Raw genomic sequence first — 57,671 nt, 5'->3', positions numbered from 1 at the left:
CTTGGCCTGATGACTTCTAGTGCTGGAGGTATTATAGCCGGTGCAGTTTTGAACGAGTGTAGTAACATGTTTAAGGCTCTGCTTCTTTTCTCCCCTTTTATTGATCCTTACAGTACTCTTTTGAAGGGAGAAGATCCTCTTTCTAAGACTGAGACTTTAGAATGGGGAGATATTACTAACCCTGATGTTAAGGCTTATATCAGGAGCTATTCTCCTATGCAAAATATTGACAAAGCCAAGGGTTCACCAACAACAGTAATTAGTCTTATAGGGGGTATGGATTCTTATATTAATAATAATGATGTCATCCTATGGTCTAATGAGTTAAGAAAGCGTGGTATTCATAGTTTGATTTATTTGAACTATAATGCTGGCCATAGTGGATTAAGAAACGAAGATATTAATCTAACAATCAATGTGCTGAATTATTTTTTGGAACAAATTGGAAATTAGTTTCTTCATTGTAATTGGTTTCATTCAATATAGGAAGGAAGGCATATGAAAAAGGCAAGTGCTTTAATTGCATCTCACGTATCTAAAAGCTTTCAATTAGATAAGAGCAAGGCAGTTTCGGTGTTAAAAGATATTTCACTTACGGCAAGATATGGGGAGTTTATCTCTATTTTAGGTGTCAGTGGTTCGGGAAAGTCTACACTATTAAAATGTATTTCTAGTTTACTGGAACCGACAAGCGGGGATGTCATGATAAATGATGTTGCCCCTTATAAGCTTAATAATAGAAAACTCGCTAAGCTAAGGCAAGAGAATATTTCCTTTATTTTTCAATCTTATAACTTAGTTCCTGCTTTACCAGTTATAGAAAATATCGCTTTACCCTTACGTTTATCCCATAAAAAGGTGAATAAACAAGAGATTAGGGATTTACTGAGACAAATGAAATTTCAAGCAGATATGAATTCATTTGTCAATACTTTATCAGGTGGAGAACAACAGAAAGTCGCAATTGCTCGAGCAATTTTATCAGATAGTCAGCTTATCTTTGCTGATGAGCCTACAGGTGCTTTGGATAGTACTTCTAGAAAAGTCATTTTTGATTTATTGCGAGATATGGCTAACAGAGGGAAATGTGTCTTTATGGTAACCCATGATATCGAATTGGCTTCTTATACGGATAGGGCTTTGGTTTTGAAAGATGGCAATATTTATAAAGAGTTACAAGCCCCTTCAGCTCAAGATCTCTACCAAGCCTTAGAGACAGATAAGCATAACTAAGGAGGATTCTATGCTAGGATTGATTTATTATCAGTTTCAATATTCTAAAAAGCAATGGCTGGGTACGGTGCCAGTTCTATTTGTAGCTAGTCTAGTTGCAGGAATAGCAGTAAATGGTATTATAAGCATTTCAAAAGATCCATCGCTAGCTAATAGTGATAATGGACCATCTGTCATCTTTAATGGATTGATTGTATTTGGTGGTTTAACCTTGTTCTTATTGGTTTCAGGACTTATCCAGTTTTTAATGTCTCTTTTTAAAAAAGATTATGAACTATGGACAATTTTGGGAGCTAACCGTTCACAGTTGTCCTTTCTTATCAGTGGGCAGCTTTTTATCATTGCCTTTATTACCAGTCTATTTGGCTCCTTTCTGTCTATTTTTGCGACTCAGAAGTTTTATAACTACCTACAATTGAAAGTTGGAAAAGATTTAATGCCTCCTCTATCAATCTCGTTTGATATGTTTGGCTGTTTATTGCCAGTTTTAATTGTATCTGGCATCGCTGCTATTAGTGGATATCGCTACTCATGGAAAAATTTAAAGAAAGTTTCGGGACAGCAGAAACGAAATCTGTCTCTTTCTATGGGGAAAGCAGTTATGGTATTATTACTTCTTTCTTCTTGGATTGCTTGTATTGTCGTAGTTTTTCTACCTTTAAATCTAGTAGAAAGAGATGTTATTGCTATAAAAATGAGTCTAGTAACTACTTTATTATTAGTGAATCTGATGATGATTCAATTCATTTCTCCCTACATACAGATATTTGTCATTGAAGGATTGAGCTACCTATTTTCTTTCTTAGATTATCATTTTACCATTTCCAAATGGCTAGTAGTATACGATCGTTCCTATTTAAAGTTATTGCAATCGTCTGTGACAATGGCGGTTACTCTCATCTCAGGCTTTCAAATATTCTTAGCAAGTACAGGAGAGGTGAATGCTTTACTTTCTTTTCTCATGTATCTTTTGGCTCCGCTTTTACTGATACTAGCCAATATTATTTCGATCACCGTATTAGCTTCTGACAGGGCTAGAGAAGATGCCAATCAGTTTGATTTACTAGGATTAACAAGAAGGGATATCGGCCTTGTTCGTTTTTGTGAGGGTCTTATTCATGCTTCAACAACTTTCATCGTTGCTTTATTATTTAACTTTCTAGTATTTATAGTCGCCGATTATGTTTCTAAGGAATTTCATAGTCTTTCAGTCAAAACTACTGGTCTATATAGCTCTGGAGTTATTATTTCATTCATTTTGCTTATCCTTATTTTTATCACAAAAATGACTGTTGCTTTACCTAACTCAAGCAACAGAAAACAATAAACTTGGTAATGCTTATTTTGAACATAGTTATGTAACTGATACGTACTCCCCTCTAACAGCACCCGTTGACAGACGTAAAATTAAAAAAATTCACTTTTGAGAATTTCTAAAAATCATAAAAAGAGATGCTAGGATACTAGTAGTTCATGAAAATGTTATAAATTAAGGAGGAAATAATTAATGAAAACTACACACTATAAACTTCACAAAGTGAAGAAACAATGGGTGGCAATTGCTGTGACAACTATGGCTGGTCTATCTCTGATGACGGTTGGGACTACATCATCTGTTAGTGCCGAGAGCCAGCCTCAGGATTCTCAAGCGGTTCAAGTAACTCAGAACGATCAATCAGTCGTTGGTGATGGGGATCAAGTTAGTAGCTCTGATCAATCTATTCAAGCAGAAGAAAGTACAACTAATAGCCAACCTGCTTCTACAGAGGAGGTGGCTAAAGCTAACCAGCCCCAAGCAGGTTCTATCGCTACACAAGACGATCATCAGGATTCACCTGAGATTAATCAAACTACTGCTGATCCAGCCAATCCAAGAGCCGAGGGGAACTCTGTCACGCCTGCCTCTGCTGGCGGTGTAGTCTATGCCCAAAGTCCTCAGCTCGTTGGTCAATCGGAGCAGTCAACAACTACAACTAAAGGTATCGCGGGAAAACAGACCTCAGAGCCAGTTTCTGTGGATAATCAAGTTACCGCCTCAGATGCTCAGCGTGCAGAGATCAATAAAATTTTGGACGGTCGCTCATCTGGTATTTCTACTTTAGACGCTGCAGCTCTGACACTTGAGTTTGAAAAAGCTCGTCTCAGGGGCGCTACCGATGCCACTATTTTAGCGGAAATTCAGAAGGCTGGGCGCGTCGTTCCCAATAATCTGACCTACCTCAGCGATTTCTATGACCATCAAACAGGGACCAGCGGGACTGCCTTTCGAGATAAAGCCAGCGGTAAGGTTATTATCGCTTATACAGCTACTAATAATGATGGCAATGAATTGCAAGATGCTCTGGGAGCCGATTTAATTGGGATTGGTTTAGCACGTGGGCAACATTACCAGCCAGCTTATGATTTTTACGATAAGATTGCCAGCCAGTATGGGGCTGGGAACATTGTTATTACCGGTCATTCCTTGGGTGGCAATGTCGCTCAGCGGGTAGCCTTGAAAAAGAATGTTGCCACAACGGTTGTTTATAATGCAGCTCCGCTTTATATTCCATCTGTTGCTTATTTAGGGAATAAAGCTTATGATTCCCTTCGGGAGAAACTTCAAGGAGAATTTAGTCTTCCTTCGAATAAGGTTGAGGCCCAGCAAACTATTGCGGATATTAAGAGTGATATCAAGGCCTTTACGGGTGATGTTATCCGTATCACAACCCAAAAAGACTGGCTCAACAATGCTATGCGCTGGCTAGGAGCAGTTTATCTTGGTAAAGAATATGTGATTCCTAATTCTGGCAATCACGATTTGAAAACGATTGCCGAAGATGCCAAGCAGGTGGCTAGTGTGAAGCAATGGACTACCATCTAAATTTTTAATTAAAAGGTCAGGCTTTTTGTTATTAGCTGTAAATTAATCTCGAGCAAAATTGATTCATGGTCTTGGCAGTCACTCGAGTCAATCATGTCAGATTTGGTAATTTTATTGGCGATGGGTTGCTGGTTAGCCGGTAGTCAATGCGCCAGCCAGTGTTGCTGATCTTACTGGCCTTGCTGTACTTATCAGGAATAGATAGAATGTCACTGTATTTATAGCAAAAGCTATCAGTGGAACCTTCTTCTAGCAGAGTAGTGAAGCACTGTGATCTTCATCGGCGAAGTCAAGAAAACGGTGATTGTTCTCTGGTTTGGTGAGATCAAATTCTTTGTAGAGATATGGTACTCATTCGTAAGGGGGCACAAAAATAATATTGTAAGGCAGTAGCTAGTAGTGACTACTGCTCTATTTTTGTTTGTCTAGTTCGGTTGGGGAATCGGTGTGTTTGGTTTTATTTTAACGGCGCAACACATAGTCCCAGAATTAGGATATGTGCTCCCTTTTGCTAAACTGGCCGCTTCCATGAATCAGATGACTGCTGTTAATCCAGAGATTACAAGTTTTGAATGGCTGAGACTGGTTCTCTATACCGTGTTAATCGTGTTAGGAGCTAGCTTTTTACAGATTCGTCATCTTAAAAAAATAGTTTCCTAATGGTTCAATAGGAAGATAAGATGTAAGGCACCTTATTTCTATAGATAGTAAGGTCTACAGTGTTAATAGTAATAAGCATTAACGTCAATATACAAATAAGCCACCATATCATTTTGTATAGGTGGCTTTTCTATATGGAATGTTATAAATCGATCTCCAACAAAATCGGTCCATGGTCTTGGCGGTCGCCTGAGTTGATCATATCAGATTTGATAATTTTATCAGCGATGCGGTTACTGGTCAGCCAGTAGTCGATGCGCCAGCCGGTGTTGTTGATCTTGCTGGTCTTACTGCGCTGTGCCCACCAAGTATAGACATTGGGAATGTCGCCATGTTTGTAGCGGAAGGTGTCTGTGAAGCCTTTGGCCAGCAGGTTGGTGAAGCCTTCACGTTCTTCGTCTGTGAAGCCGGGAGAACGGCGGTTACTGCTAGGGTTAGCGAGGTCGATTTCCTTGTGGGCAACATTATAATCCCCACTGGCTAGAACAGGTTTTTGGCCATCAAGTTGGGCTAGATACTCAGCGTACTTTTGATCCCAGATCTGGCGTTCGTCCAAGCGTTTGAGCCCGTCTCCGGCATTTGGGGTGTAGACTGTAGTGACAAAGAATTTATCAAATTCTAACGTGATGATACGGCCTTCACTGTCCATGGTAGATGGAGCATCGATTTCAGGATAGGTTATGATGGGATCGGGAAGATTCTTTTTATAGAGAAAGAGGGTTCCCGCGTAGCCCTTGCGTGCAGGCTCGACGGATGAGCGCCAAACATGACGGTAGTCTGGAAAATAGTCTTCTAGGATTTGAATATGCTTTTTGGTTGGTCCTTTGGCAGAGAGTTTAGTTTCCTGTATAGCGATGATATCAGCGTTTTGATCAATTAGAGTATCAATAACCTGACGGGAAAGCTGAGCGCGTGTTGACTCACTCGTTAGAGCAGCATTAAGGGAGTCGATATTCCAAGAAATGAGTTTCATAATCTATCCTTTACTTTATACATAAGGTTTTCTTCATTATAGCAAAATGCCCAAGGGGGCGCGACTGTTTTGTTTGATATTCTCAGCTAAATTAATACAGATTAAAAGATTGAAAATAGAGTGGAATATTCAAAAACTGACTTGACAGCAACAGCATAAGGCTTTATAATAGTATCATTATTGACAGAAAAGTCAGAATATTCTATAGATAGGAGTCAACTATGGTTGAACAAACGCAATCTACATCCACTTGGAAAACGAAATTAAGAGCCTTAGGACCTGGTATCCTTATGGCTTCGGCGGCCGTTGGTGGTTCACATATCGTATCATCGACACAGGCAGGAGCAAAATTTGGCTGGCAGTTAGCCATATTAGTCCTCTTGATTAATGTTTTTAAGTATCCTTTTTTCCGTTTTGGATCGCAGTATACTGCTGAGACAGGTAAAAACTTGGTTGAAGGCTATGCCGAAAAGGGCAAGCTTTACCTGATTGTTTACTTTATTTTGAATATCTTTTCGGCTGTGATCAACACGGCAGGAGTGGGAATTCTCTGTGCCGCCATCGTTGCTAGCGCAGTTCCTAGCTCGTGGGGACTTGGTATTAATCAGTTGACGACGATCATCATTGTGATTATTTGGGGGATGTTGCTTCTTGGCGGCTACCGCTTTCTTGATGGTTTATCTAAATGGATTATGTCGGCGCTGACAATTGCGACCGTTCTGGCAGTAGTGATTGCCCTTTTTAAGCATCGTGAATATGCTCCTGATTTTGAAGCCGTATCTCCTTGGACAATTGCTTCTTTACCATTCTTAATTTCTCTTATGGGGTGGATGCCAGCACCAATTGAAATTTCAACGATCAATTCTCTCTGGTCAGTGGAAAAGCGCAAGACAGTTGACTTCAATGAAGAAGACGCAATGTTTGATTTCAATGTCGGCTACATTGGAACGGCTATCCTAGCTTTTATCTTTCTGGCCTTAGGCGCACTTATCCAGTACGGTAATGGTGAAGCTGTTCAAAGTGCTTCGGCAGCCTATATTTCTCAATTTGTTCAGATGTACGCCTCCTCTTTGGGAGCATGGGCTAAGCCGCTTATTACCTTTATTGCCTTCTTGTGTATTTTTGGGACCGTCATCACTGTTATTGATGGTTACTCACGGGCCAACGACGAGGCGCTCCGACTTCTTTTCAATAAGGAAAAAACGACCAAGATCTCATTGACGATTTGGATGAGTCTTACTTCAATTGCTGGTCTACTTATCGTTTATCTTTTCTCTGGTCAAGTGGCACAAATGCTTCAATTTGCCATGATAGGTTCTTTTATCACAACACCATTCTTTGCTTACCTGAATTACAGTTTAGTTAATAGTCAAGGGAAAAAATTACCTGGTTGGCTTAATGGGCTATCTATCGCTGGTTTGATTTACTTATTTGGCTTTGCGATTGTCTTCATCGCCGCCTGGTTGACAGGAAATATTGGCTAATGCCAAAGGGGGATCTGACTGTGAAATTAAGACGACATTTTGCCGAGATAGTTCGCTGAATCTGGCAATCTGTTCTTTCGATCCCAATAACATTTCAGATTTTTCTTATAGGAATACAAAATAAATAATCCACCTGTAGCCTAACAGGTGGATTATTTATTATTTTAGAGCAATTAAAATAACTGTTACAATATAAAAAATTGCTGTTAAGAGATAGCCCATTCGCCAGAATAGCTTGAAGAAGCGCTTGTAAGAAAAAACTTTAATTTTACCTGTTCGCCTTAGAATAAAGAGGCAGGTTGCAATTGCCAGCAAACACATCATGAGTAAGTACTGAGGCAGGAAGCTGTGAGAAAAGTAGATACCAGAGACATAGATAATAGCCCAAGCTAAGAAGGGAAGGGAGAGGTCTGGGAATTTGATGCTGAACCGTTTAAGGTCAAAATACCTAACTAAGGATTGAGCTAGAAAGGGGATTAAAAAGAAATAAAAGACTGCTAGAAAGTATATCATAATCCTATTTTATCCTGATTACCAAAGAAAGTAAACTTATTTCTATAGATAAAAGAGAAAATTTACTGCAAATAGAAAACTTATCTAAATAGAGTTATTTCTGCGATGTTACCGCTTACAAAAATATGTGCTATAATATTTTTGGTAGGGGAAATTTGTCATTTTATAGGCTGCAGATTGTGATAAAAAGATAGTTTTTCATAGACACAAGCGCTTTTGTCCAATCTTCGATTTTTGCTTGATCTGCGGTTGCCCTTAGTATCATAGTAATCGAACTTGGTCTAAAAGGCTCAGAATTTAGCTAGGCTATCTTGTTTGTAATTAAGTGACGGTAGGCTTCTAAAATTCCAATCGCTTTTTACGGCCTTAGTATCTTAATATATAAAGGAGTAGAACAATGAGTGAAGAAATTCGTGTTGCTGTTGTAACAGGTGGTGGTCGAGGTATCGGTAAAGGTATTGTAGAACAGTTGTGCATAGACGGTTATGCGGTTGTTGTTGCCGATCTTAATCCGGCAACTGCTCAATCGACTGCTGATGAAATGACAGCTAAAGGATTTAAGGCTGTCAGTGCAGCGGGGGATGTTTCTAAGCGAGAGGACCACGATAAGTTTGTCAAGGCAGCTATTGATAGTTTCGGACGTCTTGATACTTATATCAATAATGCGGGTATTGCGCAGATAAAAACATTGCAAGAAGAGACTCTTGAAGACATGGAAAGAATATACGGCATTAATGTCTTTGGAACCTTGTTTGGTATTCAGGCAGCGACTGCCCAGTTTAGGCAGCAAGATGATGGCGATAAGGTACGAAAAATCATTAACGCTTCCAGTATAGCTGGACATATCGCTTTTGATTTATTGGGAGCTTACTCGTCAACTAAATTTGCTGTGAGGGGGCTAACGCAGGCGGCTGCCAAAGAGCTAGGAAGTGAGCATATTACTGTTAATGCCTACTGTCCAGGTATCGTAGGAACAGACATGTGGGAACTTATTGATGAAAAGATGGTTGACATCAAAGGCGGACAAAAGGGTCAGTATCTGGAACAGTATTCACAGCTAATTACTTTGGGGCGTGTTCAGACACCGGCAGACGTTGCTAATTATGTTTCTTATTTAGCTTCTTCCAAGTCTGACTACATGACAGGTCAAGCTGTTCAAATTGATGGTGGTATTCAGTTCATCTAGTGCAGTTAATTGTTCTGTCTGTAAAACACATGAGGTTTGATTAGGTGCCCATGTGTTTTTTGTTTTCTGCTAAAAATCTTGCATCTTAAAATTATTCCTGTATAATAGTAAGAGTATGCTTGTTGCATACTTGTGGGAGGTAAAAATCTTATCCTTACCGCCAAAACCACAAAGGAGGAAATTACAAATGGCTAAAAAAGTCGAAAATGTCGTAAAACTTCAAATTCCTGCTGGTAAAGCTACACCAGCTCCACCGGTTGGTCCTGCACTTGGTCAAGCCGGAATCAATATCATGGGATTCACTAAAGAGTTTAATGCTCGTACGGCTGATCAAGCTGGTATGCTGATCCCAGTTGTTATCTCTGTGTATGAAGACAAATCATTTGATTTCATCACTAAAACTCCACCAGCTGCTGTTCTTTTGAAAAAGGCTGCAGGTGTTGAAAAAGGTTCAGGTGAACCAAACCGAACAAAAGTTGCTTCAGTAACACGTGCACAAGTGCAAGAAATCGCTGAAACAAAAATGCCTGACCTGAACGCTGCAAATGTCGAATCAGCTATGCGTATGATCGAAGGTACAGCACGTTCAATGGGATTCACTATTACTGACTAATAGAATCCACCTTCACCGAGTTTAAGCATAGTGCTTACGGTGTGGAAGATGAAAATCGATAGGACCACATAACACAAGGAGAATAGATAACATGGCTAAAAAAAGCAAACAAATGCGTGCTGCCTTAGAGAAGGTAGACACTTCAAAGGCATACAGCGTGGAAGAAGCTGTAACACTCGCAAAAGAAACAAACTTTGCAAAATTTGATGCAACAGTAGAAGTTGCCTACAATCTTAACATCGACGTTAAGAAAGCTGACCAACAAATCCGTGGGGCAATGGTATTGCCAAATGGTACCGGTAAAACTCAGCGCGTTCTTGTATTTGCGCGCGGTGCCAAAGCTGAAGAAGCTAAGGCGGCTGGTGCAGACTTCGTTGGTGAAGAAGAACTTGTTCAAAAAATCAACGACGGTTGGCTGGACTTCGATGTTGTTGTCGCTACACCTGATATGATGGCAGTTGTTGGTCGTCTTGGACGTGTCCTTGGCCCACGCAACCTCATGCCAAACCCTAAGACCGGCACAGTAACGATGGATGTTGCTAAGGCTGTTGAAGAATCTAAAGGTGGTAAAATTACTTACCGTGCTGATAAGGCAGGTAATGTTCAAGCTATCATCGGTAAAGTATCGTTTGATACTGATAAACTGGTTGAAAACCTCAAGGCTTTCAATGATGTTATTGTGAAAGCTAAACCGGCGACAGCTAAGGGTGCTTATATCACAAACTTGTCAATTACTACGACTCAAGGTGTTGGTATCAAGGTTGATGCTAGCTCATTATAGTTAAAGAAGCTCGAGCCTGTGCTTGAGTTTTTTTATGTCTCAAGCTGATTTAGTCTCAAACAGTATTGTTTACCTTTTGTTATTTATTTTTTAAACTGCTAGGAGAAAGCCTTATTTTATGATAAAATAATTAGGATAAAATGTAAGGAGAGTGAAGATGGTAGAACCAAAGTATAAACGTGTCCTGATTAAACTATCTGGTGAGGCCTTAGCCGGCGATAAGGGTGTTGGCATTAATCTGCCAAAAGTGCAGGCAATGGCTAGGGAGATCGCAGAAGTACATGCATCCGGTGTTCAGATTGCGCTGGTTATCGGTGGTGGTAATCTCTGGCGCGGTGAACCGGCAGCTGAGGCTGGCATGGATCGTGTTCAGGCAGATTATACTGGTATGCTTGGTACAGTTATGAACGCTTTAGTTATGGCGGACAGTCTTAAGCAGGTAGGAGTTGATACGCGCGTTCAGACAGCTATTGCTATGCAGTCAGTTGCCGAACCTTATATTCGAGGGCGTGCTCTTCGTCATTTGGAAAAGGGACGTATTGTTATTTTTGGTGCAGGTATCGGATCTCCTTATTTTTCTACCGATACGACCGCAGCTCTGCGTGCTGCAGAGGTTGAAGCTGAAGCTATCCTGATGGCTAAAAATGGTGTTGATGGGGTCTATAATGATGATCCGCGTAAGAATGCTGATGCTATTAAGTTTGATGAGCTGACTCATGTTGAAGTGATTAAGCGCGGGCTGAAGATTATGGACGCCACGGCAGCTACTATGTCTATGGATAACGATATTGATTTAGTTGTCTTTGATATGAATGAGCCCGGCAATATCAGACGTGTTGTCTTTGGTGAGGCAATTGGGACAACAGTTTCTAATAAACCCTCCAGTTAAATAGATTAATAGATGTTAAAAGCATTAAAAAGCATAGTAACTCTTATGTAAAGTGGTTATTTAAAAACACCGGCCCTCTTCAATTGCTCTTTTTCTTGAAGTTTTTAATACTTTATGACTTTGTGGCTTGGTATCTTATGAAAGGAATAAATATAAATATGGCAAATCTAATTATTGAAAAAGCAAAGGAACGTTTTACACATTCTCACGAATCACTTGGTCGTGAATTTGCGGCTATCCGTGCTGGCCGAGCAAATGCTAGCTTGCTTGATCGCATTGAAGTCGAATACTATGGTGCCCCAACACCCTTGAATCAGTTAGCCTCTATTACAGTGCCTGAGGCACGTGTTCTCTTGATTTCCCCCTTTGATAAGGGCTCTATCAAAGATATTGAGCGTGCTATCAATGAGTCCGATTTGGGTATCAATCCAGCTAATGATGGTTCTGTCATCCGTCTAGTTATCCCTGCTCTTACAGAAGAAACGCGCAAGGAGTTGGCTAAAGAAGTGAAGAAAATCGGTGAAAATGCTAAGGTTGCTATCCGTAATATCCGCCGCGATGCGATGGATGAGGCTAAAAAGCAAGAGAAGGATAAGGAAATCACCGAGGATGAATTAAAGTCCCTTGAAAAAGATATTCAAAAGGCAACTGATGATGCTATCAAAAAAATTGAGGGCATGATCAGCGAAAAAGAAAACGAACTGCTTACTGTTTAGGGTAAAACAAGTAAAACTAGGGGTCTGGGACAGTGGCGTCTCAGATCCTTCTTTATTGGTAAGTCTAATAATTTTTAGAATTTAGAAGGAATACTGAGAGATGAATGATTTATTAGCTAAGACTGTTTTAGCAATGGTGACCGACGAAAATACGTCTTATTATTTTGCGCAAAAAGATGGACAGACTCTTGCTTTGGATAAGAAGGAAGGAGAGCATCATCTAGGTGATATGGTAGAAGGTTTTGTGTATAGCGATTCACACCAAAAGCTGCGTATGACAACTCTGCCTGTGACGGCCAGTCGTTCAAGCTACGGCTGGGGTGAGGTGACAGAAGTTCGCAGAGATTTGGGAGTGTTTGTAGATACAGGTCTGCCGGATAAGGAAATTGTCGTATCGCTTGATCTCCTACCTGATATTAAGGAACTCTGGCCTAAAAAAGGGGATAAACTTTACATTAGACTGGACATTGATAAAAAGGGGCGTATCTGGGGTATTCCTGCAGAGCCATCAATTTTTCAAAAATTAGCTGGTCCAGCTTACGATAATATGCAAAATCAAAACTTACGCGCCATCGTTTATCGCCTCAAATTGTCTGGAACGTTTGTATACCTACCGGATAATAATATGCTGGGATTTATTCACCCTAATGAGCGCTATCAAGAACCACGCCTAGGTGAAGAACTTGATGTCCGAGTGATTGGTTATCGTCAAGTTGATCGCACGCTAAATCTGTCACTGAAGCCGCGTTCATTTGAAATGTTGGAAAATGATGCTCAAATGATTCTGACGTATTTAGAAAGCAAGGGAGGTTTTATGACCTTGAATGATAAGTCTTCGCCTGATGACATCAGAGCAATTTTTGGCATTTCTAAAGGGCAGTTTAAAAAAGCATTGGGGGGACTGATGAAAGTTCAAAAAATTAAGCAAAGTCCGGAAGGAACGACTCTCCTTTGAATGAGAAGGCTAGGCAAAAGCTTATACACCTCTCATACTTTAGAATAAGCTCTTAAGCGCAGTGATGTGGAGCGGGGCCTCACCCTGCTATGTTTATCAACAATCAGCGCTCTCAGCTGGGGGCGTTTCATTTTGCATAAGGCTCAAGCGGAGACTGTTAAAGGTGCAAATCTTAAAACAGAAAGGTAAGCAGTAAGCAGATATGTTGGGGAGAGTGTTTCAGGTTACTGCTTAGTAAGCAAAGAGTGGTGAGGATCAAAATGGTTTTTCCCACTTCTTTTTTATAGTTATTCGAAAGGGGCTAGCTAAACTATTAAGCTTTAATGACAGCCTGTAAGGAATTTGTAAGCTAGCTAAAAAGCATTCTTGTGTCAGTGATTTTTTCGGGGATTTATGCTGTCATAGAATTATCACAAAAGAAAACTCCTGTTTTAGGCTTAATGCTAATGTTTGACAGTCTAGAACCAAGATTGTAGAATGTGGGCAAGATAAATACAATGGTGTGTTTATCGAAGGGAATTAAGAGTGGTAATAACCGACGATTGCTGATTTTAATTCCTAGAAGGGTTATTGTTATTTTAGTTTGTCGGAACGAAAATACTTAACCTAGTCGTGAGTCGGACGAAAATGTCTATCTCATTCATCATTAAAAAAGGAGATGATTCCCATGACTAAAATGAAAACAAAATTAATGCTTAATAAGAAGAAACTTGCTCTTGCAGCAGCTATTGGTTTAACAGCTGTAGGTGGTGTTGGTGCGGCTAAGGTATCGGCTGCAACCGATATTGGTGCTGAACAAGCTAAAACGATTGCTTTGCAGGATGCGGGACTTAGTGCTAGCCAAGTGACAGCTGTGAAGGTTGAAACGGATTCTAATAACAATATCGCTGTTTATAAGGTAGAGTTTAAGCGTAATCATAATGAATATGATTACACTATCAACGCTGCTGATGGAAGTATCACAGAAAAAGATAATGATATTGATGATGCTTCATCTAACAGTGGTAATAATGGAACAAATGGCAATAGTGGCAGCAATGCTCAAAGAGCGGCTCGCCTATCGTCTGCTGATGCTAAGTCTATTGCGCTATCGGACGCTGGACTGGCAGAAGGAGATGTCACAGCACTGAAAGTTGAATCAGATTCTGATAATGATATCCCTGTTTATGAAATAGAATTCAAACAGGGGGACATGGAGTATGACTATACCATTAATGCTCTTAATGGTGCCATTACAGAAAAAGATATTTCTTAAACCAGTAATCAGGTTACTTTGACTTTAACAACGGTGGCCGAACTAGCTTGCTAGTTCGGCTTTTTTGCTAGGTTCTGGCAGTGATGTGATATAAATTCTTTATCAGTTGATAAGTTTTAAATATTTGTTCAGCTTTGTTAAAGATGGTATGATAGGCTTAAGACTAAATACTATAGGAGTTTTTTTATGAAACTTAAAAATATTGTTAAATTTGGGGCAGTAGCTGTTGCTTCGGTAGCTTTGCTAGCGGCCTGCAGTTCCAATAGTTCTGGTAAGGGAGCTAAGGAAACAGTTACCTTTGCAACAGTTGGTACAACCAACCCTTTCTCTTACGAGGGCAAGGATGGAAATTTGACAGGGTACGATGTTGAAGTTGCTAAGGCAGTGTTCAAGGGATCTGATAAGTATCAGGTTGAGTTTAAAAAGACGGAATGGTCGTCAGTCTTTGCTGGTCTTGACTCTAGTAAATATCAAATGGCAGGCAATAATATTAGTTATTCTGATGAGCGGGCTTCAAAATATCTTTACTCTGAGCCAACGGGGACAACGCCTTCTGTCTTAGCTGTGCCAAAGGATAGTGATATTAAATCATTCGATGACATTGGGGGTCATTCCACTCAAGTTGTTCAAGGAACTACAACAGCTAAGCAACTAGAAGATTATAATAAGAAACACTCAGACAATCCAGTTGATATTAAATATACGGATGAAGATATTACTCAGATTTTGGGTAGCTTGAATGACAGCAAGTTTGATTTCAAACTGTTCGATGCCCCAACGGTTAACAGTGTCATTAAGAATCAATCATTAGATAACTTAAAGACTATTGAATTACCTTCTGATGAACAACCGTTTATTTACTTTGTATTCTCTAACGATCAAAAAGATTTACAGAAGTTCGTCAATAAACGTTTAGAAGAATTGCAAAAAGATGGAACTTTAGCCAAACTCGCGAAGAAATACTTAGGAAATGAGGATTATATTCCAGAAGCTAAGGATATGAAGGTGCCATCTAAAAAAGGATAAAAGGGCAGTGGCTCTTTTATTTTTGACTAATGAAGAGTCAATAGGCAAAAGGCTATAACTTTCAGCTATATGTTTATACAATTATAAACAATTTGAAAGCTTTCAGGCCTTATGAGATAATAATTCCACGATCATAAAGAAAAGAGGACTTGGTATGAAGTTGAGAAAAATTCTTGGTGTTTTGACTGTATTTGTGGTAGCAGCTTTATTTCTGGCAGCCTGCGGCAATAAATCGTCAGATAAAAATACATTGAAGGTTGGTGTCATGACGCTGGATGATGCGACTAAACCGGTTTGGGATCAGGTGAAAAAGGATGCTGCTAAGAAGGGCGTTAAGTTAGAGTTTGTTCAATTTACAGACTATAACCAACCTAATAAGGCTTTGGCTGCCGGCGATATTGATGTCAATGCCTTTCAAACCCGCTATTTCCTAGAGGATTGGAATAAGAAAAACAAGGAAAACTTGGTATCTGCGGGAGATACCCTAATCAGTCCGATTCGTCTTTTCTCGAAGGAAGCCTCAAAAGGTAAGGCTGCTTATTCTGATATCAAGGACCTGCCGGAAGGAGCAAAGATTGGGCTAAATAATGATGCAACTAACCAAAGTCGTGCTCTGTTTTTACTACAGTCAGCAGGCTTGATTAAGCTGTCTACTAAGGATGGCGAACTTGCTTCTGTTAAGGATATTACTGAAAACTCTAAAAACCTTGAATTTAAAGAAGTGAGTGCAGAACAGGTGGCTAAGACTTTGCAAAATGGTGATGTCGATGCTGCTGTTATTAATAACTCCTACGCTCAGACGGCTAAGATTAACTACGATACGACCTTGTTTGTAGAGGATGTTACTGGTCCTAATGCTAAGAATTGGATCAACTTTATTGCTGCTAAACCAGATTGGAAAAAATCAGACAAGGCTGATGCTATCAAGACTTTAGTGAAGGTTTATCAGACTGATAAGATTGGTAAATTGATTAGCAAGGCATCAAATGGTGTCGACCGTCCTATTTGGAAGGGGGCACCAGATACAACCTCATCTAGCAAATAGGTTCAGATGAAGTACTTATCCTGAAAATAGCTAAAAGGAGCTGGAAGGTAATAGCTTTCAGCTCTCTTTATCATTATTAACCGTATTAAAGGAGACTACATTATATGAGTGAACCCATTATTCAGCTGGATCACATTGATATTACATTCCAGCAAAAGAAGCGCCGAATAGAGGCTGTTAAAGACGTTACTGTTCATATTGATCAGGGTGATATTTATGGAATTGTTGGTTATTCGGGGGCTGGGAAATCGACCTTAGTTCGTGCTATCAATCTCCTTCAGGTTCCAACGGCGGGTTCTGTAAAGGTTGCTGGCGACAGTCTTTTTGAGGGTCAGCAAGTTCAGTTAGCCAGCGGTGCTCTGCGTCAGAAGCGTCGTGAGATTGGTATGATTTTTCAACATTTTAATCTAATGTCGCAGAAAACAGCGCGACAAAATGTGGCTTTTGCCCTGCGACATTCAGACCTTTCATCAGATGCGAAGGGGAAAAAAGTTGATGAATTATTAGAGTTAGTGGGTCTTGCGGACCGAGCTGATAATTATCCTGCGCAACTATCTGGTGGTCAGAAACAGCGAGTCGCTATTGCACGTGCTCTTGCCAATGATCCTAAAATTCTGATTTCTGATGAGTCCACTTCTGCTTTGGATCCTAAGACGACTAAACAAATTTTAACCTTGCTGCAAGATTTGAATAAAAAACTTGGTTTGACGGTTGTAATGATTACGCATGAGATGCAGATTGTCAAGGATATTTGCAACCGTGTAGCTGTCATGCAAAACGGTGTTCTTATTGAAGAAGGGAGCGTTTTGGACATCTTTTCCAACCCCAAGGAAGCCCTGACTCAAGATTTTATTAAAACAGCAACGGGGATTGATGAAGCCTTGGTGAAAATAAATCGACAGGAAGCTGTTGAACATCTGGCTGAACATGACCGCTTGGTCCTTTTACGGTATGCAGGTGCCTCGACAGATGAGCCCCTGCTTAATAGAATCTATAAGCAGTATCAGGTGACGGCTAATATCCTTTATGCCAATATTGAAATTTTAGATAATACCCCTGTTGGAGAGATGGTCGTTATTTTGTCAGGGGAACAAGTATCGTTGGCTTTAGAGGCTGTTAAAGCGGCAGATGTATCGGTTTCTATTTTAAAAGGAGGTAAGGCATGATCGAGTTTTTTGAAACTTATTTACCTAATGCTTATAGTTTGGGCTGGGGAGGCGATGCGGGCTGGTGGTCTGCTATTAAGGACACCCTTTACATGACTTTCTGGGGCTTTGTTATCGGTGGCTCCCTAGGCTTGATTGCTGGACTCTTTCTTGTTTTGACTGGACCTAGAGGAGTCATTGAAAACCGCCCAGTGTTCTGGGTTTTGGACAAGTTGGTATCAGTGTTTCGAGCTATTCCTTTTATCATCTTAGTTGCTGTTTTAAGCGGTGTAACAAAAGTTTTTGTTGGCTCGACAATTGGAGCTACGGCGGCTCTTGTGCCTTTATCAGCAGCAACTTTTCCTTTCTTTGCTCGTCAGGTTCAAGTGGTCTTTTCAGAGATGGATTATGGGGTTATTGAAGCTTCCCAAGCCAGCGGTGCGACTCTCTGGGATATCGTCAAGGTTTACCTCAGTGAGGGCTTGCCAGAGTTGGTTCGTATTTCAACAGTAACCTTAATTTCTATTGTTGGTGAAACAGCCATGGCTGGTGCTATTGGTGCTGGTGGTCTTGGTAACTTTGCTATCTTTCAGGGTTATACCTATTCAAGAACAGATGTAACTATCGTAGCAACTGTTTTGATATTACTGATTATTTTTATCATTCAATTTGCAGGTGATTTCTTAACTCACAAAATTAGTCATCGTTAGTAAAAAGTAAGGCAGGATTAAAGGCGCTTCATTTTGCTGGGGGTCTTGATTCTGTCTTTTTTTGTGATGTTGACGATTGTTGACTTTTGTATTATAGTTTTACTTGTCTTAGTAATTTAGGAGTGGGTTAAAATCATCATTTTGAGGACAAGGATTTTATGGTCTTACTTGTGCAAGATTGCCCGAGGTCAAAAATTAATAAACATTTTGAGGCTGGGAATCTTCGCCAAGTGAACCGCCCCTTAGTATCTTAGTAACTGAACATAGGCCTAATTTCCTCGGGAAAAAGAAGGAGCTTCTTGTGCGTCAAGCACACGTCGTCGCTCCCCTATTTTCCTGTCAGAAATTTTCGCTAAGCGAACTGCCCCTTAATATCTTAGTAACTGAACACGGGCTGCGGATTGTGCAAAAAAGATAGTTTCTTCCCAGACGCAAGCGTCCTCGTCGAACCTCCTATTTTTGCTTTATCCTTGATCCGCGGACGCCCTTTGCGACACGACGTTTGGTTAGTCGATTTTACTAACCAAACGGAAGTTAGTGGGAGAGGTAGCCAATTTACTCTAGTGATTGGCGTTTGTTATCAAGTGCGAAGTGCTTAGATAACAAACCTCTGCCGTATCTTAATAATCGAACACGCCTACGACTCTGTGAAATTAGACTCGCTTTCCTAGAATCTTCAGCGATTCTTCGTCAGGCTCCCTAAATTTCTTTGAGTCGCTTAACGGCTTTGTATCTTAATATAAGGAGTATTTATTGTGAAACGTCTCTTTTCGGTTTGGAATCGTACTAGTTTGCTCAAGCGCATAACTATTGGAGTTCTTATGGGAGCAATCCTTGGAGTTTTGTTACCTAAGCTTACGGTGATTGGACTTTTGGGGGAATTATTTGTCGGTGGTCTTAAGGCTATTGCGCCGCTTTTGGTTTTCGCCTTGGTTGCTAATGCTCTTTCTCAGACACGGGAAGGGCAGAAGTCAAATATGACGACGGTTATTGGCCTTTATTTGTTCGGGACTTTTGCAGCAGCCCTGACTGCGGTAATTTCTCACTATGTGTTTCCCATTCGTCTGACTCTGTCGCAAGCAGCAGGCAAAGCTGCTTCAAGTATGTCCCAGTCACCTAAGGGAGTCGGAGAGGTTTTTAATACTTTGCTCTTAAAGATGGTCGATAATCCTATTCACGCCCTAGTAGATGCCAATTATATCGGTGTACTGGTATGGGCTGTTGTCTTTGGTTTTGCTATGCGGACAGCTAGTGAAAATACTAAGGACCTTCTCAATACGATGGCAGAGACAACGTCACAGATTGTCCGCTGGATTATTAATCTAGCCCCCTTTGGTATCTTGGGGTTGGTCTTTACGACTATCTCTGAAAATGGGATCAGTGTTTTATCGCGTTACGGTATTTTGATCTTAGTATTAGTTGTGACTATGGCTTTCGTAGCTTTGGTTATCAATCCGTTTATTGCTTTCGTTATGATGAGACGCAATCCCTATCCCTTGGTTTTTTGCTGCTTGCGGGAATCGGGGGTAACTGCCTTCTTTACACGCTCCTCGGCGGCTAATATTCCTGTTAATCTGAAATTGTGTGAAGATTTGGGACTGGATCCCGATACTTATTCTGTTTCTATCCCGCTGGGGTCTACGATTAATATGGCAGGAGCAGCTGTTACCATTAATGTTTTAACTCTAGCTGCAACAACGACTTTGGGGATTCACGTAGATTTTGCCACAGCTCTTATTTTGAGTTTGGTTGCTGCTATATCAGCTTGTGGTGCTTCCGGGGTAGCAGGAGGATCTTTGCTTTTGATACCGGTTGCCTGCAGTCTCTTTGGTATTGACAATGATACTGCTATGCAAGTTGTTGGAGCTGGCTTTATTGTAGGTGTTATCCAAGACTCTTGTGAAACGGCCCTCAATTCTTCAACAGATGTTCTCTTTACTGCGGTTGCCGAATTTTCAGCATGGGGAAGAAAGAAAGTAATGTAATATGATTTAGGAGTTTGGGACAAGATGTCGCAAACTCTTTTAGCTACTAAGAAGTTTGAGGAAGGTATACTCTTTTAAGTCTGCTGACCAATTTGTTATCTATGCTTTTATAATAGTTATAGCTTATTATAGTAAAAGACTATCTGGTGCTAGCCTGCGAATATGATATAATAAGAACTTATAACAGGGGAAAGGAATGGCGTATGTCAAATTATTTATTAGTCTTACAATCCGATTTTGGTTTAGTTGATGGTGCCGTCTCGGCGATGGTGGGTGTAGCTCTGCAGGAGGAGCCAAGATTAGGTGTCCATCACCTGACTCACGATATCACCCCTTATAATATTTTTGAAGCGAGTTACCGTCTTTTTCAAACAGTTGAATATTGGCCTGAAGGAACGACCTTTGTGTCTGTTGTTGATCCTGGTGTCGGCTCTGATCGAAGAAGTGTGGTTGCTTTAACAAAGAAAAATCAGTATATTGTCACTCCTGATAATGGAACACTTTCTTATATCAAAAAGCATATTGGGATTAAAGCTTTACGGGAGATTTCTGAGATTAAGAACAGACGTGAAAATACAGAGTTATCCTACACTTTCCATGGACGTGATGTTTATGCTTTTACAGGTGCAAAATTGGCTTCTGGCCATATTAACTTTGAGGATGTTGGGCCTGAATTGCGAGTAGAGGATATTGTTGAGCTGCCAGTTGTTGAGACCCTTGTTGAAGAGGACTTGGTGCGCGGTGCAGTTGATATTCTAGATGTGCGTTTTGGATCTTTATGGACTTCTATCACGCGTGACGATTTTTATACACTTAATCCCCAGTTTAACGATCGATTTGAAGTTACTATTTATAATAATGACATGCTGGTCTACCAAAATCAGGTGACCTATGGAAAATCTTTTGCGGATGTACGGATTGGTCAGCCTATTATCTATATCAATTCACTCTATCGTGTTGGTCTAGCAATTAACCAAGGATCCTTTGCTAAGGCTTATAACGTCGGCGTTGGACCGCAGTGGCATATCGAACTCAAAAAGATCTGAGGACCGAGGGCTTAAGATAGAGCTAAATTGTTAGGTGTGTACGAATAGGAGGCATTAACAGGCAGCAGATATGGTAGCACGTTAAAGAAATCTGTACGTGATGCTGATGTGTTCTGTTCATTTTGTCATATGGGAATATATCATAAGGAGTTAATCATGAAAGCTAATTCTATAAAAACCGTTGTCGCTACTGGTATAGGAGCAGCCCTCTTTGTTATTATTGGAATGTTTGTTAATATTCCTATCTTTGGAAATACCAGCATTCAATTACAATATGCTGTACAAGCACTTTTTTCAGTCATCTTTGGGCCTGTGGCTGGTTTCTTTATCGGATTTATTGGTCATGCCCTCAAGGATGGTATTCAGTACGGCAATATCTCGTGGGCTTGGGTTCTGGCCAGTGGATTAGTTGGGTTAGGTATTGGTCTTTTTCGCGGTTTTTACGATGCGAGCAAGGGGAGATTTGGCTTTAAGCAAATTGTTTGGTTCAACTTAGTTCAAATTTTTTCTGTCTATGTGGGCTATGGCTTAATTTGTCCGTTAGGGGATCGGCTCTTTTACAGACAGGCTTGGTCCTACCTATTTGTACAAGGAGCAGTTGCCGGAACGGCTAATGCTTTGACAATCGCCGTCGGCGGTACGATTCTACTTTTGGTTTATGCCGGTACACGCGTTCAGTCAGGAAGTCTTTCTAAAGATTAGTGGTGAAGCAGTTGATTAAGTTTGAAAATTTTTCTTTCAAATATGACGCACAAACGGAACCAACGCTAAAAAATATTACGCTATCAATTAACAAGGGAGAAAAGGTCTTAATCGTAGGACCGTCAGGCTCAGGGAAGTCCACCTTGGCTCAAGTTATTAATGGGATTATTCCAAATACTTACAAAGGAGAACACTCTGGTCAGGTCTTTATCGATGGTCAAGATGCTTTTGAGCTCTCTATTTATGATAAATCCCATTTAGTCAGTACCGTTTTGCAAGACACAGATGGACAATTTATCGGTTTATCTGTAGCGGAAGATCTAGCTTTTGCTCTTGAAAATGATTGTATGCCTCAGAGCGAGATGGTTCAAACTGTACATAACTGGGCTGGGAAATTAGACTTGGTTGATTTGCTCAATCATAGGCCGCAGGATTTATCTGGCGGGCAGAAACAGCGTGTCAGCTTGGCGGGAGTTCTTGTTGATGAGAGTCCTGTGTTGCTTTTTGATGAACCCCTAGCAAATTTAGACCCCAAGTCGGGACAAGATACTATTGATTTGATTGATCAGATTCATAATGAGACAGGAGCGACTAGTCTCATTATAGAACACCGTTTGGAAGATGTTCTATATCGCCCGGTCGATAGGGTTATTCTCATTAATGACGGGTGTATTCTTTTTGACGGTTCCGCAGATGAGATTCTATCCACTCCCCTATTAACAGATAACGGTATTCGTGAACCACCGTACATTACCGTTTTGCGTCAATTGGGAATGGATATCAGTCAGGTCAAAGGTCTGTCAAGGCTTTCAGATATTGATTTATCAGGGGTAGCTTACAGCAGCAGCCCTTTGGAACATGTACGGCCGACTTCACAAGCGTCCTTGCTTGAGGTTAAAGGACTCCAGTTTGCTTATGAAGCTGAGAATCCGATCTTGAAAGATGTCAATTTTACCTTTCATAAGGGAGAACGTATCGCGATTGTTGGTAAAAATGGTGCAGGGAAATCGACCTTAGCTAAGGCTTTGACGAAATTTGTATCGGCAGATGGTGACTTAATTTGGCAGGGGCAAAATATCTCAGGTGACTCTATTAAAGAGCGTGCTAGTCGGATAGGTTATGTTTTGCAAAACCCTAATCAGATGATTAGCGAAACTATGATTTTTGATGAAGTTGCTAAAGGTTTGCGCCTGCGCAATATGTCTGAAGAAGAGATTGAACCACTTGTTTTAAGGACGCTTCAGATATGCGGTCTGTATGAATTTCGCAAATGGCCGATTGCGGCTTTATCCTACGGTCAAAAGAAACGGGTGACGATCGCTTCGATTTTAATCCTTAATCCTGAGATTATTTTTTTAGACGAACCTACGGCTGGTCAGGACATGAAAAATTATACTGAGATTATGGACTTTCTTGATGAGCTTAATCAGGCAGGGCGTACGGTTGTTATGATTACACATGATATGCAGCTGATGCTGGACTATTCTGACCGCTGCCTTGTTATTGCTGATGGCGGAATTATTGCCGATCGATCTCCCATTGAGGTTTTAGCAGATAGGGAACTGATTGCTCGAGCTAATCTGAAAGAGACTAGCATTTTTCATCTGGCTCAGATGATGAGGGTAGATGCTGGTTCGTTGACACAATTTTATCGGCAGCGTAAGGGGGCGTACTATGGCAGATAAATTGATAGGCTATCATGAGGGAACAGGATTTCTCTACCGGTTGTCAGGTAGTACGAAACTCTTATTTTTTGTTTTGGTGTCCATCGCCTGTATGACAACTTACGATACTCGCTTGATTGCTATTGTTGGCTTGGGGGCACTTGTTCTTTTTCGCTGGGCTAGAATTAAGTGGTCGGAAGTCTCCTTTGTCATGCTTATTGTTATGCTCATTGCTTTATTTAATATTGTAATGGTTTATCTTTTTTCCCCTTCTTATGGTGAGGAGCTCTATGGGAGTAAGACAATATTACTGGCTGGCTGGGGGCGCTTTTATCTAACGAGTCAAGAACTATTTTATCTTTTAAACTTGATTTTGAAATATTTTTGTACGGTACCTCTAGCTATTCTTTTCTTGATGACAACTCATCCCAGTCAATTTGCAGCCAGCTTAAATCGTATTGGAGTTCCCTATAAAATTGCCTATTCAGTGAGCTTGACACTGCGCTATATTCCTGATGTTCAGGAAGAGTTTGGTATGATCAAATTGTCACAGGAGGCGCGTGGTTTGGAATTGTCCCAGAAAGCAAGCCTTATCGGTCGTATTAAGGGGAATTTGCAAATTGTTATCCCCCTAATTTTGGGTTCTTTGGAGCGTATTGATACTATAGCAACTGCGATGGAGCTGCGCCGATTTGGAAAATATAAGAAGCGGACTTGGTACCGCGCTCAAAAAATGACAGTCGGAGACTGGTGGACCTTGCTTTTGGCCATTATTCTATTATTGATCAGTTTTCTACTTATCTTTGCTAATGATGGCCGCTTTTATAATCCTTGGCAGTAACCTTTTACAGTCAAAAATGGTAAGTTAGAATGATATATCGGGTTTACTTTTTAGTACTTAGGGGGCTTTTCCTAGTGTTTTCTGACAGCGGATTTGCTGATTTTTGGTAAGCTCTAAGAAATATTTGATAGCCAAAAGGCTCTATAGTTTCTAGTGAGGATTCTGCCCACTACAGAAATTATAGAGCCTTATTATGTTAATTTTCAGCCTGTTTCATGCTCCTTGATGTGATACATGCCCCTATGCGAGCGGGTGAGTATCGAAGGCTATTTGAGAGCATTCAGATAGTCGTATTTTTCAAAGGTATCGGAACCAGCTACAGCGACAATGGAGGAATCTTCAGGAAAGATGGTATCGGCTAGGAGATTGGTTTTTAATGTCTCATTCTTTTTTGGGCGATAGCCGATGACATTGATATCATACTTACTGCGCAAGTTAAGTTTAGAAAGTTCTTTGTTGCGCCAGCTTTCAGGGAGTTGGAATTCTATGATAGCAATGCCTTCTTCCAAATGAAAGATATTTTGGATACGATGGCGCAGTATGGTGGAGGCTAGGGTACGGCCAGATTCTCGTTCGGGTGAGATAACACGACTAGCCCCCATTTCATAAAGTACTTCTTCAAAGGTCGTATTACGAGCCTTGGCAGCAATAAAAGGGACACCCAGTTTCTTACAATTCATCAGCGCTAAGACAGAAGAATCTAGGCTATTACCCGTAGCAATGACAACTTGTTGGCATTGGTCAATACCAGCGTCCCGCAGGGTATCAATATTGGTAATATCTCCTAGAATGGCTTTGTTGACCTTATTAGCAATGGCTTGAATGTGGTCGGGATTATTGTCGATGGCAATGACCTCCTCACCGAACCTTGCGAGTTCTTCGGCAAGGGTAGTTCCGAAAATACCGAGTCCCAGAATACCAACAATTTTTTCTGACATAATATTCCTTTCATTAGCCCAAAGTTAGATCCGTCTGGGCGTAGTTAATGGTTTGTTTATTTTTTTGTCGCAAGCTCAGGAGCACTGTTATTGGCCCGACACGTCCAAAAAACATCAGTGCCATGATAACCCAGCGTCCCCCCGTAGATAAGTGGCTTGTCACGTCCATAGAAACACCGACAGTTGCTAGAGCGCTGCAGGACTCAAATAAAAGCTTGAAAGGGGATATATGAGGTTCAAGCTCCAACAGGCTAACATAACCTATCATTAGAATGACAAAGAAAAAGACTAAGATCGTCAGTGTTTGCTTTAATAGCTGGATAGGAAGGGTTCGATTGTAGACACTGACTTGAGTTTGTCCTGACAGCTCAGCTCTGAAAATCAGGAAGGTAATAGCAGTGACAATGAGTTTCAGGCCTCCAGCAGTCCCGCCTGGTGCCCCTCCAATAAGCATTTGAAGCATGAAGATAAAGTTGATGGAATTGCCGGCCTGTGTGTAATCAATTGTTGCAAAACCTGCAGTTCTCATAGTGACCGTCTGAAAGAAGCTAACGAGACCTTGCTGGTAGAAGCTAAGGTTGCCGATAGTGGCGGGGTTGTTTAGTTCTAGGAGCCAGGTCAATACAGTTCCTAGAATGAGAATGGTAGAAGTTGTGACTAAGACCAGTCGAGTCTGAACAGAGAGCCTTCGCCTTGCCAAACGAAACTGACGAGGACGTTCGCTCAACCATGATTTTATCATGTCGACAATAGCCATCCAGTTACGAAAACCTAGGCCACCTGATATGATAGCGAAAGCAGTGGCTAGGTTGACAGTCCAGTTGAGCTGATAATGAAGCAGGCTGTTTGCGCCAAGATTGTCAAAGCCTGCATTGCAAAAAGCTGACACAGCAAGAAAGAGGCTGTTGAAAATGCCGTGTAACCAGCCAAAACGAGGAATAAAGTCTGTCATTAAAATAAGAGCGGTCAGACTTTCTATAGTCAGTGTTATCTTATAAATGCGAAAAAGGTAGCGTTTAAGGTCGGCGCTAGAATTATTGCCAATAGAAGACTGAAGCAATTCCTGTTGTTTAAGCGACATGTGACGATTGATACTGTAATAACTGAAAGCGATCAGACTGACAAGCCCAAGTCCACCAATTTGCATTAGGCACATAGCAACGACTTGACCTATACCATTGTAGACTTCTCCCATGGGGAAGACAGATAAACCGGTAACACAGACCATAGAGACAGTATTAAAAAGATGATCAAGATAGCTTGTGTTTTGAGCAGAGCTGTATTGCATGACGGGCAGGGATAGGATTAGACTTCCAATCACAATAGTGGAAATGAAGCTTAGGCTAATGCGCTGAGCAACTGAGAAATTTTTAAAAAGTTTAAACATGATTGATGAGATTTGTTTTATAGCGGTTTCTTATTTGGAAGGCCTGCCCTGCGAGGGTATTTATTTGGAGTTTCCTTTTTCTTTTCGATAATAGTAATGGTTCGCGGATCTCCATTGGGCAGATGGTAGGTTTGGGTATCAGTAACTTTAGCAAAGAGCAGTATCAATGCTTGCTTGGCTTGTAAGAGTTCTTCGTCAGCAGCAGCAGCTTTAAGAGCTATGAGATGACCGTTGACCTTGAGAAAGGGGACAGTCAGCTCTGTCAATATTTGCAAACGGGCAACAGCTCTGGCAGTTACTAGATCAAACTGTGCTCGGAAGGCCTTATCTTGTCCAAAGTCTTCAGCCCTTCCATGGTAAAAATGAACACCAGTTATGTTGAGTTTTTGAGCAAGGGTCTCAAGAAAATTAATACGCTTATTGAGGGAATCGATGATAGTCACCTGAAGTTCTGGACAGATAATTTTCATGGGCAGGCTGGGAAAGCCGGCGCCGGCTCCAATGTCTAAAAGTCGTATGGGACGATTAGTGACCATGCCTTGCAAAACAGGAGCCAAGGAATCGTAAAAGTGTTTTAGATAAACCTCGTTTTTTTCAGTGATAGCTGTTAGGTTAATCTTGTTATTCCAGTCAATCAAGAGTTCAAAGTAGGTCGCAAATTGCTGTTTTTGCTGTTCTGTCAGGGGAAAGCCGGCTGCAGCCAGCTGCTCGTAAAATTCTTGAGGTGTCATCAGTTTCCTTCTTTTATCCATTTTAATAGCTCTATTCTACCATGTTTTAGATTATAGGTAAAAATAAGGAATTATTGGTGGAGAAATTTTCTTTTTTTCAATGCTTTTGAAAGTCTGGACAAAAACTGGTTCAGTCCTTATGTTTTTTGGATAAACTCTTAAAACAAAGGTTGCTAATGAGACTAGCTCCACTGCTCTTATCAATGATCTTTAACGATCCCCCCGCACGGTTGAGGTACGTTTTTATCACAAGGACAAAACGAAAAATACGATCCATCTAACTGTGTGGGATCCGATAGCTCGAGGTGCAATGGCTCTCTAAAAACAAAAGGATGGGCTGATATTTTGGGGTTCAGACCATTCCAGCAGATCGAATACCTGAAAATAAGAGAGTTGCCGGCAATCAATTCCTTCTAATTTTTGAATTTTGTCCACTCCCTTTTAATTTCTCCTTACTGAAAAGGCTTTCTTTTTGTATAATAGAGGTGTATCTTTACTTTTATTTTCAAAGGAGATCACAATGTCTAAACATCATTTCTTAAAAAGTGCGCTAGCACTATCTCTTTTTGTGGCAGCCAGTGGTACTGGACTTCTTGTCCAAGCAGATGAATTACCTTCGGCTAATAGTGGTGCGGTAGCTTCAACAGCAAGTAGCAATATAGCTGAGGAAGACGGCCGCGGGGTTCCTAATCAGGCTGCCGAGTCGGCTGTGCCAACTTCTGTACAAGCCAAAACAAGCGCTCAACCTTTATCTGTTGAATCCGTGCCTTCATCTGGAAAAAGTTCGGAAACGCTAACAAGTGAAGCAGATACTGCAGGGCTTAAAATGGCACCTCCAGTTACAGCAGCATCTCAAACTAAAGAGACTGTGAAAACACCAGAGCCTGTTGAAGGACAAACGGTTGACATGCGTATTCTCTCAACAACTGATCTCCATACCAACCTAGTCAACTACGACTATTATCAAGATAAGGCATCCCAAACTGTCGGGCTTGCTAAAACTGCTGTGCTTATTGAAAAAGCGCGTAAAGAAAATAGCAATATCGTCCTTGTTGACAGCGGAGATACGATTCAAGGAACCCCATTTGGCACCTACAAAGCTCTTATTAATCCTGTAAAAGAAGGGCAGACCCACCCCATGTACAAGGCCTTTGAAAAATTAGGCTATGATGCTGAAACTTTGGGCAATCATGAATTTAATTACGGACTTGATTTTCTCAACCGTATGGTTAATACATCAGATGTCCCTATCGTCAATGCCAATGTCCGCGATGCTCATACAGGTCAGCACTATTATCAGCCCTATATCATTCTCAACAAAGTTTTCACTGATACAAATGGCAGACAAACAACTGTCAAGGTCGGCATTACAGGCGTTCTGCCAAGACAAATTCTAGTTTGGGATAAGGCCAATCTTGAAGGCAAGGTTATCGTTGATGATCCTGTTGAAGCAGTCAAAGCCATCGTTCCAAGCATGAAAGAAGCTGGTGCTGACATCGTTTTGGTTCTAGCTCATTCGGGTATCGGTGATGATAACTATGAAGTCGGCGAAGAAAATGAGGGCTATTTCCTAGCTGGCATTGATGGGGTTGATGCTGTGGCTACGGGACATTCACATGCTGATTTTCCTAATGGTGACGGTACAAGCTTTTACGCCAAATACAAAGGTGTCGATGATATCAACGGTCTCATCAACGGCAAGCCGGTTGTTATGGCTGGAAAGTTTGGTGATCATCTTGGTATTATGGATTTGACTTTGACCTACAAAGAGGGTAAGTGGCAGGTAACTAACAGCAAGTCTAAACTCCGTAAAATTGATACGACTTCTCCTGTGGCTGCCCAAGAGCTGATTGATATGGTTAAAGAAGAGCATCAAGGTACGATAGATTATGTTCGCCAAAAGGTTGGCCAAACAACAGCACCGATTAACAGTTACTTTGCTCAAGTGCTGGATGATCCGTCTATTCAAATTGTAAACAATGCCCAACTCTGGTATGGTAAAAAACAATTGGCTGGTACAGCTGATGCTAATTTGCCAATTCTTTCTGCTGCCGCACCGTTTAAAGCGGGTACGCGCGGCGATGCCACTTACTACACAGACATTCCTGCCGGAGCATTGGCTATTAAAAATGTTGCTGATCTTTATCTCTATGACAATGTCACTGCTATCATTAAACTTACAGGTGCTCAAATCAAGGAATGGCTGGAAATGTCTGCTGGACAATTTAACCAGATCGATCCAAACAACAGCAAACCTCAGCAGCTGGTTAACAGTAACTATCGTTCTTATAACTTTGATGTGATTGATGGTCTGACTTACAAATTTGATATCACGCAGCCCAACAAGTATGACTACGAAGGAAAATTGGTTAATCCGACTGCCAGTCGCGTTCGCGAACTTAAATATCAGGGACAGCCAATTGACCCCAATCAAACTTTTATCGTCATCAGCAACAACTATCGGGCAACAGGTAATTTCCCTGGTGTCAGAGATGCTGCTGAAAAACGGCTGCTCAATCTGGAAAACCGGCAGGCCATCATTGACTATATAATATCTGAAAAAACCATCAACCCTTCAGCCGATGGCAATTGGTCCTTTACAGACAGTATCAAGGGCTTAGATATTCGCTTTTTATCATCTGAAAATGCTCAAAAATACCTAGCTGACCATGCTGAGATTTCCTATATAGGACCGTCTGCTTCTGAAGGCTTTGGGGAGTATCGCTATACTTACATGGATTCTGACGTATCTAGTTCACTTATATCGTCAGCTGCTCCCTATGCAAATCAATTTGACAATCAGAATATTTACATTCTAACTACTAAATCTTTTGTCCAAGGCAGAGTGACTGCAAAGCCTGTCTATGTTCAGGCAACTGCAGAATCACTGGCTAAGACTAGTAAGAAAGCTCAGGAAGACCCAACATCACTACCTAAAACAGGTTTTTCTGACAGTATGGTATATCATGTAGTTGGCTATCTCTTCCTGACTTTAGCTGCTTTCTTAGTTAGAAAAAGGAAACTATAATTTGATGAGTGTCAAAAAATTTTAAAAGATTCAGTATTGATTTATCTCATGCTGAGTCTTTTTGTTTTTTTTTTTATCATTTAATTCACTTAGACAGCTTATCGGTTTAAAAACTCACACTCAAAGGCATTCCTTCTCTTTTTCTTTTAAAAGATAGCGATTGAAAGAGCTGTTTTTTACTAAGGTTTCTGCTATAATAAAAGGGTAACACAAAAAGGATGGCAAGTTTTAATTTTACTGAGATTGGTATGAGCGTGGCTTCTGCCTGTTTCCCTTGTTAACTTGGAGGATAGATCTATGCTGTGGATAATATTAGCAGTTGTTATTATAATCGTTATTGGTTTTATTGTAGTCAGCTATAATGGTTTGGTACGTTCACGTATGCAGACGCAGGAATCTTGGAGTCAGATCGATGTTCAGCTGAAACGTCGTAATGATCTTATCCCTAATTTGATTGAGACTGTCAAAGGCTATACTGCCTATGAAGAAAAAACTCTAACAAAAATTTCTGAACTGCGTGCACAGGTAGCCCAGGCCAAGAATCCAGCAGAAGCGATGCAGGCTAGTGATGTTTTGACCAAACAGGTATCAGGAATCTTTGCGGTGGCGGAAAATTATCCTGATTTGAAAGCCAATGCTAGTTTTGTAAAGCTGCAAGAGGAACTAACCAATACAGAAAATAAAATTTCTTACTCACGTCAGCTTTATAACTCAACAACAGCCAATTACAATACAAAACTGCAAACTTTCCCAAGTAGTTTAGTTGCTGGTGTCTTTGGATTTAAACCGTCTCAATTTTTAAAAACAGCTGAAGAGGAAAAGGCTGTTCCCAAGGTTGATTTCGACTTATAGGAGACACTCATGCTCTATCAACAAATTGCATCAAACAAGCGGCGCACAGTTCTCCTTCTGCTCTTGTTTTTTAGCCTATTGGCTATTATTGGAGCTGCTGTCGGCTATCTCTGGTTGGGGAGTTTGCTTGGAGGTCTCATTATTGCCCTCATTATTGGAACTATCTATGCTATGTCAATGATTTTTCAGTCAACTAATGTGGTCATGTCTATGAACAATGCCCGTGAAATTACAGCTGGAGACTATCCTGACTATTATCATATTGTAGAAGATATGGCTATGGTAGCACAAGTTCCCATGCCTCGAGTCTTTGTTATTGATGATCCCTCTCTCAATGCTTTTGCGACTGGGTCCTCACCTGAAAATTCAGCAGTTGCTGCAACTAGCGGTATTTTAGCGGCTATGAATCGCGAAGAATTAGAAGGGGTTATCGGCCATGAAATCAGCCATATTAGAAATTACGATATTCGTATTTCAACTATCGCTGTAGCTTTAGCCAGTGCCATTACTCTGATTTCCAGTATCGGTGGTCGCATGATGTGGTGGGGCGGTGGTAGCAGACGTCGCTCTAGCGATAGTGAAGGTGGTGGCAGTATCGGCGTCCTGATGCTGGCTTTCTCTTTAATAGCCCTGATCTTGGCGCCTTTAGCTGCTAGCTTGGTTCAGCTAGCTATTTCTCGTCAGCGAGAATATTTGGCTGATGCCAGTTCAGTAGAGCTGACGCGAAATCCTCAGGGGCTGATTAGTGCGCTCAAAAAATTAGATCGATCCCAGCCTATGCAACAACCAGTTGATGATGCCAGTGCAGCTCTTTATATCAATGATCCTAAGAAAAAAGGCGGGGTTAAATCTCTATTTTTCACCCATCCGCCAATTGAAGAGCGGATTGCCCGCCTAGAGGCAGCTTAACTTAAATATGACAAAACTATCGCTCTCGTTGGGCGATTTTTGTTTTCTTGTAAAGAAATTGCAAACTATTTCTGCTATATTAAGAGCAATCAATTTTGTGAGAGTGATATTCCTTGAAAATCAAAATAGTATTTTATCGCGGCAAGCGCTGTATCTTTTAGATGAAAAAATGGAATTTTTCCCATCTAGAATAGCTGAGTGTTCACTGGATTATGTTCTGAGGCTTATCAATATAAGTCTCATCTCTTATTATTAGCCAGTTGAACCTTCCAGAGCTTTTAGCTTGTATTGATTTTCTTTGAGTAGGCAACTTAACGACTTGATTAGGAAAAATTACTAATATCATACGTAGGTCGTACTTTCTAAGAAAGGCCTATGTTTATGTTCATCGATTGGGAGAAATTATGTTTAACATTGCAGAATTAAAAAAAAATCCGGATGGTCTTCGATTTGATCAAAAACTGGATATCAAGACTATGCTATTGAAGCGCAATTCAGAAATTATAGATGTCACAGACGTTAAAGCCAAGGGATTAGTTGGTTATGATGAAGGCCTCTTTTTACTGAATTATGATTTAACTTATCAATTGGTTCTTCCGTCAAGCCGATCGATGGAGCCAGTTTATTTGGATCAAAATATTTTTGTATCAGAAGTCTTTGTAGAAGCAGCAGAAGCTGAGGTCCAAAAAGAATTAGTTGAGGATGATTTGGTTTTAATTTTAGAGGATGATCAGATTGATCTCAAAGAGAGTGTTGTTGATAATATTTTGCTCAACATTCCGCTCAAGGTCTTAACACCAGAAGAAAGAGAAAGCGATGTTCTGCCATCGGGGCAGGATTGGTCTGTATTGACGGAATCACAGTATCAGACTTTGCAGGACGAAAAGAAAGCAGCTAAGAGTCCCTTTGCTGCCTTGGAAGGCTTATTTGATTCGGAGTAAACCTGAAGAAGGTGAATAGGTAAAAAGAAAGAGGAGAGTCTATCACTGTTTTACGGAAATAGAGATAGACAAACGAATGGAGGTAGGAGTATGGCTAAACGAATCCTAATTATTGAAGATGAGAAAAGCTTGTCACGTTTAGTATCTCTAAGGTTACAAGAAAAGGGATATCAAGTCACAGTCAGTCAAGATGGAAAATCAGGATTGACGATGGCTCTGGAAAGGGATTTTGAACTAATTTTTATTGATCTCAAGCTGCCTGATAAGGATGGTTTAGATTTGATGCATCAGATTAGACGAGAGAAGTCCATGCCGATTGTGATGATGGTCGATCGAGAAGCAATTGCCAGCATCCAATCAAAGACTGATGAACTAGCGGATGAGTATATGATTAAGCCTTTTGCTGTTGAAGAATTACTGGAAAAGGCAGAAGAAGCCTTTGCTCGCGGAAAAACAAGGATTTATCGCCAAAAGGCTCCTTACCATGATCTGATATTAGATGAAGCCAATCGGTCAGTGATACGTAAGGGGGAGAGTATTGCTTTGACCAATCGTGAATTTGCCTTATTATCGACCCTGCTTAGGCATATCAATACAGTAATGACACGTGAAGAACTGCTGGACTATGTTTGGAGCTACAGTAACGGCGCGGTTGAAACCAATGTCGTTGATGTCTATATTCGTTACCTTCGCGGTAAAATTGATATTCCTGGCAATGACTCATACATCCAGACAGTGCGAGGGATGGGGTATGTAATCCGTAGTTAATTGGGCAATAGTCTGATGAGATAGAGTGGCAATAGATAAGAGATGACTGGATTTGACAGGGAGGGTCAATCCTTTTTTTATACCTAAAAATATGATAAAATAAGGTATTACTAAAAAATGATAGAATTGGGGTGTTTGCATGCGTTGTCCAAGATGTAATCGTAATAAATCCAGCGTTATTGACAGCCGTCAGGCTGAAGATGGCAATACCATTCGTCGCCGCCGTGAATGTGATAACTGTGGCGCGCGTTTTACAACCTTTGAGCGCATCGAAGAAGTCCCCCTCTTGGTTGTTAAGAAGGATGGTACGCGGGAGCAGTTCTCTCGAGATAAAATTCTCAATGGCATTATCCAGAGTGCTCAAAAGAGGCCTGTCTCCAGTAGTGATATTGAAAGTGTAATCAGCCGTATTGAACAAAAGATTCGTGGAGAATACGACAGTGAAGTTACCAGCGAAGTCATCGGCAATCTCGTAATGGATGAACTAGCGGACTTAGATGAGATCACCTACGTCCGCTTTGCCAGTGTCTACCGCAGTTTTAAGGATGTGGATGAAATTGAGGATCTCTTGCAGCAGATAACCAATCGTGTCCATAGTAAAAACAAGAAAAATAAGGAACAAGATGAAACCGATTGATAATTTTTCTTTTGTGAAAAATAATCAGGTCAGCAGAGATATGACTAATCTGATTCGGCTCTATTTACCGATTATAGGCAGTGATGCTGTGGTGGTTTATCAGTATCTGACTAGCTTTTATGATAACGGTCAACAGTTGCATAAGATTGCTGAAATTTTAAATCACACACTCTTTGATCTGCCGCGTTTTGAAAATTCTCTTGCTGTTCTGACTGGGATGGATCTGGTGGCATTTTATCAGGATTTGGATAAATATATTATCGAACTTAGGGAGCCTTTGACACCAGAACATTTCCTCTCTCATGCTGTTTATAGGCGTTTGCTGGAGAGACATATTGGTGATGTTGCTGTGGCAGATTTGGAAAAATCCGATCTAGATCGGGTACGCAACCTTTCCAAAAAATTTTCAGAGGTTTTTTCAGATACGGGTGAGATTGATGTGCAGCCTATGAGATCCAAAACCTATTTTGACTTGGATAGTTTTAAACAAAGAATGACTATTGATGGTCTGCATTTTAGTAAGGAAAAAGAGGATGTTATCGCACTGAATAATCTTGCTGAAAAATTCAGCCTTACTTGGTTTGATGTTTATCAGTTGGCGAAGGAGACTGCCAGTCACCATAAGATTTTACCTAAGCGCATCGCAGCCAAACTCCATCAGCCTAAGTCCAACAAAGCCACTGAACTCAGCCGCGAAGAGGAAATTATCATCAGAGAGGCTAAATCCTCAGTACCTGAGAATTTTTTAGCCAAGATTAAAGTTGGCTTGGGTGCTGTAACAACGACTGATAAGGAAAAGAAGATTTTGTCAGACTTGGTTGAGATGGACTTTCTTGATGAAGTTATTAATGTCATGATAGTCTATTATTTTAAACGACACAGTTCTGCTACTTTGGCTAGAAATGCTATGATGAGTCTGGCAAATGTCGTGTCATCACAAAAGGCTACGACAGCTGAAGCTGCTTTTGAAGCCCTGCGTCAGCACGGTCGAACAAGAAATCAAAAATCCAAGCAAACTGTTTCCAGTGTGCCCGACTGGAGTAATCCAAATTACAAAGAGCAGACGACACCTGAGGAACAGCAGAAGCTTGATGAGATGAAACGTCAAATGTTAGCGAAACTTGGAAAGGGTGGTGAGTAGATGGAAAGTATAGGGGAGACCTTGGCAAAAAAGACTGCTCATGAGCGTGTTGATCTAGAAGCTCTGACTAACCAGATTATGGCTGATCAAGCAATCGCAGATTTTATTCAAGAACATCAGTTGACATCTGATGAGATCAAACGGAGCCTGCCCAAATTTAATCAGTTTTTAGGTGAACGTCGCAAGTATCAGACAGCCGATGATAGGTATAGGGCTAAGGGGTATGAGCCTATTCTTGTGATGAATGAGGGTTACGCAGATGTCTCTTATAAAGAAACACAGGCCCTCAAGCAAGCGCAGGCGCAAAAGGCCATTGCTGATCGTATTCATGTAGTTAGTTTACCAAGATCTTATAAACATATTACTTTTGAGGATGTCGATCTTACTGGCTCTCGTGCGGATGTCTTTAAATATTTGGTTAGCTTTGTAGACAGTTATCCGGCTCCTGGTCAAAAAGGCCTCTATCTGTACGGGGATATGGGAATCGGTAAGTCCTTTATGCTGGCGGCCATGGCGCATGAATTGTCTGAAAAAAAGTCTGTTGAGACAACGATGCTTCATTACCCTAGCTTTGTTATTGATATAAAAAATGCTATTAATAGTGGCAATGTCAAGGAAGAGATCGATGCCGTTAAATCGGTTCCCGTTTTGATTCTAGATGATATTGGAGCAGAGCAGACAACATCTTGGGTACGCGATGAGATCTTGCAGGTTATTTTACAGCACCGTATGCTGGAAGAACTACCAACCTTTTTCACCTCTAATTACAGCTTAGCTAATTTAGAGGCTAAGTTTGGTAATATCAAGGGAGCTGATGAAACTTGGCAGGCTAAGCGTGTACTGGAGCGTGTACGCTATCTGGCTAAGGCTGTTCATCTCCTAGGGGAAAATCGCAGATAGAGCTGCAGGGAAAGCAGTGAGTATAGAAAGGAACTTAAGGAATGGCCTTACCAACTGTGGCTATTGTAGGACGTCCCAATGTCGGGAAATCAACTCTTTTTAATCGGATTGCGGGTGAGCGCATTTCAATTGTTGAGGATGTTGAAGGGGTTACTCGGGATCGGATTTATACTAAGGCTGAGTGGCTGAATCGTCAGTTCAGCATTATTGACACGGGGGGGATTGATGATGTTGATGCCCCCTTTATGGAGCAGATTAAACATCAGGCTGATATTGCCATGACGGAAAGTGATGTTATTGTCTTTGTTGTCTCAGGCAAGGAAGGCGTGACAGACGCTGATGAATATGTTGCTAAGATTCTCTATCGGACACATAAGCCTGTTATTCTGGCTGTCAATAAGGTAGACAACCCAGAAATGCGCAACGATATTTATGATTTTTATACCTTAGGGTTGGGAGATCCCTATCCTCTTTCTTCAGTTCACGGCATCGGCACGGGGGATATTTTAGATGCTATTGTAGAAAAACTTCCCGCTGAGAAAGAAGATGATGATCCTAACATTATCAGGTTCAGTTTAATTGGACGTCCTAATGTTGGCAAATCCAGCCTCATCAATGCCATATTGGGTGAGGAGCGCGTGATTGCTAGCCCCCTTGCTGGAACGACCCGTGATGCCATAGATACTAACTTTAAAGACAGTGAAGGTCAAGAGTATACTATGATCGACACTGCTGGTATGCGTAAATCTGGCAAAGTCTACGAAAACACTGAGAAGTACTCAGTAATGCGCTCGATGCGGGCTATTGACCGCTCAGATGTTGTACTGGTTGTTATCAACGCCGAAGAAGGTATTCGAGAGTACGACAAGCGAATTGCTGGTTTTGCTCACGAGGCTGGCAAAGGGATTATTATTGTGGTCAATAAATGGGATGCCATTGAGAAAGATAATCACACCGTAAGTCAGTGGGAAATGGATATCAGAAAGAACTTCCAATTTTTGGCTTATGCTCCAATAGTCTTTGTATCTGCGGAGACTAAGCAGCGGTTGCATAAGCTACCTGAGCTGATTAAACGCATTAGTCAGAGCCAGAATAGACGGATTCCATCTGCTGTGCTTAATGATGTCATTATGGATGCGGTCGCTATTAACCCAACACCGACTGATAAGGGGAAACGCTTAAAAATCTTCTATGCGACCCAAGTTTCGGTCAAACCGCCGACTTTTGTTATCTTTGTTAACGAAGAAGAGTTGATGCACTTCTCTTATCTGCGCTTTTTGGAAAATCAAATTCGCGAAGCCTTCATTTTTGAAGGAACACCAATTCATTTAATTGCTAGAAAGCGCAAGTAGGTTTAGATAAAGTAGCGATATACCCGTTTGGATTTATACATGAGACTAAGCAGTGGGTGTCTTGTTCAATTAAAGCAGGTAATATCTGTAGAAGAAAGCCTAGTTTGTCTCTTTGTTTAGCAACTTTAATGGCTATTTATAGCAAAAAGAGGTTGAGACAAAAGTTCTCAGCCTTATTTATTTGGTCAATTTTATTTACTAGGCGCAGTGGTTGGGAGAAAAACTGGTTGGCTCTGCCAACTTAGTCTTTCCCCTGCACAGTTCATTAGGTGCTTTAGCACCAATGAACCACTGCTGGTTGGCGGTCCTTATCTTGGGGCGCGGTCATTAAACAGCCCACTGGACTGTTTAATGACCGCGCAAGTGATAGCTCCAACAGTTTGGGGAACTGTTGGAGAATATCCAATTCTATGAACGTGAGTTCATCTCATTCTCTATTTTATTCTAGCTTTTATACTCTTGATAGAGAGAAGTTTCTGAAAAGGGGATAATAGGCTGGGGTAGGCTGGGGTTGGTAGCAAGAGATTTTTCCAGCCATTTCATATCATACCAACGACCAAATTTATAGCCGGCTTGTTTGAAGTGTCCTACAACCTTATATCCTAGATGCTGATGGAATTCCTGACTATTGTTCGTCAGGCGGCTATCTGCTTTGGCTGTTGTTGCAATACAAGCCAAAGCTGTCAGAATTCCTTGGGCCTTCAAGCAGGATTCTAATTGCTCATAAAAGAGGCGTCCTAACCCCATTCCCTTAGCGTTGGGAGCCAGATAGATAGTGACCTCAGCCAACCACTGGTAAGCTTCTCTGGGATGGAAAGCTGAGGCGTAAGCATAGCCTAGGATCTGCTTCTTGTCTTCAGCAACGAAGTAGGGATAGATTTGGCTAATACTTTGCCAACGCTGAGTGAAGTCTTCAAGGGAAGGGCAATTGTATTCAAAGCTGATAGCTGTCTCTTCAACATAGGGTTTATAAATTTCTAACAAATAGGGTAAATCTTCTTGCGTAGCAAGACGAATAGTCGGTGACATAACAGAGATTCTCCTTATCTCAAAATACTAAGCTGTAGGCGATTCAAAGAAAGTTGGGAATAGCCCTTAGGACTTAACTATAGAGTTCAAATGCTGACTTGCTTGCTGGTTTGCAGCCTAGGTTTTATGTGTTACCAGTATAACATAAAAGAACTTTATGGCACTATTTTTGTGAAATAGTTTATATAATCTGCTATAATGACAAGATAAGTAAAATTAGATTGGACTAATGTTTGGTATGGCAAGATTGATTCCGGGACGTATCCGCAATGAAGGAATCGTCCTATCTGAAGCAGGCAAAATCAAAATATTATCCACGGTTGATAAGATTATTAAAGCAGAAGTAGATGGAGTGGCCCTTTCTTTTTCCTTTGATGACGATAAAGTAAGCTGCGAGTGTTTGATGTTTGCGCAAAAGAATTACTGCCCCCATCTAGCTGCTATTGAATATTATTTAAAAAATGATGAGATTGGTAAAGAATTGGTTGAACAGTTGGTTAATGATGACGTTTACCAACAGCATCAAGAGAAGCTTTTTTCTTTCGGCAGCATTTTTTTAGATGGCTTAGCCGTTAATGAGGATGATAGTCTCAAATATCGCTTGTCGGTTACCGGAGAGCAAGATTCTTATTCCTCAGCTATCTGGTGGACGCTTTATATTAATCGCCTGCCAGACGATCGTCGCTATATTATTCGGGATATTAGCACCTTTTTAAAGGTTCTAAGGCGTGAGGATTCTTATCAAATTGGTAAGAATTATTTTGAGCCGATTTCTTATATTCAATTTGATGAAGCTAGTCGGGAGTTTATTGACTTCCTCTGGCGTCTGATTCCTGATGATGATCCCAATCACCTAGATTATCTTTTGCCTAACCGTGCCCGGCATTTGAGCTTACCGCATGGCTTTTTTGAAGAGGGGATCCAGCTGATGCAGGATCTCTACGATTTTCAGATCAGTCTCAATCATCATGATTACCGAGAAATTTATTTTAAGGAGTTGACAGGGGAAGACAGCTTATATACCTTCAAAGTTCTTGTCCATCAGTTATCTTTGGAGCTGATTATTTCAGAAAAAACCAGTCAATCTTTCTTTGATCACGCTTATGTCCTCTACCGTCAGACCTTTTATCACCTTACTGCAAAGCAGCGTAAGCTAGTCAAGGCTATCAAGGGATTAGCTATTGAAGAAGACTTGAGTAAGCATGTCCACTTTGATTTGGACGACCAGGGGAAATTGGCTGCCAGTCTTTTGGATTTTGCAGAGATAGGTCGTATTGATGCGCCTAGATCTTTTGCTATCAGGGATTTTAAGCCTAGTTTTGACTTGGATTTGGCTGACAACCAAGAGATTTTGCTCAAAGTAACGTATGATTACGATGGCGTTAAGGTAAGAAGCCGGGACGGTTTAAATGAATTACCCTTTAGCAGTAACTTTAAGCGCGAAGAACAGATCAATCGGGTGTTGGCAGCAGAGGGCTTTATGGGGCAGTTCACTGCCCGTCATCTGCCACTTTACGGTGAGGAGCTTTATAATTTCTTTACTCGTACGATCCCTCGTTTGCAGAACTTGGGTCAGGTTCACTTAAGTGAGACTTTAGATGCCCTTCGCTATTATGAAAGCCCACAGGTCAAAATATCAGCCCAGCAGGGATTGCTTGATGTATCTTTTGACTTTTCTTCTATCTACGAGGGAGATATTAATCAAGCCCTTCAAGCTTTATTTAAAAATGAACCTTATTATGTCAATGATCAGGGGCGGTTAGTTGTCTTTGATGAGGAAACCCAGAAGATTAGTCGTACTCTAAAATCTCTGCAGGCTCAACCGCAGCAGGATGGCCATCTCAAACTGAGTAATTTGGCTGCTTTTCAAATTTCCCAGCTCTATCAGGATTCCAAACGGGTAGATTTTTCAGCTGATTTCCAGCAATTAGCCTATGATTTGACTCACCCTCAGGAATTTAAAACTACTCAGATATCTGTTCAGGCCCAGTTGCGGGATTATCAGCTGACGGGTGTTAAGTGGCTGTCTATGCTGGATTATTATGGATTTGGCGGTATTTTAGCTGATGATATGGGATTGGGTAAGACCCTGCAGACAATTGCTTTTTTAACTTCCAGATTGCAGGAAAGTTCTCGAGTCCTTATTTTATCACCTTCCAGCTTAATCTATAATTGGAAGGATGAATTCACTAAATTTGCTCCCGAACTTGATGTAGCTGTTTCTTACGGTTTAAAACAAGAAAGGTTGTCTATCATTGAGTCGGGGCACCAGATTATGATTACCAGTTATGCCTCTTTTCGTCAGGATTTTGATCAATATCAGACGCAGCACTATGACTATTTAATTTTGGATGAAGCTCAGGTAATGAAAAATACTCAAACCAAGATAGCTCAATCATTGAGAGCCTTTGAGGTTGATCATTGTTTTGCACTCTCTGGTACGCCGATTGAGAATAAGCTTCTGGAAATTTGGTCAATCTTTCAAATTGTGCTACCAGGGCTTCTGCCACCAAAAAAAGCCTTTCTTAAACTAGAAGCTGCGGAAGTAGCTCGTTATATCAAACCATTTATCATGAGGCGCAAAAAAGAAGAGGTTCTGCCAGAATTACCTGAACTGACTGAAACGACCTATTATAATGAATTAGATGATAAGCAAAAAGCTATCTATCTGGCCCAGTTGAGGCAGATGCAAGATAGTGTTAGTCAGGCTTCCGATGCTGAACTTAATCGTCAGAAGATCCAAATTCTAGCAGGGATTACACGATTGCGCCAAATCTGTGATACACCGGCTCTCTTTATGAATTACGATGGGGAAAGCGGCAAGATTGACAGTCTGCGTCAACTTCTCAGCCAGATTCAAGATAGTGGACATCGCACCCTAGTTTTCTCGCAGTTCAGAGATATGTTAGAGATAGCAGAGCAGGAAGCTCATGAACTCGGTTTAACCACCTATAAAATAACCGGCTCTACACCGGCTGAGCAGCGGCAGGAAATGACCAAGGCCTTCAATAATGGCAGCAGGGATATTTTTCTCGTTTCTCTCAAAGCTGGTGGGGTTGGTCTTAACCTAACGGGGGCTGATACAGTTATTTTAATTGATCTCTGGTGGAATCCGGCAGTGGAAATGCAGGCTATCAGCCGTGCCCACCGCATCGGTCAGCAGCAGAATGTTGAAGTCTATCGACTGATTACGAGGGGAACTATTGAAGAGAAAATCTTAGAAATGCAGGATTCTAAGAAGAACTTGGTTACTACGGTCCTTGACGGTAATGAGAGTCGTGCCAATATGACAATCGAAGATATCAAAGAAATTTTGGGCGTAAAAAGCTGATATCTTTTTGACAAGTCCATCATTTAGGGTATAATAGTAATGTTAGAGCCCTACTTAAGGGTCGAAAATGCGATTTGTATAGAAAAAGCAGCGAAGTTGTTTAAGCTTTGACTATTCTGGAGTATAACCGTTTTTTATAGGTTAACATCTTTGTCAAGTTTTCTATTTTTCAATCGGATTTCACTGGTACTTGCTGTGCAAGGTTTAACCGCCGGTTGCTATAGTTCAGAGAGTTATAGCATGGCCCTGAGTATCTTAAAAAGGAGAGAGATCTATGGTTAGAAAAAAGGATCAGTTTCCATTAGTAGCGGATGATGAGTTGGTTATTGCGACAGCTCCTCAGATGCAGCTCTATGATAATGAAGATTTAATTAATAATATTCACGGAGACTATCATGATAAGTCTTACAGCGATAATTATGTGATAGGGGAACAGTCTGCCAGTTCGGCAGGTCGAGCCTATGCTCAAGGGCGCGTTTCTGAAAGGGAAAAGGCCAAGTCTTATGCTGAGCTGGCGCGTGAAGAAGCTAGACAGGATTTGAAGCGTAAGCGCCAGACCTATATTGCTCAGGAGTCTAAAATCCCTGCCAAACCCAATTTCCAGCGTCGCGAGTTTACTGATAAAGCACCAGCCTCTAAACCTACTATTTTCTTTAATGGTAAGATGGCAGATACTAGTAAAGAATCGCCGGTCAATGAGCTAGCGCGGTTCAGCCATAATCTACATCAGGATCACTATATTTTAGCTGAGTTGCCTAAGACCTACCAGAAACCTAAAAATCCTTCAAATAGGCAGGCCAAGAAAAACAATTACGACTTCCTCAAGCGGAGCCAAATTTACAATCAAGAAGAAACCAGACAGCGTCGTACGCATCAGATTGCCAAAGAGTTAAATCTAATGTTGGATGGCGAATAGGAGAAATGGAAACACATGTCTAAAACCTATCATTTTATCGGAATCAAAGGCTCAGGGATGAGTGCCCTGGCTCTGATGTTGCACCAAATGGGGTACAAGGTTCAAGGGTCTGACGTTGAAAAATATTATTTTACCCAACGTGGACTTGAACAAGCTGGGATTACGATTCTTCCCTTTGATGAAAGCAATATTACGGCTGATGTTGAACTGATTGCCGGCAATGCTTTTCGCCAAGATAATAACATTGAGGTAGCTTATGCTGTGCAGCACGGTTTTACCTTCAAGCGCTACCATGAATTCTTAGGTGATTTCATGGAACAGTTTACTAGCTTGGGTGTAGCTGGGGCTCATGGCAAAACTTCAACGACGGGGCTTTTAGCACATGTGTTACGCAATATTACGGATACCTCTTTCTTAATTGGTGACGGGACCGGTCGCGGTTCAGCTAACAGTCAATACTTTGTTTTTGAATCTGATGAGTATGAGCGCCATTTCATGCCCTACCACCCTGTCTATTCCATTATTACGAATATTGATTTCGATCATCCTGATTACTTCACTTCTATTGATGATGTCTTCAATGCCTTTAATGACTATGCCAAGCAGGTACAAAAGGGGCTATTTGTCTATGGTGAAGATCCTTATCTGCGCAAGATTACGGCTCAGGCTCCGATTTATTATTATGGATTTGAGGAATCTGATGATTTTATAGCTTATAATATTGTCCGTACAACTAACGGTTCTGACTTTAAGGTTAAGCATAAGGGACAGGATCTAGGAACTTTTCATGTACCAGCTTATGGCCGACATAATATTTTGAATGCGACAGCTGTTATTGCTAATCTCTATGTTGCTGGTTTTAATATGGATTTGGTCGCTCAGAACCTTAAGACCTTTGCAGGTGTTAAGCGTCGGTTTACGGAAAAACTTGTCAACGATACTATCATTATTGATGACTTTGCTCACCATCCGACAGAAATTATTGCCACTCTGGATGCAGCCCGACAGAAATACCCATCGCGGGAGATTGTGGCGATTTTTCAACCCCATACGTTTACACGGACGATTGCTCTTTTGGATGAATTTGCAGAAGCGCTGAATGAGGCAGATAGTGTTTACTTGGCTCAAATCTACGGCTCAGCCCGCGAGCGTGATAGAGGTCAGGTCAAGGTTGAAGATTTAGCAGATAAGCTACAAAAGCCTGCAAAAGTTGTGACAGTGGATAATGTATCACCGCTGCTTGATCATGATAATGCTGTTTATGTCTTTATGGGAGCTGGTGATATTCAGCTTTACGAACGCTCCTTTGAAGAATTGATTGCCAATCTGGCTTCCAATACGCAATAGCGTGATAAGAGGGTGAGAATTGGAAATGTTTGACGTTTCCAGCTCTCACCTTTTCCTTTTGGGGAAAGTGAGCCAACTTTGTCCCCTCGAATTCTGCTTGTTTCTCACTTCAGAATATCTACAGGCGGTCGGGTACGCTAGAGAGTTGAATTTGATTAGCTCGCGGGCAAGCCTAGTGGTGACTAGGCAGACTTTGGTAGCGACTGCTGTTAGTTACTGAAGCACTTTGTCGCCTAAAGCTCTTTGCTGAGCATCTTAGCCGCTTAACTTTGCTGTCTTGCCTAGTTCTGATGGATTTTCTTTGAGTATAAACTAACTTAAACGGAGGAAAAAGATGATAATTAGACAGGTAAGGCTAGAGGATTACGGTGAAATTATCGATATTGAGGAGAGTAACTTTTCCGCCGCAGAAGCAGCGAGCCCAACTGCTATAAAGGAGCGGCTGGGAAAAATTCCTGATACTTTTTTAATTGCTGAAATAGATGGGCGTGTAGCTGGTTATATTGTAGGCCCAGTGATGCAGAACCGTTATTTGACTGATGAATTATTTAATACAGTGGAGGCTAATCCAGCAGTTGGCGGGTTTATTTTGGTTCAGTCTTTATCGGTTGCTCCCTTCTATCAGGGGCAAGGAATTGGAACCGCTCTTCTTGCAGCGCTTAAGGATTTGGCTGTGGCTCAAGAACGTCAAGGAATCAGTTTGACTTGCCATGGAGAGCTCATTACTTATTATGAGATGAACGGTTTTGCTGATGAAGGTGAATCATCTTCCAAGCACGGTGGTAGTATCTGGTATAATATGGTTTGGGAAATCAATAAGGAATAGCTGTTAACTTGAGGCAAATAGGACAGAGAAACCGTGAAAAGTTGCATTTAACCGTAATTTTAGATATAATGGCGTCTGATAATAATGAGGAGGACAAGCTTTGACCGATTTTAAGGATGATAAGTCAAAATCTATTGGCAATGATTTCAAAGGCCAGATTTTGAGCGAATTAGAAGAAGCCAAGCGTTCAAGGGGTATCCAAGATGACGGAACGGTCCAATCAATTGTCGATAGTCTAGATGCCGACAGTAATCGTGAGATTGATCCTAATTTTAATTGGCAGGAGGCTGCAGCCAAGCTGAAAGAACAAGAGGAGCTAGCAGCTAAATCGGCAGAGGAAGAGCAAAAGCGAGCCTTGGCAGAAGCCGAAGCATTAAAAAAAATTCAAGAGCAGGAACATCTAAAAGAATTGAATTTGTTAGGAGAAAGTGTGCCCGAGGATGACGAGGATCTTGAGGAGGGCAGTGGTTTTGTCAGCAGTCTTCCCACCATGCCATCTGAAGCTCCTGAGATTGCTGATGTCGATTTGTCAGGCTTTACTATTCCAATTCCTATCAAGGATATCAACTCAGTTAGTTCCACTATAGGTTTAGTAAATTCAGAAGATGAGGAGAGAAGCGCAGACAGCAGCGATAAAGAGTCCTGGGTCGAGTCTGAACATCAAGAAACTGATAGCACTTCGGAATCTAGCAGTTATTCTGACTACGAGTCAGAGCCTGTTTGGTCTGAGGAAACTGATGACAGCGGTCCCGATGAGGAAGCTGACGATGAAGAACTTGAGCAAGAATCTAAAGCTTCGCGTAAAAATGTCAAACGTAATAAAAAGAAAAAACGTTTAGCTCGCCGTATCAGTACTTGGATTATCAGTCTTATTTTGTTGATGATAATTGCTGGTGGGGCTTATGGGACCTACTATGTTAAATCCAGCTTGTCACCTGTCAATAGCAAGGCAACGAAGTATGTGACGGTTGAAATACCTAAAGGATCCAGCAGCAAGCAAATTGGTCAAATCTTAGAGAGAAAAGGTTTGATTAAGGATGCTAATGTTTTTAACTACTATACTAAGTTTAAAAATTATAGCAATCTCAAAAATGGTTATTACAATCTCAAGGCTAGTATGAGTGTTGATGAGATAATCAAACAGCTGCAAGCTGGCGGTACGGCTCAGCCTACAGATCCTAACGCAGGTAAAATTGTTATCCCAGAAGGGTATACTGTTGAGCAGATAGCCAAAGCTATCGAAAGTAATGCTAATACTAAAGCAAAAACTGATAAAACACCCTACAATTCTAAAAATTTTCTCAAGTTGATGAAAGATAAAGATTTCGTCAATAAAATGAAGGAGAAGTATCCCAAACTCCTAGCAGATATACCGGATTCCGATAAGGCTAAGTATCAATTGGAAGGTTATCTCTTCCCAGCGACCTATGATTATACAAAGGATGTTAGCTTGGAAGATTTGATTGATCAGATGTTAGGCACTATGGATACTTATCTGGCTGATTATTATGATGCGATTGACCAGTCTAACTATAATGTTAATGAGACGTTAGCTCTTGCTTCTCTGGTTGAAAAAGAAGGGCAGACAGATGATGATCGCCGCAATATCGCTAGTGTCTTTTACAATCGCTTAGATGCTGATATGGAGCTGCAATCCAATATTGCTGTGCTTTATGCTCTTGGGAAATTAGGCGATAAAACATCTCTCAAAGAGGATGCTAATATTGATACCGAAATTGATTCTCCTTACAACGATTACAAGCACAAAGGCATAATGCCTGGGCCAGTTGACAGTCCTAGCTTATCGGCAATTGACGCTACTGTTCACCCAGCAGATACCAAATACCTTTACTTTGTTGCTGACGTTGATACTGGTAATGTTTACTATTCTGAGACCTACGAAGATCACCAAAAAAATGTCGAGACTTACGTTAATAAAAAAGTTTCAGACAATAGTGATTCGAGTTCCAGTAAAGAAAAGTAATTGAGAAATGAGATTCAGGAGTCTGTGATGGTTGTTTCCAGACTTCTGTTTCTGTGTTAGACTTATTTGAAGAAGCAGGCGGGAATAGTCCCAGCCTCCTTTATAGAATATTACATTAAAATAGAAAAGAGAATAAAAATGGCAGAAAAAACTTATCCAATGACTCTTGATGAGAAAGAAAAACTTGAACAGGAATTAGAAGATTTGAAACTTGTTCGCCGTCCAGAAGTTGTGGAACGTATCAAAATTGCTCGTTCTTACGGAGACCTCTCTGAGAATTCAGAATATGATGCTGCTAAGGACGAACAAGCTTTTGTTGAAGGGCAGATCCAAATTTTAGAAACTAAGATTCGCTATGCTGAAATTATTGACAGTGATGCCGTCGCTTCTGACGAAGTCGCTATTGGTAAGACCGTCGTAGTACAAGAAGTTGGCACCAAGGATACAGATACTTATTCTATTGTTGGGGCTGCTGGAGCTGATGTCTTTGCCGGTAAGATTTCTAATGAAAGTCCAATTGCCCAAGCTCTTATTGGTAAAAAAGTGGGTGACACGACCACCATTGAATCGCCAGCTGGCAGCTATGATGTTGAGATTATTAGTGTTAATAAAACAACGGATTAAAAAACATAATAGAAAACGGGTGGATTTTCGCTGATATAATTTTTCCGCCCTTGGTTGAGTCTGAGAGTTTTTGAATCTCAGGCTTTTTTGCTCTTAAGAAGTATCATTATCTTCAGATCTAGCTTTTAGTGGGATGCCTAAAAGCTTATGCCGTAGAAGGTGGTAGCTTTGCTGATTTCTTTAATGCAGCTTCTGAGGGAGCTCTCATCGGAGGTGTAGGAGGAGCCGTCACTGGTGGTTTAAATTATTTAATTTAATCAATCATAGCTAGTAATATAAAAACAATTAATCCTATTTTCTAATCTGAAATACAAGAAAAACATATCTGTTGATTTAGTACACTGGTAACAAGAGTGTTTTTGTTGGAAATAATATAAAACTCCCTATGTCGTAAGAATAATCACACCTACGACATAGGGAGCTCTTTTATGGAATGGGAAGACTATTTTTTATGTTTTTGCTTACCAGCGTTACGTTTGCGATTTTTAGTCGTCAGAGCTTGCTGAGATTGTTCAGCTTGCTTAGGTGTAACATCCTTACGAACAGGGGCGGCACTTTTAGGAGCTTTCGGTGGGTTCTTCTTGAATTCTTCTTCGACTTGTTTCTTCAACTTTGGTTTGATGAGGTAGTTGGTAATCAGCTGCTGTAAAATGGAGAAGATCCCGCCGACAAACCAATAGAGAACGACAGCCGATGGCTGAGCTAGACCAAAGAAAACCATCATCAGCGGTGTCATATACATGGTCATTCCAGCTTGTTGGCGCTGCTCTTCTGGCATCTGCTGGACAGCCATCCACGATTGGATAAGATAGAGACCAGCAATAATAATCATCAGGGGAATATCTCGATGGCCAAGGTTGAACCAAAGGAAATCTGAATCAAGAACACCTGGTGTATAGCGGGCTGCAAAGTACATGGCAGAGAAAAAAGGCAGCTGAATTAGGAGCGGCAGACATCCGATCCCCCCCAGCATGCTGACGCCGTTTTCGCGGTTAGCAGCTAGAAGCTCAGTTTGAGCAGCCATTTTTTCCTCTTGGGTTGTCGCTTCCTTCAATCGTTTATTGATAGGTTCAAAGATTGGTGCCAAATGCTCACGTTTAGCAGTCTGGTAAGCAGCACTGCGCGATTGGTGCAAGCCAAGCGGTAGAATTAGGAGGCGAACTAAGACAGTGACAAGAATGATTCCCAGTCCAAAACCGAGACCGAGATCGTCGGCGAAATAAGTGATAAGGTGTCCCATCGGTCGACCGATAGTATTCCAAATAGTTCCGGTCGGTTTGCCATTTGAGACACGAACACAACCCGACAGGAGAAGGAGTGTAGACAAACTTATCCCTGCCAACAGTAGACGTTTTATAGTTTTTTTCACAATAAATTCCTCTGATTTTAGTAATACTGTTCTATTTTACTTTTTTTTAGGTAAATTCACAATACTTCTAGAGAAGGATTTTTAATTAGCCATACGAAAATCTGTAAAATCTTCAAAATTAGCCATGCTAACATCTAAATAGGTCACGTTAGACCACGGTGAAGGGCCTTTTCTAATTTCTTGGATAAATTTGGCCAATTTAGCATTATCATTGGACTGAGCTAAGATTTCAACGGTTCCGTCATCCTTATTCCAGACACGTCCATAAATATCACCAATTTCCTTAGCAAGATTAAAGGTAGAGTAGCGGAAACCAACTCCTTGTACGCGCCCCGAGGCAATCATTCTGACTTTCTTCATAAAAATTCCTCCTTTTGACCGAGCTTGACTTTCTCAAGATATGCTATAATAATTATATGATTATTATAACCTCAAAAGCCAATAATCTCATCAAAAAGACAAAGAAACTGCTCCAAAAAAAATATCGCAAGCAGTCTTATCTGATAGAAGGTTGGCATCTCTTTGAAGAAGCCAAGCGTAGCGGAGCCGTTTTTGAGCATATTTTTGTTGTAGAGGAGCAGGCTTATAAGGTTGCTAATCATGAAGGTGTGACTCTTGTGACGCCAGAGGTGCTTAGAGAATTATCTGAAAGTCCGACACCGCAAGGAATTGTTGCTGAGGTTCGTATGGCTTCTCAAACTCTTCCGTTAAAGCTCAAAGGACCCTATCTGATTTTAGAAGATATCCAAGATCCTGGTAATTTAGGAACGATGATTCGTACAGCTGATGCAGCAGGTTTTGAGGCTGTCTTTATTTCTGATAAGTCCGCTGATATTTATAATCAAAAGACCCTGCGTTCCATGCAAGGGAGTCATTTTCATCTTCCTATTTATAAAGGAAGGGTTTTAGATTTTGTAGCAGCTTGTAAAGCAGCTGGTGTTAAGATCATTGCGACAACTTTGGCCAGTAATTCTTTGGACTATCAGGCTGTGAAGGCTGGTGAGCATTTTGCCATTGTTATGGGGAATGAAGGCCAAGGGATTTCGGAGCCGGTAGCTGAGGAAGCTGATATCTTGGCTCATATCACTATGCCAGGTGGAGCTGAGAGTCTCAATGTTGCTGTTGCTGCAGGGATTATAATGTTTCAGTTTATTTAGGAATTTCCTGCTAGTCAGTTAGCAAAGGAGTAAGCAGTTTATGAAACGTTACGAAAAAGATAAAGAATTTATGGCAATTGTTGGCCATTTAATTGAACACCCTAGGTTTCAAAGGCTAGATAAGATTACCCATCACCACTATTCGACACGAATGAAACATTCTATCAATGTGGCTTATTCCAGTTACCGCTTAGCGAAGAAGCTGGGGTGGGATGCGAAGGCAACAGCTAGAGGTGGACTCTTGCATGATTTCTTTTACTATGATTGGCGTGAAACCAAGTTCAATAAGAGCCATGCTTGGGTTCATCCACGAATTGCTGTACGCAATGCTAATAAGTTAACAAGACTTAATAAGAAAGAGAGGGACATTATTCTCAAACACATGTGGGGGGCAACGATTGCCCCGCCTCGCTATAAAGAATCTTATATTGTCACTTTTGTTGATAAGTACTGGGCTATCAAGGAAGGTGCTTATCCTATGCGTCAGCGCTTTAAAAATCGTAAGATTTTTAATCGTAAGCAATTAGGTTCACACAACCATTAATTAGAATGAAGGAGATTATCTATTATGGACTCACAAACAATTATTACTCAGGCCGACGCTGGTTTAAGTCGATTTTTTGCTAAAATTTACGGTTTAGTTGGTTTTGGTATCGGCCTGTCTGCTATTGTTGCAGCACTTATGCTCTATGTTTTCCCTGAGAATATGGCTGCTATTCTTTACAACGCTCCCTACGTTTACTGGGGGGGCCTTATCGTGGAATTGCTCCTAGTTGTCTTTGCTTCAGGGGCGGCTCGTCGCAATAGTCCACTAGCTCTGCCGCTCTTTTTGATTTACTCGGCTTTAAACGGCTTTACTATGAGTTTTTTGGTGGCTATGTATACCCAATCTACAGTCCTAGCTGCCTTCGTCAGCTCGGCCATAGTGTTCTTTGTCATGGCTTTAATTGGGGCGACAACTAAAAAGGATTTATCTGGTATGGCCAAGGCTCTGATAGCTGGTTTGATCGGTATTATCATTGCAAGTGTCGTCAATATATTTATCGGTTCAGGCCCCTTTTCCTTCCTGATTAGTCTTGTGTCTGTTGTGGTATTCTCAGGGTTGATCGCTTATGATAACCAGTTGATTAAGCGAGTTTACGGACAGACCCGCGGTCAGGTGACAGATGGCTGGGCAGTTTCTATGGCTCTTAGTCTTTATTTAGATTTCATCAATCTGTTTATCAATATTTTGCGTATCTTTGGTAGTCGTAACTAGTAACTGGGTTGTTCTGATGCAAACCCCTCCCTTGAAGTAATCCAAGGGAGGGGTTTTATTTGTACAGCAGTAGTAGACATTGTCCTGCATAGGATTAAGCTTATCAGATCCTAGTGGGTCATCATTAATTTAAGCCTTCATAGTCTGCGGAGGTTTTATAGAGGACTTGATTCTTGAACTGATCACTCCCCCCTTCATCTAAGACATCGCTGGCGGCAGTGACTAAGCGATTGCGACTGTTATCAGATGTGTCTGTGCCACTTTGAAAATGACGATCAGGAATCCTTTCACCGGCGCTATACATTAGTATTCCTAGGCTGGTACCGTCTTCATAAGTCACCATCATCAGTGCTTCTCCTTTACCGTCGCGTGTGACGGTTATGCTAGCAGAAGTACCTAAAATATTGGCACTGCCATCCGGAGCGATGATAAGAGTGCGTCCATTTGCATCAGACCAAGTTCCTGCTAAGCTGGAGAAGTCTCCACTTGCTAGGGCATGGTAGTCAAAAGCTGGTTCTGCTGACTGCCCCTGCTCCGTCTTATTAGTATTTTTACTATCCTTACTCTCGTTGCTGCCTGAGTTCTCTGACTTATTTGGAGAGGGTGCTGTCTGGTTGGAAGATTTAGATGTACTAGAATTTTTGCTTTTGGAAGATGAGCGGCTGGTCTGGCTAGTCTTAGGACCATGGGCAGCCTGACTATCTTGCTTCTGACTTTGGATCCCCCAGATACTTAAGGCCAGAATGATAATTGTTAGCCCAGAGATAATAAAAGTTATTTTTTTCTTCATGATATTCTCCTTTGCAGCCCATCATACTATTTTTTATATGGGATGTAAAATAATTTCGGTAGTTTCGACTGGGCACATGTTTGGTCAAATGCTACCCCAGCATGGTATAATGAAGGTCATCTTATTTAAGAAACGAGGATAACAATGTCAAACGATATTCGTGTTCTACTTTATTATAAATATGTCCCCATCGAAAATGCAAAAGCATATGCTCAAATCCATCTTGATTTTTGTAAATCTATTGGCTTGAAAGGGCGTATTTTGATTGCGGATGAGGGTATCAACGGGACTGTTTCTGGTGATTTTGAAACGACCCAAAAATACATGGACTGGGTGCACTCGGATGAGCGTTTTGCAGACCTCTGGTTCAAAATTGACCAAGAGCCCCAGGATGCCTTCAAAAAGATGTTTGTTCGTTATAAAAAAGAAATTGTCCACCTAGGTTTAGAGGACAATGATTTTGATAGCGATATTAACCCACTTGAAACAACGGGTGAGTATCTCAATCCGCAACAATTCAAGGAAGCTCTTCTTGATGAGAATACAGTGGTCCTAGATACACGTAATGATTATGAGTACGATCTTGGACATTTCAAAGGAGCCATTCGTCCAGATATTCGTAACTTCCGCGAGTTGCCACAATGGGTTCGTGACAACAAGGAAAAATTCATGGAAAAACGTGTGGTGGTCTACTGTACTGGTGGTGTTCGCTGTGAGAAATTCTCTGGCTGGATGGTCCGTGAAGGCTTCAAGGATGTTGGTCAACTCCACGGTGGTATTGTGACCTACGGTAAGGACCCAGAAGTGCAAGGCGAACTGTGGGACGGGGCTATGTACGTCTTTGATGAGCGCATCTCAGTGCCAATCAACCGGGTCAACCCAACCATTATCAGTAAGGATATGTTTGATGGCACACCGTGTGAACGTTATGTTAATTGTGCTAATCCATTCTGTAATGAACAGGTCTTCATGACCGAAGAAAACGAGCATAAGTATGTTCGTGGCTGTTCTGCAGAATGCCGTGCTCATGCGAGAAACCGCTATGTCGAAGAGCATGGATTGACCCATGAAGAATGGGCAGAGCGTCTGTCAGCAATCGGGGAAAGTCTAGCAGAAGTCCAAGAAGCATAAAATAGGAAACCTTTAGATGGTTAATGAAGCCCTCTAAAGGTTTTTCGTCTTATTGTCATTAACTAGCTCTTGGTTAACGGCATTGGTCGGTGAAAAGTTTATTAGAAAAAAGGAATGATAAAAAAACACAATCCCTAAGGGGCTGTGTTTTAACGTGCGATGCGTTTTCTTGCAGCTTTTTTACGATTTTCTTCGATGAAGGCTGCTTTCTTTTCTTCTGGTTCGATAATTGTTTTCTTAACAGCGAATACAGCACCAGCAACGGTAGCAGCTGTACCGATAACACCTGTCGCCAGACCACGAGCAAAAGCATGTTTCTTAGCCATAATGGAGTCTCCTTTTCTTCTTATGTTATAATATATACTAGCAAATTCTCGTTTATTTTCAAGGAAAAAGATGCAGACAAAAATTATTGTAGTAGCAGGTCCAACAGCTGTTGGAAAGACGGCCTTGGGTCTTAATTTAGCCCAAACATTTAATGGTGAGATTATTAGTGGAGATAGCCAGCAGGTTTATCGCTTTCTAGATATCGGAACGGCTAAGGTTAGTTCAGAGGAACAGGCCTTGATTCCTCATCATCTAGTAGATGTTCGAAATCCTGATGAAACATACTCTGCCTATGATTTTGTAACAGAGGCTAAGGAGGCGATCGCTGATATTACTAATCGTGGGAAACTGCCAATTATTGTTGGAGGGACTGGATTATATCTGCAGAGTCTTTTGGAAGGCTACCACCTAGGTGGTTCTGTTGATCAGCAAGCAGTTCTTGATTATCGCAAAGTTTTAGAGCTGATGAGTGATGATCAGCTTCGAATCGAGTTGACAAAGCTAGGCACGATTCCTTCGGAACCCAATCGCAGGCGGCTTATCCGAGCTCTAGAGCTAGCTAAATTTGGTCGTGATTTAAAAAATCGTCCATCTAATTATGATGCTTATATCATTGGATTGAATGATGAACGCCAGCGCCTGTATGAGCGTATTAATCAGCGTGTTGATGCTATGATGAATCAAGGCTTGCTTGAGGAGGCCAAGTGGCTCTACGATCATTATCCCGATGCTCAGGCAGCCAGAGCTATTGGCTATAAGGAATTTTTCCCCTACTTTAAAGGGGAGCAGGATTTATCAGGAGCAGTTGATAAGCTTAAGCAGAATACTCGACATTTTGCTAAACGTCAGTTGACTTGGTTTCGCAATCGTATGGCAGTTGATTTCTATGACGTTTCCGACCCTCGCGTTCAAGAGACTATTGAGGCAGCGATTCGTACATTTTTAGAGAAAAAAATTGGGGAATAGGCTGGTCTTGTCTCTCTAGGTTTATGGTATAATGAATAACGTTATGGAAAATTCAAATATGACAATGATTGCTCAAGAACTGGGTATTAAAGAAAAGCAAGTTCAGGCTGTGTTAGAACTGACAGAAGAAGGTAATACAATTCCCTTTATTGCGCGTTATCGTAAGGAGAAAACTGGAAATCTTGATGAAGTTCTGATTAAGTCTATTATTGATACGGATAAATCTCTGAGTGCCTTAGCGCAACGTAAGGAGAGTGTCTTAGCTAAGATTGAAGAGCAAGGTAAGCTGACACCAGAACTCAAACAGGCTATAGAGTCTGCTGAAAAGTTGGTAGAAGTTGAAGAGCTCTACTTGCCTTATAAGGAGAAACGTCGTACGAAGGCGACTATTGCTCGTGAAGCAGGCTTGTCAGGCTTGACCCGCCTCATTTTACAAGACAAGACTGACTTAGAAAAGCAAGCAGAAAGTTTCGTTAGTGAAGCCTTTCCAACGGTAGAAAAGGCTCTAGCTGGGGCGATAGATATCTTGATTGAAGTTCTTTCTGAGGACAACCACTTGCGTTCTTGGACTTATAATGAAATTTGGCAGTACAGTCGTCTGTGTTCCCAACTAAAAGATGAGTCCGTCGATGAGAAACAGGTATTTCAGATTTACTATGATTTTTCAGAAAAAATTTCGGAAATTCAGGGTTATCGCGTACTTGCCCTTAATCGTGGCGAAAAATTGGGAGCACTCAAGGTAACATTTGAACACCACATTGATAAAATTATCCGTTTCTACGAAGCGCGTTTTAAGGTTAGAAACAGCTATATTGACGAAGCAATCAGTAAAGCTGCTAAGGCTAAGATTATTCCAGCTATGGAACGCCGTATTCGTACAGAGTTGACAGAAACTGCAGAGGATGGAGCTATTCAGCTATTTTCTGATAATCTTCGCCACCTGCTTTTAGTCTCTCCTCTTAAAGGGAAAGTTGTACTAGGGTTTGACCCTGCCTTTCGAACTGGAGCAAAGTTAGCTGTTGTTGATCAAACTGGCAAACTCTTGACAACTCATGTTATTTATCCAGTAGCTCCTGCTAGTCAGGCTAAGATTGAAAAGAGTAAAGCGGAATTAGCTGAGCTGTTGCAGGCCTATCAGGTAGAAATTATTGCTATTGGAAACGGTACAGCTAGTCGCGAAAGTGAAGCCTTTGTTGCAGAAGTGCTTAAAGACTTCTCTGATGTCTCTTATGTTATTGTCAATGAAAGCGGAGCATCCGTGTATTCCGCTTCGGAATTGGCACGTCAAGAGTTTCCAGAATTAAGTGTAGAGAAGCGATCGGCCATTTCCATTGCCCGTCGTTTGCAGGATCCTTTGGCAGAGCTGGTAAAAATTGATCCGAAATCAATTGGTGTCGGCCAGTATCAACACGATGTCAGTCAAAAGAAACTTTCGGAAAACCTTGATTTTGTGGTTAATACAGTGGTGAACCAAGTTGGTGTTAACGTTAATACAGCTAGTCCATCCCTCTTATCACATGTATCGGGACTCAATAAGGCTATTTCTGAAAATATTGTTAAATTTCGCGAAGCTAACGGTCGTCTGACTTCACGCCAACAAATAAAAGAAGTTCCCCGTTTGGGTGATAAAGCCTTTGAGCAGGCGGCTGGTTTCTTACGTATTCCTAATGGTAGTAATGTGTTAGATAATACGGGTGTCCATCCAGAGTCCTATCCAGCGGTTGAAGAGCTGTTTAACCGTCTGGCTATCGAGGATTTGGATGATGAAGCTAAGGAAAAATTGGCAGCGGTTGATATTGTTGATATGGCAGCTAATTTAGGATTGGGACAGGAAACTCTGCAGGATATTATTGCTGACTTGCTCAAACTAGGTCGCGATTTGCGAGATGACTTTGAGGCACCAACTTTGCGGCAGGATGTTTTAGATTTAAAAGATTTAGAAATTGGTCAGCAGCTAGAGGGAATAGTCCGTAATGTCGTGGATTTTGGGGCTTTTGTAGATGTCGGTGTGCATGAGGATGGTCTTATCCATATTTCTGAAATGTCCAAGAACTTTGTTAAGCATCCTAGTCAAGTGGTTTCTGTAGGTGATATTGTGACTGTCTGGGTCTCCAAGGTCGACTTGGATCGCGAAAAACTAAATCTTTCTCTGGTGGCTCCGCGTGAAACTGATTGATTATGTCAAACAGGTATCCCTAGAAGATTTTGGTTTGCCTTTTGTTCATGAGGCTACCTGGAATAAGCGGTTGCGTTCCACTGGTGGGCGTTTCTTTCCCAAGGATGGCCATTTGGATTTTAATCCTACAATGTACGAAAAATTGGATAGGAAAACCTTTCGTCAAATTGTACGACATGAACTCTGTCATTACCATCTCTACTTTGCTGGTAAGGGCTATAAGCATGGGGATGCTGATTTCAAACGTTTGCTCAGGGAGGTAGGCGGTTTGCGCTATGCTCCTGCAAGTCACCCTTCCCCCTCTTATTGCTATCAGTGTCAGGGCTGTGGACAGCTGTATTTCAGACAGCGTCGAGTCAATCTTCAGAAATTTCGCTGCGGTCGTTGCCGCGGGACACTTATATTGTTACCATCGGATTTTAGCTGTAAAAATCAGCCCTAGGGCTGATTTCAGACTGAAGACAAAGCTCTTGGAATTACATTTCTAAGAGCTTTTTGCTCTGTTTAGGAGTATACTAAAAGAAAACAGTTTGTGAGGTAAGGCCATGTTTCACAAAGAAAAGCCAGATTA

General features: G+C 41.2%; 53 protein-coding genes and 2 pseudogenes (1 of these 55 running past the window's edge). 45 read left to right on the top strand and 10 right to left on the bottom strand.

Annotation, left to right across the window (positions count from 1 at the left end; all coding sequences use genetic code 11):
* The 5 genes from AC4HAL_RS06015 to AC4HAL_RS05995 all read left to right on the top strand — a co-directional run.
* Positions 1 to 453, top strand: partial view of a prolyl oligopeptidase family serine peptidase gene (locus AC4HAL_RS06015; RefSeq protein ID WP_491093422.1) — the final stretch only. It extends 1,497 nt beyond the left edge of the window; the window shows 453 of its 1,950 coding nt (coding positions 1,498-1,950); its start codon lies off the left edge, out of view; the stop codon is at positions 451 to 453.
* 45 nt (positions 454 to 498) lie between these two features.
* Positions 499 to 1,233 carry an ABC transporter ATP-binding protein gene (locus tag AC4HAL_RS06010; RefSeq protein WP_491093421.1) on the top strand — a complete coding sequence of 245 codons (735 nt, stop codon included), beginning with the start codon at positions 499 to 501 and terminating at the stop codon, positions 1,231 to 1,233.
* Positions 1,234 to 1,243: 10 nt separating this feature from the next.
* Entirely contained in the window at positions 1,244 to 2,560 is a 1,317-nt protein-coding gene (locus AC4HAL_RS06005) for an ABC transporter permease family protein (RefSeq protein ID WP_491093420.1), read from the top strand.
* A gap of 180 nt (positions 2,561 to 2,740) precedes the next feature.
* Complete coding sequence (locus tag AC4HAL_RS06000; protein WP_491093419.1) at positions 2,741 to 4,096, top strand: KxYKxGKxW signal peptide domain-containing protein; 1,356 nt, start codon at positions 2,741 to 2,743, stop codon at positions 4,094 to 4,096.
* Between the two features lie 447 nt (positions 4,097 to 4,543).
* Positions 4,544 to 4,756, top strand: coding sequence for a hypothetical protein (locus AC4HAL_RS05995; protein ID WP_491093418.1), 213 nt, complete (start codon positions 4,544 to 4,546; stop codon positions 4,754 to 4,756).
* Between the two features lie 142 nt (positions 4,757 to 4,898).
* On the opposite strand, the gene AC4HAL_RS05990 is transcribed toward AC4HAL_RS05995, so the two are convergent.
* The gene (locus AC4HAL_RS05990) at positions 4,899 to 5,729 is read right to left on the bottom strand and encodes an exodeoxyribonuclease III (RefSeq protein ID WP_491093417.1); all 831 of its coding nucleotides are present in this window, start codon (positions 5,727 to 5,729) and stop codon (positions 4,899 to 4,901) included.
* A 221-nt stretch (positions 5,730 to 5,950) separates the two neighbouring features.
* Between AC4HAL_RS05990 and AC4HAL_RS05985 the strand changes: the two genes are divergently transcribed.
* Entirely contained in the window at positions 5,951 to 7,213 is a 1,263-nt protein-coding gene (locus AC4HAL_RS05985; protein WP_447453152.1) for an NRAMP family divalent metal transporter, read from the top strand.
* A 159-nt stretch (positions 7,214 to 7,372) separates the two neighbouring features.
* Here the strand turns inward: AC4HAL_RS05985 and AC4HAL_RS05980 are convergent, their stop codons facing one another.
* On the bottom strand, positions 7,373 to 7,726 hold the full coding sequence (locus tag AC4HAL_RS05980) for a DUF3397 family protein (RefSeq protein ID WP_447453153.1): 354 nt from the start codon (positions 7,724 to 7,726) through the stop codon (positions 7,373 to 7,375).
* A gap of 397 nt (positions 7,727 to 8,123) precedes the next feature.
* Between AC4HAL_RS05980 and AC4HAL_RS05975 the strand changes: the two genes are divergently transcribed.
* The 17 genes and pseudogenes from AC4HAL_RS05975 (at position 8,124) to AC4HAL_RS05895 (ending at position 24,285) form a co-directional block, all read left to right on the top strand.
* On the top strand, positions 8,124 to 8,912 hold the full coding sequence (locus AC4HAL_RS05975; protein ID WP_491093416.1) for an acetoin reductase: 789 nt from the start codon (positions 8,124 to 8,126) through the stop codon (positions 8,910 to 8,912).
* Between the two features lie 187 nt (positions 8,913 to 9,099).
* Positions 9,100 to 9,525, top strand: coding sequence for a 50S ribosomal protein L11 (gene rplK, locus AC4HAL_RS05970; protein ID WP_491093415.1), 426 nt, complete (start codon positions 9,100 to 9,102; stop codon positions 9,523 to 9,525).
* Positions 9,526 to 9,616: 91 nt separating this feature from the next.
* The gene (gene rplA / locus AC4HAL_RS05965; RefSeq protein ID WP_491093414.1) at positions 9,617 to 10,306 is read left to right on the top strand and encodes a 50S ribosomal protein L1; all 690 of its coding nucleotides are present in this window, start codon (positions 9,617 to 9,619) and stop codon (positions 10,304 to 10,306) included.
* A 157-nt stretch (positions 10,307 to 10,463) separates the two neighbouring features.
* On the top strand, positions 10,464 to 11,195 hold the full coding sequence (gene pyrH / locus AC4HAL_RS05960) for a UMP kinase (protein WP_447453157.1): 732 nt from the start codon (positions 10,464 to 10,466) through the stop codon (positions 11,193 to 11,195).
* Positions 11,196 to 11,353: 158 nt separating this feature from the next.
* Positions 11,354 to 11,911 carry a ribosome recycling factor gene (frr, locus tag AC4HAL_RS05955; RefSeq protein WP_447453158.1) on the top strand — a complete coding sequence of 186 codons (558 nt, stop codon included), beginning with the start codon at positions 11,354 to 11,356 and terminating at the stop codon, positions 11,909 to 11,911.
* A 100-nt stretch (positions 11,912 to 12,011) separates the two neighbouring features.
* Positions 12,012 to 12,866: a CvfB family protein gene (locus tag AC4HAL_RS05950; RefSeq protein WP_491093413.1), complete on the top strand. Its 855-nt coding sequence runs from the start codon at positions 12,012 to 12,014 to the stop codon at positions 12,864 to 12,866.
* 658 nt (positions 12,867 to 13,524) lie between these two features.
* Positions 13,525 to 13,821: pseudogene (locus tag AC4HAL_RS05945) on the top strand (PepSY domain-containing protein); the annotation flags it as partial.
* A gap of 102 nt (positions 13,822 to 13,923) precedes the next feature.
* Positions 13,924 to 14,121 (top strand): annotated as a pseudogene (locus AC4HAL_RS05940) (PepSY domain-containing protein); the annotation flags it as partial.
* 186 nt (positions 14,122 to 14,307) lie between these two features.
* Entirely contained in the window at positions 14,308 to 15,147 is an 840-nt protein-coding gene (locus AC4HAL_RS05935; protein WP_491093412.1) for an amino acid ABC transporter substrate-binding protein, read from the top strand.
* A 154-nt stretch (positions 15,148 to 15,301) separates the two neighbouring features.
* Positions 15,302 to 16,192, top strand: coding sequence for a MetQ/NlpA family ABC transporter substrate-binding protein (locus AC4HAL_RS05930; protein WP_491093411.1), 891 nt, complete (start codon positions 15,302 to 15,304; stop codon positions 16,190 to 16,192).
* A 104-nt stretch (positions 16,193 to 16,296) separates the two neighbouring features.
* Positions 16,297 to 17,358, top strand: a complete 1,062-nt coding sequence (locus tag AC4HAL_RS05925) for a methionine ABC transporter ATP-binding protein (protein WP_491093410.1) — start codon at positions 16,297 to 16,299, stop codon at positions 17,356 to 17,358.
* Entirely contained in the window at positions 17,355 to 18,047 is a 693-nt protein-coding gene (locus AC4HAL_RS05920; RefSeq protein WP_447453163.1) for a methionine ABC transporter permease, read from the top strand. The genes AC4HAL_RS05925 and AC4HAL_RS05920 overlap by 4 nt, the downstream gene beginning before the upstream one ends.
* A 755-nt stretch (positions 18,048 to 18,802) precedes the next feature.
* Positions 18,803 to 20,032, top strand: a complete 1,230-nt coding sequence (gene sstT, locus AC4HAL_RS05915; protein WP_491093409.1) for a serine/threonine transporter SstT — start codon at positions 18,803 to 18,805, stop codon at positions 20,030 to 20,032.
* Between the two features lie 203 nt (positions 20,033 to 20,235).
* Positions 20,236 to 21,078 carry an SAM hydrolase/SAM-dependent halogenase family protein gene (locus AC4HAL_RS05910; RefSeq protein ID WP_491093408.1) on the top strand — a complete coding sequence of 281 codons (843 nt, stop codon included), beginning with the start codon at positions 20,236 to 20,238 and terminating at the stop codon, positions 21,076 to 21,078.
* A 156-nt stretch (positions 21,079 to 21,234) separates the two neighbouring features.
* Positions 21,235 to 21,780 carry an ECF-type riboflavin transporter substrate-binding protein gene (locus AC4HAL_RS05905; RefSeq protein WP_491093407.1) on the top strand — a complete coding sequence of 182 codons (546 nt, stop codon included), beginning with the start codon at positions 21,235 to 21,237 and terminating at the stop codon, positions 21,778 to 21,780.
* A gap of 2 nt (positions 21,781 to 21,782) precedes the next feature.
* Complete coding sequence (locus AC4HAL_RS05900) at positions 21,783 to 23,465, top strand: ABC transporter ATP-binding protein (protein WP_491093406.1); 1,683 nt, start codon at positions 21,783 to 21,785, stop codon at positions 23,463 to 23,465.
* Positions 23,455 to 24,285, top strand: coding sequence for an energy-coupling factor transporter transmembrane component T family protein (locus AC4HAL_RS05895; protein ID WP_491093405.1), 831 nt, complete (start codon positions 23,455 to 23,457; stop codon positions 24,283 to 24,285). The genes AC4HAL_RS05900 and AC4HAL_RS05895 overlap by 11 nt, the downstream gene beginning before the upstream one ends.
* A 266-nt stretch (positions 24,286 to 24,551) precedes the next feature.
* Here AC4HAL_RS05895 and AC4HAL_RS05890 read toward each other — a convergent pair whose 3' ends face one another.
* From AC4HAL_RS05890 to rsmG, 3 genes are read right to left on the bottom strand one after another with little or no spacing between them, the layout of a single operon-like run.
* Positions 24,552 to 25,223 carry a potassium channel family protein gene (locus tag AC4HAL_RS05890; RefSeq protein ID WP_491093404.1) on the bottom strand — a complete coding sequence of 224 codons (672 nt, stop codon included), beginning with the start codon at positions 25,221 to 25,223 and terminating at the stop codon, positions 24,552 to 24,554.
* A gap of 13 nt (positions 25,224 to 25,236) precedes the next feature.
* The gene (locus AC4HAL_RS05885; protein ID WP_491093403.1) at positions 25,237 to 26,610 is read right to left on the bottom strand and encodes a TrkH family potassium uptake protein; all 1,374 of its coding nucleotides are present in this window, start codon (positions 26,608 to 26,610) and stop codon (positions 25,237 to 25,239) included.
* A 17-nt stretch (positions 26,611 to 26,627) separates the two neighbouring features.
* The gene (gene rsmG, locus AC4HAL_RS05880) at positions 26,628 to 27,341 is read right to left on the bottom strand and encodes a 16S rRNA (guanine(527)-N(7))-methyltransferase RsmG (protein WP_491093402.1); all 714 of its coding nucleotides are present in this window, start codon (positions 27,339 to 27,341) and stop codon (positions 26,628 to 26,630) included.
* Between the two features lie 520 nt (positions 27,342 to 27,861).
* On the opposite strand from rsmG, the gene AC4HAL_RS05875 reads away from it, so the two are divergent.
* From AC4HAL_RS05875 to der, 9 genes are all read left to right on the top strand, one after another.
* Positions 27,862 to 30,369 carry a bifunctional 2',3'-cyclic-nucleotide 2'-phosphodiesterase/3'-nucleotidase gene (locus AC4HAL_RS05875; RefSeq protein WP_491093401.1) on the top strand — a complete coding sequence of 836 codons (2,508 nt, stop codon included), beginning with the start codon at positions 27,862 to 27,864 and terminating at the stop codon, positions 30,367 to 30,369.
* 297 nt (positions 30,370 to 30,666) lie between these two features.
* Positions 30,667 to 31,221 carry a LemA family protein gene (locus tag AC4HAL_RS05870; RefSeq protein WP_491093400.1) on the top strand — a complete coding sequence of 185 codons (555 nt, stop codon included), beginning with the start codon at positions 30,667 to 30,669 and terminating at the stop codon, positions 31,219 to 31,221.
* A 9-nt stretch (positions 31,222 to 31,230) separates the two neighbouring features.
* Positions 31,231 to 32,130, top strand: a complete 900-nt coding sequence (htpX, locus tag AC4HAL_RS05865) for a zinc metalloprotease HtpX (RefSeq protein WP_491093399.1) — start codon at positions 31,231 to 31,233, stop codon at positions 32,128 to 32,130.
* A 404-nt stretch (positions 32,131 to 32,534) separates the two neighbouring features.
* Positions 32,535 to 33,071, top strand: a complete 537-nt coding sequence (locus tag AC4HAL_RS05860; protein WP_491093398.1) for a YceD family protein — start codon at positions 32,535 to 32,537, stop codon at positions 33,069 to 33,071.
* Between the two features lie 90 nt (positions 33,072 to 33,161).
* Positions 33,162 to 33,839, top strand: a complete 678-nt coding sequence (locus AC4HAL_RS05855; protein WP_447452753.1) for a response regulator transcription factor — start codon at positions 33,162 to 33,164, stop codon at positions 33,837 to 33,839.
* Between the two features lie 139 nt (positions 33,840 to 33,978).
* Entirely contained in the window at positions 33,979 to 34,476 is a 498-nt protein-coding gene (nrdR, locus tag AC4HAL_RS05850; RefSeq protein WP_447452754.1) for a transcriptional regulator NrdR, read from the top strand.
* A complete protein-coding gene (locus tag AC4HAL_RS05845; protein WP_491093397.1) occupies positions 34,463 to 35,617 on the top strand; it encodes a replication initiation and membrane attachment family protein in 1,155 nt (384 codons plus the stop codon). The genes nrdR and AC4HAL_RS05845 overlap by 14 nt, the downstream gene beginning before the upstream one ends.
* Positions 35,618 to 36,517 carry a primosomal protein DnaI gene (gene dnaI, locus AC4HAL_RS05840; RefSeq protein WP_447452756.1) on the top strand — a complete coding sequence of 300 codons (900 nt, stop codon included), beginning with the start codon at positions 35,618 to 35,620 and terminating at the stop codon, positions 36,515 to 36,517. It abuts the gene before it with no gap.
* Between the two features lie 41 nt (positions 36,518 to 36,558).
* Positions 36,559 to 37,869, top strand: coding sequence for a ribosome biogenesis GTPase Der (gene der, locus AC4HAL_RS05835; protein WP_491093396.1), 1,311 nt, complete (start codon positions 36,559 to 36,561; stop codon positions 37,867 to 37,869).
* 444 nt (positions 37,870 to 38,313) lie between these two features.
* Here der and AC4HAL_RS05830 read toward each other — a convergent pair whose 3' ends face one another.
* On the bottom strand, positions 38,314 to 38,898 hold the full coding sequence (locus tag AC4HAL_RS05830; RefSeq protein WP_491093395.1) for a GNAT family N-acetyltransferase: 585 nt from the start codon (positions 38,896 to 38,898) through the stop codon (positions 38,314 to 38,316).
* A 238-nt stretch (positions 38,899 to 39,136) separates the two neighbouring features.
* Here AC4HAL_RS05830 and AC4HAL_RS05825 point away from each other — a divergent pair, with 238 nt between their 5' ends.
* From AC4HAL_RS05825 to greA, 6 genes are all read left to right on the top strand, one after another.
* Positions 39,137 to 42,229 (top strand): pilus expression-regulating Snf2 family helicase, encoded by a 3,093-nt coding sequence (locus tag AC4HAL_RS05825; RefSeq protein ID WP_491093394.1) that lies wholly within the window; start codon positions 39,137 to 39,139, stop codon positions 42,227 to 42,229.
* 274 nt (positions 42,230 to 42,503) lie between these two features.
* Positions 42,504 to 43,145: a divisome accessory protein ZapJ gene (zapJ, locus tag AC4HAL_RS05820; RefSeq protein WP_491093393.1), complete on the top strand. Its 642-nt coding sequence runs from the start codon at positions 42,504 to 42,506 to the stop codon at positions 43,143 to 43,145.
* A 15-nt stretch (positions 43,146 to 43,160) separates the two neighbouring features.
* A complete protein-coding gene (murC, locus tag AC4HAL_RS05815) occupies positions 43,161 to 44,492 on the top strand; it encodes a UDP-N-acetylmuramate--L-alanine ligase (RefSeq protein WP_447452761.1) in 1,332 nt (443 codons plus the stop codon).
* A gap of 334 nt (positions 44,493 to 44,826) precedes the next feature.
* A complete protein-coding gene (locus AC4HAL_RS05810) occupies positions 44,827 to 45,318 on the top strand; it encodes a GNAT family N-acetyltransferase (protein ID WP_491093392.1) in 492 nt (163 codons plus the stop codon).
* A gap of 100 nt (positions 45,319 to 45,418) precedes the next feature.
* Positions 45,419 to 47,302, top strand: a complete 1,884-nt coding sequence (mltG, locus tag AC4HAL_RS05805; RefSeq protein ID WP_491093391.1) for an endolytic transglycosylase MltG — start codon at positions 45,419 to 45,421, stop codon at positions 47,300 to 47,302.
* 138 nt (positions 47,303 to 47,440) lie between these two features.
* Complete coding sequence (gene greA / locus AC4HAL_RS05800) at positions 47,441 to 47,926, top strand: transcription elongation factor GreA (RefSeq protein ID WP_447452764.1); 486 nt, start codon at positions 47,441 to 47,443, stop codon at positions 47,924 to 47,926.
* Between the two features lie 442 nt (positions 47,927 to 48,368).
* Here the strand turns inward: greA and yidC are convergent, their stop codons facing one another.
* A complete protein-coding gene (yidC, locus tag AC4HAL_RS05795) occupies positions 48,369 to 49,295 on the bottom strand; it encodes a membrane protein insertase YidC (RefSeq protein ID WP_491093390.1) in 927 nt (308 codons plus the stop codon).
* Positions 49,296 to 49,376: 81 nt separating this feature from the next.
* Positions 49,377 to 49,655 (bottom strand): acylphosphatase, encoded by a 279-nt coding sequence (locus AC4HAL_RS05790; RefSeq protein ID WP_447452767.1) that lies wholly within the window; start codon positions 49,653 to 49,655, stop codon positions 49,377 to 49,379.
* A gap of 56 nt (positions 49,656 to 49,711) precedes the next feature.
* Here AC4HAL_RS05790 and AC4HAL_RS05785 point away from each other — a divergent pair, with 56 nt between their 5' ends.
* From AC4HAL_RS05785 to AC4HAL_RS05775, 3 genes are read left to right on the top strand one after another with little or no spacing between them, the layout of a single operon-like run.
* Positions 49,712 to 50,452, top strand: coding sequence for a TrmH family RNA methyltransferase (locus AC4HAL_RS05785; RefSeq protein ID WP_491093389.1), 741 nt, complete (start codon positions 49,712 to 49,714; stop codon positions 50,450 to 50,452).
* Between the two features lie 40 nt (positions 50,453 to 50,492).
* Positions 50,493 to 50,996 carry an HDIG domain-containing metalloprotein gene (locus tag AC4HAL_RS05780; RefSeq protein ID WP_447452769.1) on the top strand — a complete coding sequence of 168 codons (504 nt, stop codon included), beginning with the start codon at positions 50,493 to 50,495 and terminating at the stop codon, positions 50,994 to 50,996.
* Positions 50,997 to 51,020: 24 nt separating this feature from the next.
* Positions 51,021 to 51,710, top strand: a complete 690-nt coding sequence (locus AC4HAL_RS05775; protein ID WP_491093388.1) for a Bax inhibitor-1/YccA family protein — start codon at positions 51,021 to 51,023, stop codon at positions 51,708 to 51,710.
* Positions 51,711 to 51,834: 124 nt separating this feature from the next.
* Here AC4HAL_RS05775 and AC4HAL_RS05770 read toward each other — a convergent pair whose 3' ends face one another.
* Positions 51,835 to 52,500 carry a DUF6287 domain-containing protein gene (locus AC4HAL_RS05770; RefSeq protein WP_491093387.1) on the bottom strand — a complete coding sequence of 222 codons (666 nt, stop codon included), beginning with the start codon at positions 52,498 to 52,500 and terminating at the stop codon, positions 51,835 to 51,837.
* Between the two features lie 144 nt (positions 52,501 to 52,644).
* On the opposite strand from AC4HAL_RS05770, the gene trhO reads away from it, so the two are divergent.
* Positions 52,645 to 53,631 (top strand): oxygen-dependent tRNA uridine(34) hydroxylase TrhO, encoded by a 987-nt coding sequence (trhO, locus tag AC4HAL_RS05765; RefSeq protein ID WP_491093386.1) that lies wholly within the window; start codon positions 52,645 to 52,647, stop codon positions 53,629 to 53,631.
* A gap of 149 nt (positions 53,632 to 53,780) precedes the next feature.
* Here trhO and AC4HAL_RS05760 read toward each other — a convergent pair whose 3' ends face one another.
* The gene (locus tag AC4HAL_RS05760) at positions 53,781 to 53,957 is read right to left on the bottom strand and encodes a DUF3042 family protein (RefSeq protein WP_447452775.1); all 177 of its coding nucleotides are present in this window, start codon (positions 53,955 to 53,957) and stop codon (positions 53,781 to 53,783) included.
* 70 nt (positions 53,958 to 54,027) lie between these two features.
* Between AC4HAL_RS05760 and miaA the strand changes: the two genes are divergently transcribed.
* Genes miaA through AC4HAL_RS05745 form a run of 3 tightly spaced genes read left to right on the top strand, consistent with a single transcriptional unit; the run spans position 54,028 to position 57,542 of the window.
* The gene (gene miaA / locus AC4HAL_RS05755) at positions 54,028 to 54,924 is read left to right on the top strand and encodes a tRNA (adenosine(37)-N6)-dimethylallyltransferase MiaA (RefSeq protein WP_447452776.1); all 897 of its coding nucleotides are present in this window, start codon (positions 54,028 to 54,030) and stop codon (positions 54,922 to 54,924) included.
* 43 nt (positions 54,925 to 54,967) lie between these two features.
* Positions 54,968 to 57,100 carry a Tex family protein gene (locus AC4HAL_RS05750; protein ID WP_491093385.1) on the top strand — a complete coding sequence of 711 codons (2,133 nt, stop codon included), beginning with the start codon at positions 54,968 to 54,970 and terminating at the stop codon, positions 57,098 to 57,100.
* Positions 57,087 to 57,542, top strand: a complete 456-nt coding sequence (locus tag AC4HAL_RS05745; protein ID WP_491093384.1) for a SprT family protein — start codon at positions 57,087 to 57,089, stop codon at positions 57,540 to 57,542. Before AC4HAL_RS05750 ends, AC4HAL_RS05745 begins: the two co-directional genes overlap by 14 nt.
* The last annotated feature ends 129 nt before the right edge of the window (positions 57,543 to 57,671 follow it).

It is taken from the genome of Streptococcus sp. ELY_125 (genome assembly GCF_058314535.1).
The sequence above is the reverse complement of the archived record's forward strand: the minus strand, read 5'-3'. Positions and strand labels throughout refer to the sequence as shown.

Excerpts from the sequence above, each read along its gene's own strand:
- rplA (WP_491093414.1), top strand. The coding sequence starts at position 9,617 with ATGGCTAAAAAAAGCAAACAAATGCGTGCTGCCTTAGAGAAGGTAGAC.
- AC4HAL_RS05830 (WP_491093395.1), bottom strand. The coding sequence starts at position 38,898 with ATGTCACCGACTATTCGTCTTGCTACGCAAGAAGATTTACCCTATTTG.
- AC4HAL_RS05825 (WP_491093394.1), top strand. The coding sequence starts at position 39,137 with ATGGCAAGATTGATTCCGGGACGTATCCGCAATGAAGGAATCGTCCTA.
- AC4HAL_RS05775 (WP_491093388.1), top strand. The coding sequence starts at position 51,021 with ATGGACTCACAAACAATTATTACTCAGGCCGACGCTGGTTTAAGTCGA.
- AC4HAL_RS05770 (WP_491093387.1), bottom strand. The coding sequence starts at position 52,500 with ATGAAGAAAAAAATAACTTTTATTATCTCTGGGCTAACAATTATCATT.
- AC4HAL_RS06000 (WP_491093419.1), top strand. The coding sequence starts at position 2,741 with ATGAAAACTACACACTATAAACTTCACAAAGTGAAGAAACAATGGGTG.
- AC4HAL_RS05925 (WP_491093410.1), top strand. The coding sequence starts at position 16,297 with ATGAGTGAACCCATTATTCAGCTGGATCACATTGATATTACATTCCAG.
- AC4HAL_RS05920 (WP_447453163.1), top strand. The coding sequence starts at position 17,355 with ATGATCGAGTTTTTTGAAACTTATTTACCTAATGCTTATAGTTTGGGC.
- AC4HAL_RS05990 (WP_491093417.1), bottom strand. The coding sequence starts at position 5,729 with ATGAAACTCATTTCTTGGAATATCGACTCCCTTAATGCTGCTCTAACG.
- zapJ (WP_491093393.1), top strand. The coding sequence starts at position 42,504 with ATGGTTAGAAAAAAGGATCAGTTTCCATTAGTAGCGGATGATGAGTTG.
- AC4HAL_RS05950 (WP_491093413.1), top strand. The coding sequence starts at position 12,012 with ATGAATGATTTATTAGCTAAGACTGTTTTAGCAATGGTGACCGACGAA.
- murC (WP_447452761.1), top strand. The coding sequence starts at position 43,161 with ATGTCTAAAACCTATCATTTTATCGGAATCAAAGGCTCAGGGATGAGT.
- AC4HAL_RS05790 (WP_447452767.1), bottom strand. The coding sequence starts at position 49,655 with ATGAAGAAAGTCAGAATGATTGCCTCGGGGCGCGTACAAGGAGTTGGT.
- AC4HAL_RS05860 (WP_491093398.1), top strand. The coding sequence starts at position 32,535 with ATGTTTAACATTGCAGAATTAAAAAAAAATCCGGATGGTCTTCGATTT.
- AC4HAL_RS05890 (WP_491093404.1), bottom strand. The coding sequence starts at position 25,223 with ATGTCAGAAAAAATTGTTGGTATTCTGGGACTCGGTATTTTCGGAACT.
- dnaI (WP_447452756.1), top strand. The coding sequence starts at position 35,618 with ATGGAAAGTATAGGGGAGACCTTGGCAAAAAAGACTGCTCATGAGCGT.
- AC4HAL_RS05905 (WP_491093407.1), top strand. The coding sequence starts at position 21,235 with ATGAAAGCTAATTCTATAAAAACCGTTGTCGCTACTGGTATAGGAGCA.
- pyrH (WP_447453157.1), top strand. The coding sequence starts at position 10,464 with ATGGTAGAACCAAAGTATAAACGTGTCCTGATTAAACTATCTGGTGAG.
- AC4HAL_RS05980 (WP_447453153.1), bottom strand. The coding sequence starts at position 7,726 with ATGATATACTTTCTAGCAGTCTTTTATTTCTTTTTAATCCCCTTTCTA.
- nrdR (WP_447452754.1), top strand. The coding sequence starts at position 33,979 with ATGCGTTGTCCAAGATGTAATCGTAATAAATCCAGCGTTATTGACAGC.
- AC4HAL_RS05985 (WP_447453152.1), top strand. The coding sequence starts at position 5,951 with ATGGTTGAACAAACGCAATCTACATCCACTTGGAAAACGAAATTAAGA.
- htpX (WP_491093399.1), top strand. The coding sequence starts at position 31,231 with ATGCTCTATCAACAAATTGCATCAAACAAGCGGCGCACAGTTCTCCTT.
- AC4HAL_RS05845 (WP_491093397.1), top strand. The coding sequence starts at position 34,463 with ATGAAACCGATTGATAATTTTTCTTTTGTGAAAAATAATCAGGTCAGC.
- AC4HAL_RS05855 (WP_447452753.1), top strand. The coding sequence starts at position 33,162 with ATGGCTAAACGAATCCTAATTATTGAAGATGAGAAAAGCTTGTCACGT.
- AC4HAL_RS06010 (WP_491093421.1), top strand. The coding sequence starts at position 499 with ATGAAAAAGGCAAGTGCTTTAATTGCATCTCACGTATCTAAAAGCTTT.
- AC4HAL_RS05780 (WP_447452769.1), top strand. The coding sequence starts at position 50,493 with ATGAAACGTTACGAAAAAGATAAAGAATTTATGGCAATTGTTGGCCAT.
- der (WP_491093396.1), top strand. The coding sequence starts at position 36,559 with ATGGCCTTACCAACTGTGGCTATTGTAGGACGTCCCAATGTCGGGAAA.
- AC4HAL_RS05785 (WP_491093389.1), top strand. The coding sequence starts at position 49,712 with ATGATTATTATAACCTCAAAAGCCAATAATCTCATCAAAAAGACAAAG.
- AC4HAL_RS06005 (WP_491093420.1), top strand. The coding sequence starts at position 1,244 with ATGCTAGGATTGATTTATTATCAGTTTCAATATTCTAAAAAGCAATGG.
- AC4HAL_RS05910 (WP_491093408.1), top strand. The coding sequence starts at position 20,236 with ATGTCAAATTATTTATTAGTCTTACAATCCGATTTTGGTTTAGTTGAT.
- AC4HAL_RS05930 (WP_491093411.1), top strand. The coding sequence starts at position 15,302 with ATGAAGTTGAGAAAAATTCTTGGTGTTTTGACTGTATTTGTGGTAGCA.
- frr (WP_447453158.1), top strand. The coding sequence starts at position 11,354 with ATGGCAAATCTAATTATTGAAAAAGCAAAGGAACGTTTTACACATTCT.
- AC4HAL_RS05810 (WP_491093392.1), top strand. The coding sequence starts at position 44,827 with ATGATAATTAGACAGGTAAGGCTAGAGGATTACGGTGAAATTATCGAT.
- AC4HAL_RS05870 (WP_491093400.1), top strand. The coding sequence starts at position 30,667 with ATGCTGTGGATAATATTAGCAGTTGTTATTATAATCGTTATTGGTTTT.
- AC4HAL_RS05875 (WP_491093401.1), top strand. The coding sequence starts at position 27,862 with ATGTCTAAACATCATTTCTTAAAAAGTGCGCTAGCACTATCTCTTTTT.
- AC4HAL_RS05760 (WP_447452775.1), bottom strand. The coding sequence starts at position 53,957 with ATGGCTAAGAAACATGCTTTTGCTCGTGGTCTGGCGACAGGTGTTATC.
- miaA (WP_447452776.1), top strand. The coding sequence starts at position 54,028 with ATGCAGACAAAAATTATTGTAGTAGCAGGTCCAACAGCTGTTGGAAAG.
- trhO (WP_491093386.1), top strand. The coding sequence starts at position 52,645 with ATGTCAAACGATATTCGTGTTCTACTTTATTATAAATATGTCCCCATC.
- rplK (WP_491093415.1), top strand. The coding sequence starts at position 9,100 with ATGGCTAAAAAAGTCGAAAATGTCGTAAAACTTCAAATTCCTGCTGGT.
- AC4HAL_RS05895 (WP_491093405.1), top strand. The coding sequence starts at position 23,455 with ATGGCAGATAAATTGATAGGCTATCATGAGGGAACAGGATTTCTCTAC.
- AC4HAL_RS05750 (WP_491093385.1), top strand. The coding sequence starts at position 54,968 with ATGGAAAATTCAAATATGACAATGATTGCTCAAGAACTGGGTATTAAA.
- AC4HAL_RS05975 (WP_491093416.1), top strand. The coding sequence starts at position 8,124 with ATGAGTGAAGAAATTCGTGTTGCTGTTGTAACAGGTGGTGGTCGAGGT.
- AC4HAL_RS05935 (WP_491093412.1), top strand. The coding sequence starts at position 14,308 with ATGAAACTTAAAAATATTGTTAAATTTGGGGCAGTAGCTGTTGCTTCG.
- AC4HAL_RS05885 (WP_491093403.1), bottom strand. The coding sequence starts at position 26,610 with ATGTTTAAACTTTTTAAAAATTTCTCAGTTGCTCAGCGCATTAGCCTA.
- rsmG (WP_491093402.1), bottom strand. The coding sequence starts at position 27,341 with ATGACACCTCAAGAATTTTACGAGCAGCTGGCTGCAGCCGGCTTTCCC.
- greA (WP_447452764.1), top strand. The coding sequence starts at position 47,441 with ATGGCAGAAAAAACTTATCCAATGACTCTTGATGAGAAAGAAAAACTT.